The sequence below is a fragment of the Bradyrhizobium sp. SMVTL-02 genome (genome assembly GCF_051853005.1).
Lineage (GTDB): Bacteria > Pseudomonadota > Alphaproteobacteria > Rhizobiales > Xanthobacteraceae > Bradyrhizobium.
Genome location: NZ_CP182469.1, coordinates 5,996,300 through 6,052,600 on the forward strand (window position 1 = coordinate 5,996,300; position 56,301 = coordinate 6,052,600).

At 65.2% G+C, this 56,301-nt stretch carries 54 protein-coding genes, 1 other RNA gene and 1 pseudogene (1 of these 56 running past the window's edge); 18 read left to right on the forward strand and 38 right to left on the reverse strand.

Annotation, left to right across the window (positions count from 1 at the left end; translation table 11 throughout):
- The 8 genes from ACNJYB_RS28700 to ACNJYB_RS28735 all read right to left on the reverse strand — a co-directional run.
- A protein-coding gene (locus ACNJYB_RS28700) for a polyphosphate kinase 2 family protein (protein WP_439369906.1) crosses the window boundary here: on the reverse strand, positions 1–429 show its 5' end (the start). It extends 501 nt beyond the left edge of the window; the window shows 429 of its 930 coding nt (coding positions 1–429); it begins with the start codon at positions 427–429; its stop codon lies beyond the left edge, outside the window.
- Positions 389–1,408 (reverse strand): branched-chain amino acid ABC transporter permease, encoded by a 1,020-nt coding sequence (locus tag ACNJYB_RS28705; RefSeq protein ID WP_439369908.1) that lies wholly within the window; start codon positions 1,406–1,408, stop codon positions 389–391. The genes ACNJYB_RS28700 and ACNJYB_RS28705 overlap by 41 nt, the downstream gene beginning before the upstream one ends.
- On the reverse strand, positions 1,405–2,286 hold the full coding sequence (locus ACNJYB_RS28710; RefSeq protein ID WP_439369910.1) for a branched-chain amino acid ABC transporter permease: 882 nt from the start codon (positions 2,284–2,286) through the stop codon (positions 1,405–1,407). Before ACNJYB_RS28710 ends, ACNJYB_RS28705 begins: the two co-directional genes overlap by 4 nt.
- A 5-nt stretch (positions 2,287–2,291) precedes the next feature.
- Positions 2,292–2,996: an ABC transporter ATP-binding protein gene (locus tag ACNJYB_RS28715; protein ID WP_439375669.1), complete on the reverse strand. Its 705-nt coding sequence runs from the start codon at positions 2,994–2,996 to the stop codon at positions 2,292–2,294.
- On the reverse strand, positions 2,996–3,766 hold the full coding sequence (locus tag ACNJYB_RS28720) for an ABC transporter ATP-binding protein (RefSeq protein ID WP_439369911.1): 771 nt from the start codon (positions 3,764–3,766) through the stop codon (positions 2,996–2,998). The genes ACNJYB_RS28715 and ACNJYB_RS28720 overlap by 1 nt, the downstream gene beginning before the upstream one ends.
- A 12-nt stretch (positions 3,767–3,778) precedes the next feature.
- Positions 3,779–5,089 (reverse strand): ABC transporter substrate-binding protein, encoded by a 1,311-nt coding sequence (locus tag ACNJYB_RS28725; protein WP_439369912.1) that lies wholly within the window; start codon positions 5,087–5,089, stop codon positions 3,779–3,781.
- Between the two features lie 94 nt (positions 5,090–5,183).
- Positions 5,184–5,891, reverse strand: a complete 708-nt coding sequence (locus tag ACNJYB_RS28730; protein WP_439369913.1) for an NUDIX hydrolase — start codon at positions 5,889–5,891, stop codon at positions 5,184–5,186.
- Between the two features lie 28 nt (positions 5,892–5,919).
- Positions 5,920–6,945, reverse strand: coding sequence for an ABC transporter substrate-binding protein (locus ACNJYB_RS28735; RefSeq protein ID WP_439369914.1), 1,026 nt, complete (start codon positions 6,943–6,945; stop codon positions 5,920–5,922).
- A 138-nt stretch (positions 6,946–7,083) separates the two neighbouring features.
- On the opposite strand from ACNJYB_RS28735, the gene ACNJYB_RS28740 reads away from it, so the two are divergent.
- Positions 7,084–7,533 (forward strand): cupin domain-containing protein, encoded by a 450-nt coding sequence (locus ACNJYB_RS28740; RefSeq protein ID WP_439369916.1) that lies wholly within the window; start codon positions 7,084–7,086, stop codon positions 7,531–7,533.
- 163 nt (positions 7,534–7,696) lie between these two features.
- Here ACNJYB_RS28740 and ACNJYB_RS28745 read toward each other — a convergent pair whose 3' ends face one another.
- Both ACNJYB_RS28745 and ACNJYB_RS28750 read right to left on the reverse strand, forming a co-directional pair.
- On the reverse strand, positions 7,697–8,485 hold the full coding sequence (locus ACNJYB_RS28745) for an ABC transporter permease (protein WP_212376374.1): 789 nt from the start codon (positions 8,483–8,485) through the stop codon (positions 7,697–7,699).
- Positions 8,485–9,303, reverse strand: coding sequence for an ABC transporter ATP-binding protein (locus ACNJYB_RS28750; protein WP_439369917.1), 819 nt, complete (start codon positions 9,301–9,303; stop codon positions 8,485–8,487). Before ACNJYB_RS28750 ends, ACNJYB_RS28745 begins: the two co-directional genes overlap by 1 nt.
- Before the next feature lie 278 nt (positions 9,304–9,581).
- Between ACNJYB_RS28750 and ACNJYB_RS28755 the strand changes: the two genes are divergently transcribed.
- Both ACNJYB_RS28755 and ACNJYB_RS28760 read left to right on the forward strand, forming a co-directional pair.
- Positions 9,582–10,364: an ATP-binding cassette domain-containing protein gene (locus ACNJYB_RS28755; protein WP_439369919.1), complete on the forward strand. Its 783-nt coding sequence runs from the start codon at positions 9,582–9,584 to the stop codon at positions 10,362–10,364.
- The gene (locus ACNJYB_RS28760; protein ID WP_439369920.1) at positions 10,361–11,917 is read left to right on the forward strand and encodes a glycine betaine ABC transporter substrate-binding protein; all 1,557 of its coding nucleotides are present in this window, start codon (positions 10,361–10,363) and stop codon (positions 11,915–11,917) included. Before ACNJYB_RS28755 ends, ACNJYB_RS28760 begins: the two co-directional genes overlap by 4 nt.
- A 39-nt stretch (positions 11,918–11,956) precedes the next feature.
- Here ACNJYB_RS28760 and ACNJYB_RS28765 read toward each other — a convergent pair whose 3' ends face one another.
- The 10 genes from ACNJYB_RS28765 to miaA form a co-directional block, all read right to left on the reverse strand.
- The gene (locus ACNJYB_RS28765) at positions 11,957–13,669 is read right to left on the reverse strand and encodes a sulfatase-like hydrolase/transferase (protein WP_439369922.1); all 1,713 of its coding nucleotides are present in this window, start codon (positions 13,667–13,669) and stop codon (positions 11,957–11,959) included.
- A 234-nt stretch (positions 13,670–13,903) separates the two neighbouring features.
- Positions 13,904–14,338 carry a hypothetical protein gene (locus ACNJYB_RS28770; protein WP_439369924.1) on the reverse strand — a complete coding sequence of 145 codons (435 nt, stop codon included), beginning with the start codon at positions 14,336–14,338 and terminating at the stop codon, positions 13,904–13,906.
- A gap of 44 nt (positions 14,339–14,382) precedes the next feature.
- A complete protein-coding gene (gene ilvC, locus ACNJYB_RS28775; RefSeq protein WP_027577255.1) occupies positions 14,383–15,402 on the reverse strand; it encodes a ketol-acid reductoisomerase in 1,020 nt (339 codons plus the stop codon).
- Between the two features lie 133 nt (positions 15,403–15,535).
- A complete protein-coding gene (locus ACNJYB_RS28780) occupies positions 15,536–16,138 on the reverse strand; it encodes a LysE family translocator (RefSeq protein ID WP_439369926.1) in 603 nt (200 codons plus the stop codon).
- A 7-nt stretch (positions 16,139–16,145) separates the two neighbouring features.
- Positions 16,146–17,021, reverse strand: coding sequence for an EamA family transporter (locus ACNJYB_RS28785; protein WP_439369927.1), 876 nt, complete (start codon positions 17,019–17,021; stop codon positions 16,146–16,148).
- A 46-nt stretch (positions 17,022–17,067) separates the two neighbouring features.
- On the reverse strand, positions 17,068–17,763 hold the full coding sequence (locus tag ACNJYB_RS28790) for a class I SAM-dependent methyltransferase (RefSeq protein WP_439369928.1): 696 nt from the start codon (positions 17,761–17,763) through the stop codon (positions 17,068–17,070).
- Between the two features lie 3 nt (positions 17,764–17,766).
- Positions 17,767–18,309, reverse strand: a complete 543-nt coding sequence (gene ilvN / locus ACNJYB_RS28795; protein WP_080139379.1) for an acetolactate synthase small subunit — start codon at positions 18,307–18,309, stop codon at positions 17,767–17,769.
- A 23-nt stretch (positions 18,310–18,332) separates the two neighbouring features.
- The gene (locus ACNJYB_RS28800) at positions 18,333–19,304 is read right to left on the reverse strand and encodes a threonine dehydratase (protein ID WP_439369930.1); all 972 of its coding nucleotides are present in this window, start codon (positions 19,302–19,304) and stop codon (positions 18,333–18,335) included.
- A 223-nt stretch (positions 19,305–19,527) separates the two neighbouring features.
- A complete protein-coding gene (locus ACNJYB_RS28805; RefSeq protein WP_439369931.1) occupies positions 19,528–21,303 on the reverse strand; it encodes an acetolactate synthase 3 large subunit in 1,776 nt (591 codons plus the stop codon).
- 327 nt (positions 21,304–21,630) lie between these two features.
- Entirely contained in the window at positions 21,631–22,572 is a 942-nt protein-coding gene (gene miaA, locus ACNJYB_RS28810) for a tRNA (adenosine(37)-N6)-dimethylallyltransferase MiaA (protein WP_439369932.1), read from the reverse strand.
- A gap of 11 nt (positions 22,573–22,583) precedes the next feature.
- Here miaA and serB point away from each other — a divergent pair, with 11 nt between their 5' ends.
- Positions 22,584–23,489 carry a phosphoserine phosphatase SerB gene (gene serB / locus ACNJYB_RS28815; RefSeq protein ID WP_439369934.1) on the forward strand — a complete coding sequence of 302 codons (906 nt, stop codon included), beginning with the start codon at positions 22,584–22,586 and terminating at the stop codon, positions 23,487–23,489.
- A 139-nt stretch (positions 23,490–23,628) separates the two neighbouring features.
- Here serB and ACNJYB_RS28820 read toward each other — a convergent pair whose 3' ends face one another.
- From ACNJYB_RS28820 to ACNJYB_RS28875, 12 genes and pseudogenes are all read right to left on the reverse strand, one after another.
- Entirely contained in the window at positions 23,629–25,137 is a 1,509-nt protein-coding gene (locus ACNJYB_RS28820) for a Do family serine endopeptidase (RefSeq protein ID WP_439369935.1), read from the reverse strand.
- A gap of 144 nt (positions 25,138–25,281) precedes the next feature.
- Positions 25,282–25,488, reverse strand: a complete 207-nt coding sequence (locus ACNJYB_RS28825) for a DUF2065 domain-containing protein (protein ID WP_439369936.1) — start codon at positions 25,486–25,488, stop codon at positions 25,282–25,284.
- 71 nt (positions 25,489–25,559) lie between these two features.
- Complete coding sequence (hflC, locus tag ACNJYB_RS28830; protein ID WP_439369938.1) at positions 25,560–26,456, reverse strand: protease modulator HflC; 897 nt, start codon at positions 26,454–26,456, stop codon at positions 25,560–25,562.
- Entirely contained in the window at positions 26,453–27,595 is a 1,143-nt protein-coding gene (gene hflK / locus ACNJYB_RS28835) for an FtsH protease activity modulator HflK (RefSeq protein ID WP_439369940.1), read from the reverse strand. The genes hflC and hflK overlap by 4 nt, the downstream gene beginning before the upstream one ends.
- Positions 27,596–27,747: 152 nt before the next feature.
- Positions 27,748–28,257 (reverse strand): dihydrofolate reductase, encoded by a 510-nt coding sequence (locus ACNJYB_RS28840; protein WP_439369942.1) that lies wholly within the window; start codon positions 28,255–28,257, stop codon positions 27,748–27,750.
- Complete coding sequence (locus ACNJYB_RS28845) at positions 28,257–28,742, reverse strand: GNAT family N-acetyltransferase (protein ID WP_439369943.1); 486 nt, start codon at positions 28,740–28,742, stop codon at positions 28,257–28,259. Before ACNJYB_RS28845 ends, ACNJYB_RS28840 begins: the two co-directional genes overlap by 1 nt.
- Before the next feature lie 61 nt (positions 28,743–28,803).
- The gene (locus ACNJYB_RS28850; RefSeq protein ID WP_212485410.1) at positions 28,804–29,598 is read right to left on the reverse strand and encodes a thymidylate synthase; all 795 of its coding nucleotides are present in this window, start codon (positions 29,596–29,598) and stop codon (positions 28,804–28,806) included.
- 171 nt (positions 29,599–29,769) lie between these two features.
- A complete protein-coding gene (locus ACNJYB_RS28855; RefSeq protein WP_439369945.1) occupies positions 29,770–30,753 on the reverse strand; it encodes a tripartite tricarboxylate transporter substrate binding protein BugD in 984 nt (327 codons plus the stop codon).
- Between the two features lie 120 nt (positions 30,754–30,873).
- Entirely contained in the window at positions 30,874–32,391 is a 1,518-nt protein-coding gene (locus ACNJYB_RS28860; RefSeq protein ID WP_439369946.1) for a tripartite tricarboxylate transporter permease, read from the reverse strand.
- A 4-nt stretch (positions 32,392–32,395) separates the two neighbouring features.
- A complete protein-coding gene (locus ACNJYB_RS28865) occupies positions 32,396–33,157 on the reverse strand; it encodes a tripartite tricarboxylate transporter TctB family protein (protein ID WP_439369947.1) in 762 nt (253 codons plus the stop codon).
- Between the two features lie 95 nt (positions 33,158–33,252).
- Positions 33,253–33,783, reverse strand: coding sequence for a chromate transporter (locus ACNJYB_RS28870; protein WP_439369948.1), 531 nt, complete (start codon positions 33,781–33,783; stop codon positions 33,253–33,255).
- A pseudogene (locus ACNJYB_RS28875) lies at positions 33,780–34,386 on the reverse strand (chromate transporter). The gene ACNJYB_RS28870 and the pseudogene ACNJYB_RS28875 overlap by 4 nt, the downstream one beginning before the upstream one ends.
- A gap of 95 nt (positions 34,387–34,481) precedes the next feature.
- Here ACNJYB_RS28875 and ssrA point away from each other — a divergent pair.
- From ssrA to ACNJYB_RS28920, 9 genes are all read left to right on the forward strand, one after another.
- Positions 34,482–34,848, forward strand: a transfer-messenger RNA (tmRNA) gene (gene ssrA, locus ACNJYB_RS28880).
- A 114-nt stretch (positions 34,849–34,962) separates the two neighbouring features.
- Positions 34,963–35,481, forward strand: a complete 519-nt coding sequence (locus ACNJYB_RS28885) for an SspB family protein (RefSeq protein WP_439369950.1) — start codon at positions 34,963–34,965, stop codon at positions 35,479–35,481.
- Positions 35,482–35,570: 89 nt separating this feature from the next.
- Positions 35,571–37,004, forward strand: a complete 1,434-nt coding sequence (fumC, locus tag ACNJYB_RS28890) for a class II fumarate hydratase (protein ID WP_439375670.1) — start codon at positions 35,571–35,573, stop codon at positions 37,002–37,004.
- A 277-nt stretch (positions 37,005–37,281) separates the two neighbouring features.
- Complete coding sequence (locus tag ACNJYB_RS28895; protein ID WP_439369951.1) at positions 37,282–37,470, forward strand: DUF4169 family protein; 189 nt, start codon at positions 37,282–37,284, stop codon at positions 37,468–37,470.
- A complete protein-coding gene (locus ACNJYB_RS28900; protein WP_018640860.1) occupies positions 37,467–37,718 on the forward strand; it encodes a ribbon-helix-helix domain-containing protein in 252 nt (83 codons plus the stop codon). The genes ACNJYB_RS28895 and ACNJYB_RS28900 overlap by 4 nt, the downstream gene beginning before the upstream one ends.
- Before the next feature lie 116 nt (positions 37,719–37,834).
- Positions 37,835–38,110: a FeoA family protein gene (locus tag ACNJYB_RS28905; RefSeq protein ID WP_018640861.1), complete on the forward strand. Its 276-nt coding sequence runs from the start codon at positions 37,835–37,837 to the stop codon at positions 38,108–38,110.
- Between the two features lie 37 nt (positions 38,111–38,147).
- Positions 38,148–40,019, forward strand: a complete 1,872-nt coding sequence (gene feoB, locus ACNJYB_RS28910; RefSeq protein WP_439369953.1) for a ferrous iron transporter B — start codon at positions 38,148–38,150, stop codon at positions 40,017–40,019.
- A 470-nt stretch (positions 40,020–40,489) separates the two neighbouring features.
- Complete coding sequence (locus tag ACNJYB_RS28915) at positions 40,490–40,771, forward strand: hypothetical protein (protein WP_439369954.1); 282 nt, start codon at positions 40,490–40,492, stop codon at positions 40,769–40,771.
- A 497-nt stretch (positions 40,772–41,268) separates the two neighbouring features.
- Positions 41,269–41,502, forward strand: coding sequence for a hypothetical protein (locus ACNJYB_RS28920; protein ID WP_439369956.1), 234 nt, complete (start codon positions 41,269–41,271; stop codon positions 41,500–41,502).
- 94 nt (positions 41,503–41,596) lie between these two features.
- On the opposite strand, the gene ACNJYB_RS28925 is transcribed toward ACNJYB_RS28920, so the two are convergent.
- From ACNJYB_RS28925 to ACNJYB_RS28940, 4 genes are all read right to left on the reverse strand, one after another.
- Entirely contained in the window at positions 41,597–41,842 is a 246-nt protein-coding gene (locus ACNJYB_RS28925) for a hypothetical protein (RefSeq protein ID WP_439369958.1), read from the reverse strand.
- A 41-nt stretch (positions 41,843–41,883) separates the two neighbouring features.
- On the reverse strand, positions 41,884–43,008 hold the full coding sequence (locus ACNJYB_RS28930) for a DUF2336 domain-containing protein (RefSeq protein WP_439369959.1): 1,125 nt from the start codon (positions 43,006–43,008) through the stop codon (positions 41,884–41,886).
- A gap of 559 nt (positions 43,009–43,567) precedes the next feature.
- Positions 43,568–47,215 carry an AsmA family protein gene (locus ACNJYB_RS28935; RefSeq protein ID WP_439369960.1) on the reverse strand — a complete coding sequence of 1,216 codons (3,648 nt, stop codon included), beginning with the start codon at positions 47,213–47,215 and terminating at the stop codon, positions 43,568–43,570.
- A gap of 153 nt (positions 47,216–47,368) precedes the next feature.
- Positions 47,369–48,601 (reverse strand): cytochrome P450, encoded by a 1,233-nt coding sequence (locus ACNJYB_RS28940; protein ID WP_439369961.1) that lies wholly within the window; start codon positions 48,599–48,601, stop codon positions 47,369–47,371.
- A 133-nt stretch (positions 48,602–48,734) separates the two neighbouring features.
- Between ACNJYB_RS28940 and ACNJYB_RS28945 the strand changes: the two genes are divergently transcribed.
- From ACNJYB_RS28945 to ACNJYB_RS28960, 4 genes are all read left to right on the forward strand, one after another.
- Positions 48,735–49,346, forward strand: a complete 612-nt coding sequence (locus tag ACNJYB_RS28945) for a TetR/AcrR family transcriptional regulator (RefSeq protein WP_439369962.1) — start codon at positions 48,735–48,737, stop codon at positions 49,344–49,346.
- Between the two features lie 258 nt (positions 49,347–49,604).
- Positions 49,605–50,018, forward strand: coding sequence for a hypothetical protein (locus ACNJYB_RS28950; protein ID WP_439369963.1), 414 nt, complete (start codon positions 49,605–49,607; stop codon positions 50,016–50,018).
- 155 nt (positions 50,019–50,173) lie between these two features.
- On the forward strand, positions 50,174–51,973 hold the full coding sequence (locus ACNJYB_RS28955; RefSeq protein WP_439369964.1) for a peptidoglycan-binding protein: 1,800 nt from the start codon (positions 50,174–50,176) through the stop codon (positions 51,971–51,973).
- Between the two features lie 347 nt (positions 51,974–52,320).
- Complete coding sequence (locus ACNJYB_RS28960) at positions 52,321–52,956, forward strand: response regulator transcription factor (protein WP_439369965.1); 636 nt, start codon at positions 52,321–52,323, stop codon at positions 52,954–52,956.
- A gap of 109 nt (positions 52,957–53,065) precedes the next feature.
- Here ACNJYB_RS28960 and ACNJYB_RS28965 read toward each other — a convergent pair whose 3' ends face one another.
- Both ACNJYB_RS28965 and ACNJYB_RS28970 read right to left on the reverse strand, forming a co-directional pair.
- A complete protein-coding gene (locus ACNJYB_RS28965) occupies positions 53,066–53,818 on the reverse strand; it encodes a Crp/Fnr family transcriptional regulator (RefSeq protein WP_439369966.1) in 753 nt (250 codons plus the stop codon).
- Positions 53,819–54,152: 334 nt separating this feature from the next.
- Positions 54,153–55,448 carry an MFS transporter gene (locus ACNJYB_RS28970; protein ID WP_439369967.1) on the reverse strand — a complete coding sequence of 432 codons (1,296 nt, stop codon included), beginning with the start codon at positions 55,446–55,448 and terminating at the stop codon, positions 54,153–54,155.
- A gap of 161 nt (positions 55,449–55,609) precedes the next feature.
- Here ACNJYB_RS28970 and ACNJYB_RS28975 point away from each other — a divergent pair, with 161 nt between their 5' ends.
- A complete protein-coding gene (locus ACNJYB_RS28975; protein ID WP_439369968.1) occupies positions 55,610–56,194 on the forward strand; it encodes a hypothetical protein in 585 nt (194 codons plus the stop codon).
- Positions 56,195–56,301: the final 107 nt, after the last annotated feature.

Consider the following 56,301-nt stretch of genomic DNA (forward strand, 5'->3'; position numbering starts at 1 on the left):
GAGGCACTCTTCGTAGTGGGAACGGTTGAAGATGCCGATATGGCCGCGCTCGGGCAGTGCGATGACGTGGCGCCAGAGGAAGTCGTGGTCGAGCTCCTTGCTGCCCGGCGCCTTGAAGGCCCTGACTTCGCAGCCCTGCGGATTGATGCCCTCGAAGATCGCCTTGATCGCACTGTCCTTGCCGGCCGCGTCCATGGCCTGGAACACGATGAGCAGCGACCAGCGGTCCTGGGCGTAGAGCTTCTCCTGGAACTCGATCAGCTGCTTCTTGTTGGCGTCGAGAATCGCCTGCGCATTCTCCTTGTCGAGATCGCCCTTCTCGTTGGTCTTGTGGTCCTTGAGGTGAAACTTGCCCGAGCCATCGTAGCGAAATGGCGTGATGTAGCGGTCAAGTTCCTGGGCGAGGGATTTGGACGGCTTCTTGCTCATGAGCGCGGGGCACCTTGCGTTGCGGCTTCAGTCGGTCGAGCAAGCTACCAAGGATGCCCTTGGGAAGGAATATGATGAAGAGCACGAGCAGCACGCCGTAGACGAGGTTGTCCCAGCCGACCGCCTTGGTGCCGAAGCCGATGCGCAGGGTCTCGGCCAGGAGGATGGTGATGATGGCGCCGACGGTCGGGCCGAGCGAGACGAACAGACCGCCGACGATCGCCGCGAACACCATCTGCAGCGACACCGCGATGCCGCTGACCGTGTCGGGGGTGATGAACATCTGGTACTGGCAGTAGATCGCGCCGGCGAGCGCCGTCATCAGCGCGCTGAGCAGCGTGATCTTCAGCTTCTCGGCGGTGACGTCGACGCCGGCCGCGGCCGCGGCGTCCTCGTCCTCAGAAATCGCCTCCAGCGCATAGCGGGCCATGCTGCGGTCGACCCAGTGCCAGACCACGATGCCGAACAGCCACACCGCGAGCGCGATCAGATACCAGGTTGTCTTGTCGTCGAATTGCAGCGCCAGCAGCCTGTTGCCGGACGCGCGGTTCGGGGTGTAGCCGAGCGAGCCGCCCGTATAGTCGCGCGTTGCCGTGATCACCTGGAGCACGATGCCTGACAGCGCCAGCGTCACCAGCACGAAATAATGCCCGGTGATGCGGAAGCGGAAGCAGGGATAGCCGACGATCATCGCCAGCGCGCCGGCCGCCGCCATGCTGATGGGAATGCCGATCCAGGGCGACAGTCCGAGGTGATTCCACAACAGCGCGGTGACGTAGGCGCCAATGCCCATGAAGCCGCCATGCCCGAGTGAGACCAGGCCGAACCGCCCCATCATTGACCACGATGTATAGGCGAACGACCAGATCAGGATCAGCACCAGGATGTGCAGATGATAGGGATCGCGATAGACGAAGGGCAGCGCGACCAGCGCCGCCAGCCCTGCCCCCCATGCCGCAAGCCGCCCCTGCCCCATCATCGGCGCCTCGCAAGCAGGCCCGCGGGCCGGATGAACATCATGACGATGAAGAAGGCGAAGGCGAGCACGTAGCCCCATTCGAGGTCGGAGAACAGGCCGCCGAGCGAGATGATCTCCGCGAACAGGAAAGAGGCGATGAAGCCGCCGATGAAGTTGCCGAGCCCCCCGAGCACGCAGATCAGGAAGGTGATCGGCCCGAAGGAGAGGCCGACGAAGGGATGCACGTCGTATTGCAGCACCAGCAGGCACGCCGCGAGGCCGGCGAGCGCGCCACCGAGCGCGGAGGTGATGAGATAGATGCGCCTGGTGTCGACGCCCATCAATGCCATGATCTGCCGGTCCTGAGAGATCGCGCGGATCGCGGTACCGGTGAAGGTGCGCGTCATGAAGAGATAGACGGCGACCATGCCGACCAGCGCGGCGACGAAGGACAGCAGCCGCGCGTAGCTGAAATTCATGTCGCCGAAGGCGAGCACCGGCAGGCGGATGCCGAGATTGCGGAAGTCGATGCCGAAGGCGACGGTGGCAAAGCTCTGCAGCACGAACAGCACGCCACCTGTCGCGAGCAGCTGGTTGATCGGAGGTGCTGTCAGCAGTCGCGCGATGACGAGGTAGTGCAGCGCCGCGCCAAGCACGGCGACCAGCAGGACGGTGAGCGGGGCGGCAACGAAATAGCTGACGCCGTAATACTGCACCATGAAATACATGGCATACATGCCGATCATCACCAGCTCGGCGTAGCAGATCCAGGTCACGTCGATGACGCCGAAGATCAAATTGAGCCCGAGCGCGAGCAGCGCCAGCACGCCGCCGAGCAGGATGCCGTTGATCACGGCCTCCAGCAGGTAGATGTCGAAAATGTCCAGGAACGCCTGCATGCCCATCACACCCCGAGATACGCTTCCTTGACCGTGTCGCTCGCCAGCATCTCGGCCGAGGTGCCGGACGCGCGGATCGTGCCCGCCTCGATCAGATAGGCACGATCGACCACCTTCAGGACCTGCTGCACGTTCTGCTCGACGATCAGCACGGTCAGCCCGCTGGCGCGGATCCGCTTCACCAGCTCGAACACCTGCTGCACCACGACCGGCGCCAGTCCTGCCGACGGCTCATCGAGCAGCAGCAGCTTCGGATTGGACATCATCGCGCGGCCGATCGCGCACATCTGCTGCTCGCCGCCGGACATCGTTCCGGCCATCTGGTGGCGGCGCTCCTTCAGGCGCGGGAACAGGTCGAACACGATCTCCAGCTGCTCGGCGTAGTGCCCTCGCGCCTCCTTCATGAAGGCGCCCATCTTGAGGTTGTCGTCGACCGTGAGCTGGGGAAAGAGCCGCCGGTTCTCCGGCACATGCGCAATGCCGAGGCTGACGATCTTGTGCGCCGGCGTCGCGATGACGTCGACGCCCTCCATCTTGATCGACCCGCGCGAGGGACGGATCAGCCCGGAAATGACCCGCATCAGGGTGGTCTTGCCGGCGCCGTTGGGGCCGATGACGCCGACGGCTTCGCCGGCCTTCACGTCGAGATTGAGGTCGAACAGCGCCTGGAAGGTGCCGTAGCCGGCATTGACGCCGCGAAGCTCCAGCATCATTGCCCTCCCGCGCGGCGGCGCGCTTCGGCGGCCGCGGCCTGCGTGGTCTCGGCGTCGGTGCCGAGATAGACCTCGATGACGCGCGGATCGCCGGCGACCGCGCTCGGCAGGCCTTCCGAGATCTTCTCGCCATGATCGAGCACCATGACGCGATCCACGACGCGCATCAGGACGCCCATGATGTGCTCGACCCAGATGATGGTGATGCCGAGCTCGTCGCGGATGTTGCGCAGCATGTCGGCGGCCTGGTCCATCTCGGCCTCGTCGAGGCCGCCGAGGCTCTCGTCGGCGAGCAACAGCTTTGGCGCGGTGGCGAGCGCCTTCGCAAGCTCGAGCTTCTTCAGCCCCGCAGCGCCGAGGCCATCGACGCTGGCATGGCGATCGGTCGGCAGGCCGACCATCGCCAGCGCGCGCTCGGCCGCCTCCTCGGCCTTGATGCGGCTGTGGCGTCCCTGGCCGTAGAAGCCAGCGAGCGCGACGTTCTCGAAAATGGAGAGGCGGCGGAACGGCCGCGGAATCTGGAAGGTCCGCCCGATGCCGCGATTTATGATCCGGTGCGGCGCAAGGCCTGCGATCTCGTGGCCGGCAAACAGGATCGAGCCCGAGGTCGGGGCCAGCGTGCCGGAGAGCATGTTGAAGATCGTGCTCTTGCCCGACCCGTTGGGACCGATCAGGCCGAGGATCTCGCCCTGGTCGAGCCTGAACGACACGTTGTTCACGGCGGTGAAGCCGCCAAACCGCTTCACCAGCCCGCTGACTTCCAACACCGGAGCGCTCCGCTATTGGTTGCTGTAGGTGGTGCCCTTGGGCAGCGGCAGCACGGCTTCGCGCTGCGCCTGGCTCTTGGGCCACACCACATGGGACTTGTCGTCGAGATACTGGATCACGACCGGGAACGAGCGCTCGTTCTGGCCCGCCATCGGCGTGCCATCGCCGTAGAACTTGACGCCGAAGCCAAGCATGGTGCCGCCCTCGGGAATGTCGGTATCGAGTGCGGCCTTGCGCAGCGCGTCGGGATCGACCCCGCCATACTTCTTGATGGCGCGCGGCAGCACGTCGCTCATGAACACGTAGGTATTCGAGGCGCCGATACCGACATGGGCCGAGCGGATCGCAACGCCCGGCTTCAGCTTGTCGAACTCCTCGCCGACCATCTTGATGACGGCCGGAAGTTTCGGATCCATGGTCTTCTGGTTGGAGAGCCAGATCGAGATCGGATCGGCGTTGAAGATGTAGGTCGCGTCCGCACCCATGCCCTCCTTGAGCTTCTCATAGACACCGTAGCCGGCGCCATGCCCCATCAGCGCAGCGAATTTCAGGCCCTGCTCGCGAGCCTGCCGCAGTAGCAGCGTGATGTCCGGGTTGTAGCCGGTGTGGAAGATCACATCGGGCTTCGCACGCTTCAGCTTGGTGACGAGCGCCGATAGATCCGGCGCGGTGGCCGAATAGCCTTCCTTGAGCACGACATTGAAGCCGGCCTTCTTCGCGCCGGCCTCGTTGCCCTTGGAGACGTCGACGCCATAGGCGCCGTCCTCGTGGATGATGGCAACGCGCAGGTCCTTCGGCTCCTTGCCGAGCTTGGCGCTGGCATTCTGCGCGATGAAATCCATCGTCATCATGCCGAACTGGTCGCCGCTCGCCTGCGGGCGGAAGACGTATTTGTAGCCCTTCTCGTTGAACACGGCCGACGAGATGCAGGTCGTCATCCACATGAACTTCTTGAGCTGCTCGACGCGCGCGGCAACCGGCACGCATTGCGCCGAGGAGAAGAAGCCGAGCACCATGTCGACCTTCTCCTGCTCCAGCAGGCGGACGGATTCATTGATGGCGATGTCGGGCTTGCTCTGTGCGTCGGCGTAGACCGCCTCGATCTTGTAGCCCTCGACGCCGGACTTGGCGAAATGGTCGAGGATGATCTTGGTGCCGACATAGTTGAGCTCGGAGCCGCCCCCCGCGAGAGGCCCGGTCAGGTCGAAAACGACGCCGATCTTGATCTTCTCGTCCTGGGCCTCGGCCGTAGCCACCAAGCCCGTCGCTGATATCGCGACCACCAGCCCACGTACCAAGCGGGCAGCCATGCGCAGGCGCATCTAAACCTCCCTGGACGATTGTGCATTGCATTCTTGTTGCTTTTGCTTTTTTACCCATCACATGGGCTGCGCGCGGCGATGTCAAGCCTCGCGCTCAGCGCGAGGCGAACTGCTGCTCGACGAAGGCCGTGACAAATCGCGGCATGGCCGGCGTGAGATCGCTCATCCCGCGCACGAGATGAATGGCCGACAGTTCCGGCTCGGTCTCGCGCGCGAGGTTGGCCTCGATCCGGGCGCGGGCGACATCTCCCGGCATATTCAGGTTGAGGATCTGCAGCATTGCAATCGCGGGGCCGGTGACCACGCAATGCCAATCCGGCTCGGCCCGATAGTCGGCCGCGATCAGGCCGGTCTCCTCGGCGAGCTCGCGGGCGACGCTGCCGGGAATGTCGAGCGCGCCCTCCCTGACATCGTCGAGATCCGGCGTGCCCGAGGGGAAATAGATGCGGCCCGCATTGGCGGTGTGGGGCGCCATCTCGCCCATGATGAAGGCCCCGTCGGACGCGCGCAGCGCGCCCATGCCAAAGCCGTTGAACACGGCCTTGTCGGGAAAGCCCCAGTCGCGCCAGGCGAGGAAGCTTGCGAAATCGGTCTCGAAATAGGTCGCGGCAAGATGACCGTCGCTGAACACGGCATCGCGCCCGAGCAGGACGCGGCCGTTCCAGATCTTCGGCCGCTCCCGCTGCTTCTCGGCGAAATGCGCCGCGATCTCGGCGCGCCGTTCCTCCGCGAACGGCCAGACGATCGGCCGCACCGCAAGATCAAGCGTCGTGACGCGATGAATGACCGGTGGTGACGTCATGACGCCTGCTACCACGCCTTCGCGTCGGCTATTTGGCGCTGCCCGTGGTCTTCTTGGCCTGGTCGACGAATCTGTTGGTGAAGGTCTTGCTGACGTCGATCTTGGCGTTCGCCACCTCGGGCGAGCCGACGCTGAACACCGCAAGCACCGCGTCGGCTCCCTTCGGGTCCATCTTGCCGGTCTCGGAGAACATGGGAATCGTGTTCTTCAATGCGGCGAGATAGAGGTCCTTGTTCTTGCCGACCATCTCCTCCGGCATCTTCGCCATGATCTCCTCGGGCGAATGCGAATGGATCCAGGCGAGCGTCGCCAGGATCGCATTGGTCAGCGCCTGCGTCTCCTTCTCGTGGCCGTTGACCCACGCCACCGTCGAGTACAGCGCGCCACCGGGATACTCGCCGCCAAACGTCTCGAGCGTATCCTTCTGGGTGCGGGTGTCGCTGAGGATGCGCAGATCCTTGTGGCTGCCCTGGAGCACGGTCACGGAGGGATCGAGCATCACGGCCGCGTCGATCTGCCCCTGCTCCATCGCGGCGACCGCGGTGGCGCCAAGGCCGACGCCGATCACGGCGGCACTGGTGGGATCGAGCCCGTTCTTCTTCAGCATGTATTTGAGGAAGAAGTCGGTGGAGGAGCCTGGCGCGCTGACGCCGACCTTCTTGCCGGCGAGATCCTTGACCGACTTGATGTCGTTGGTGCGCGAGGGCGCGACCACCAGCACGAGGCCGGGATAGCGGTCATAGACCACGAAGGACTGCAGCTCCTGCTTCTTGGCCGCGAGGTTGACGCAATGGTCAAAATAGCCGGAGACGACGTCGGCGCTGCCGCCGAGCACGGCCTTGAGCGCATCCGAGCCGCCCTTGAGGTCGACCAGCTCGACATTGAGGCCGGCCTTCTCGTACTCGCCGAGTTGCTTGGCCAGCACCGTCGGCAGGTAGCACAGGCAAGAGCCGCCGCCGACCGCGACGGTGACCTTGCTTTGGGCTGCGGCAAGCGAGGTGGTGAGCGTCAGCACGAGCAGCGCGCCGGCGAGCCTTGCAATCGTGTTCTTCATTGGTTTCCTCCGTTCGGCCCGCGGCACCATAGAGCAGCGGGACTGGCTTGAGAAGCACTGCCTAAGTGGGCTGGCCATCGGCCTTTCGGCGCAATAGCATGGCTGAACAAGAACAATTCATGATGGGGAGAATGATCCATGAATCGCCTTGTTGTCGGGCTGTCGCTCGCCGCCGCCTTTGCCGCCGGGTGCGGCGCGAACCAGCTGCTTCGGCCGGCGCTGGCCGCCGAGAACATCACCGCACAGCTCATCCACACCGGCGAGATGGAGGGCGATGCGCTCGGCCCTGCCAACAATGTCGGCTTCCGGTCCAAGATGTTCGCAAGCGCCGACGGCGCCACCATCTCGATCCAGGTCGGCAACGTGCCCAAGCACATGCATCCCAACACCAACGAGATCCAGTACATCCTCGACGGGACCGGGACGATCTGGCTCGGCGACAAGGAGGTCACGGTCAAGCCGGGCGACCTCGTCATCATTCCGAAGGGCACGGCGCATGGCGGCACCAAGCCGATCAGCGGCCAGGTCAAGGCAATCGCCATCAAGACGCCGCCGCAGGCGCCCGACGACACCAAGCTGCTGGATTGAGCTCTTTCACCTCTCCCGCTTGCGGGAAAGGTCGGGCCGAAGGCGCGGGTGAGGGTTCTGTCCTCTGGGAGATTGTCCCATTGGGGAAACACCCTCTCCCCAGCCCTCCCCCGCAAGCGGGGAGGGAGCGTACCTAGCATTTGGCTCGCAATCAGAGTCTGATCTACCCGCGCCCATCCGACGCGGTCGGCCGCCACACCAGGAGACGCCGCTCGACCAGCGTGACGCCGTAATCGATCAGGATGACGAAGGCCGACAGCACGAACATGCCGGCGAACACGCCGGCGACGTCGAACACGCCTTCGGCCTGCTGGATCAGATAGCCGAGCCCCGCCGCCGATCCCAGATATTCGCCGACGACCGCGCCGACCACGGCGAAGCCGACCGAGGTGTGCAGCGAGGAGAACATCCACGACAGCGCCGACGGCCAATAGACGTGCTGCATCAGCTGCCGCTCGCTCATGCCGAGCATGCGGCCGTTGTCGAGCACCGTGCGGCTCACTTCCTTGACGCCCTGGTAGACGTTGAAGAACACGATGAAGAACACCAGGGTCACGCCGAGCGCGACCTTGGACCAGATGCCGAGCCCGAGCCACAGCGCGAAGATCGGCGCCAGCACCACGCGCGGCAGTGCGTTGACCATCTTGACGTAGGGGTCGAACACCGCGGCGACCAGCGGCTGGCGCGCGAACCAGAAGCCGACGAGGACGCCGCCGAGCGATCCGATCACGAAGGCGAGGATCGATTCCGCCAGCGTGATGCCCAGATGCTTCCAGATCACGCCGGACGCGAACCACTTCACGATCTGGCTGAACACGTCGAACGGATTGGAGAAGAAGAACGGCGGCAGCAGGATCTTGCCGAAGACGGGGACGGTCGACAGCACCTGCCACAACACGATGCACACGACCGCGACCAGGACCTGCAGCGCAAACAGCGTCGGGCGCGACATCAGACCGCCTCCGCCGCATGGGTGGACTGCGCGTATCCCTTCATCACCTCGTCCTTCAGCACGCTCCAGATCTCGCGATGGAGCGCGTGGAACTCCTTGTCGAGGCGCACCTCGAAGATGTCGCGCGGGCGCGGCAGGCTGACGCGCCAGTCGCCGATGATGCGCGAGGATGGCCCCGCCGACATGATCACCACGCGGTCGGCGAGCGCGATCGCCTCTTCCAGATCGTGGGTGACGAACAGCACGGCCTTGCGGTCGGCATTCCACAGGTCGAGCAGCAGGTTGCCCATGACCTGGCGCGTCTGCGCATCGAGCGGTCCGAACGGCTCGTCCATCAGCAGGATTTTTGGATCGCGAATCAGCACCTGCGCCAGCGCCACGCGCTTGCGCTGGCCGCCGGAGAGCATGTGCGGATAGCGGTTCGCGAAGGCCCCGAGGCCCACCGAGGTCAGCCATTTCCGGGCCTGCGGCAGCGCTCCAGTGCGCGGTGTGCCCTTGATCTCGAGCCCGATCGCGACATTGTCGAGCGCGGTCTTCCAGGGGAACAGCGCGTCGGCCTGGAACAGGTAGCCGGCCTCCCGGTTCAGCCCCGCGAGCGGCTGGTCGAAGATCCTGACGCTGCCGGCGGCCGGCTTGAGCAGGCCCGCGGCGACATTGAGCAGCGTCGATTTCCCGCAGCCGGTCGGGCCGACGATGGCGACGAACTCGCCCTGCGCGACCGTCAGATGCGCCTTCTCCACCGCCGTATAGACCCGGCCGTCTCCCAGGCGGAACGCGACCTTGGCATCTTCCAGTGCCACTGCCGTGGGCGTTGTCATGTGTTTCCTCCGAACTCAGGCCGATGCCTTAGCCTCTCGCGCGGTCAAGTTCAATCAAGCCGCCAAGCGTGCTACGCATGGGCTTGGCCGTGCTCTTACCCTCCCCTGGAGGAGGAGGGTCGGCTCACACGAGCGCAGCGAAATGTGAGACCGGGTGCGGTGACAGTCTCTCCACAGAGGCGGTGCCCGCGTGGACAGATCACCCCACCCCGCTCGCGCTGCGCGCGATCGGCCCTCCCCTTCCAGGGGAGGGCAAGAGAAAAGCGAGCCGAGCCGCGATGCCTTCCAAGTTGGCGATCAGCTACCAAACGGTCAGCAAGAGCTTCGGCTCCGTCACAGCCGTCGACGGCGTGTCGCTCGACGTTGCCGAGGGCGAGTTTCTGGCCGTCGTCGGCGGGTCGGGATCGGGCAAGACCACGCTGCTGCGGCTCGCGAACCGCCTGATCGAGGCCGATGGCGGCACGATCATGGTTGAGGGCGAGAACGTGCGGAATGTCGATCCGGTCGCGCTGCGGCGCCGGATCGGCTACGTCTTCCAGAGCGGCGGGCTGTTTCCGCACTTAAGCGTCGCCGACAATATCGGGATCACGCCAAGGCTGCTGGGCGAACCAGCAGCGGCGATCGCTGGGCGCGTCGACGAGTTGCTGGAGCTCGTGCAGCTCGACCGCGCATCGCATCGGGATCGTCTGCCCGAGGCACTCTCCGGCGGCCAGCGCCAGCGCGTCGGTGTGGCGCGGGCGCTCGCAGCAAGCCCTCGCATCGTGCTGATGGACGAGCCGTTCGGCGCGCTCGATCCCCTCACCCGCGATGCGCTCGGTGACGACTTTCGCGCGCTGCACCGCAGGCTCAGCCTTACCACCGTGATGATCACGCATGACATGACCGAGGCGATCCTGCTCGCCGATCGCATCGCGGTGATGCGCGGCGGAAAATTGCTGGCGCAGGGCACGCCGGCGGAGCTCTCGAGCAGCCGCGACGATTACGTGCTCGAGCTGCTGCGCACGCCGCGGCGCCAGGTCGAGCGGCTGAATGCCCTACTGCCGAAAAGCGGTGCGGCATGAGCGTCCTCTCCGATCCGCGCTGGGGCGAGGCGCTGTCGCATCTGCCCGATTATCTCGGCAACCATGTGCGGGTGAGCCTTGCCGCGCTCGCGCTTGGCCTCGCCGTCAGCCTGCCGCTGGCGATCCTGACACGCAACCGTCCGGCGCCGCGCGGCATCCTGCTCGCGCTCGCCAGCATCGTGCAGACCGTGCCGGGACTGGCGCTGCTCGCGCTGTTCTATCCGCTGCTGCTCCTTGCGGCTTCGGTCACGCTGGCCTGGTTCGGCATTTCCTTTTCCGCCTTCGGCTTCCTGCCGGCGATGCTGGCACTGGCGCTCTATTCGATGCTGCCGGTGCTGCGCAACGGCATCACCGGCCTCAACGGCATCGATCCGGCGCTGATCGAGGCTGCCAAGGGCGTCGGCATGACCGCACGGCAGTCGCTTGCGATGGTCGAACTGCCGCTGGCACTGCCGGTGATGATGGCGGGCGTCCGCACCGCGGCTGTGTGGGTGATCGGCACCGCGACGCTCTCGACGCCGATCGGGCAGACCAGCCTCGGCAACTACATCTTTGCCGGCCTGCAGACCCAGAACTGGGTGTTCGTGCTCTTCGGCTGCGTCGCCTCGGCCCTGCTCGCGCTCGCCGTCGATCAGCTGCTCGGCCTGATCGAGAGCGGCCTGCGACGCCGCAGCCGCTTGCGCAGCGGGCTCGGCGCGGTCGGGCTCGCGGCACTGGTCGCCGCGACGCTGGTGCCTACCATCGGACGCTCGTCGCAAGGCTATGTGGTCGGCGCAAAAACCTTCGCCGAGCAATATGTGCTCTCGGCGTTGCTGAGAGACCGCCTCCAGGCGGCAGACCTCTCGGCCACGGCGCGGTCGGGCCTCGGCTCCAGCGTGATCTTCGAGGCGCTGAAGGCGGGCGACATCGATCTCTATGTCGATTATTCCGGCACGCTCTGGGCCAACCAGCTGCATCGCAACGACATCAAGCCCCGCGCAGAACTGGTGGCGGAATTGAAGACGGCGCTCGCCAAGGACAACATCACCCTGCTCGGCGAGCTCGGCTTCGAGAATGCCTATGCGCTGGTGATGCCGAGGAAGCAAGCCGAGGCGCTCGGTATCCGCGACATCGCCGACCTCGCCTCACATGCCGCGACGCTGTCGATTGCCGGGGACTACGAATTCTTCTCACGCCCCGAATGGGCGGCGCTGCAGAAGGCGTATGGGCTGCAGTTCGGCGCTCAGCGCCAGATGCAGCCGGACTTCATGTATGCGGCGGTCGCCAGCGGCGAAGTCGACGTCATCGCCGGCTACACCAGCGACGGCCTGATCGCGAAATACGATCTCATAACGCTCGACGACCCCAAACACGCGATCCCGCCCTACGATGCCATCCTGCTGCTCGCCCCGAAGCGCGCAGGCGATGAGCGATTGCAGGCGGCGCTCAAGCCGCTGCTCGGCAAGATCGACATCGCCACCATGCGCGAGGCGAACTTGCGCGCCAGCGGCAATGACGCCAACTCCTCGCCTGATGTGGTGGCGAAGTGGCTGTTGGGAAAGATCAAGCAGTAGGTTCGCGGCAGGTTGACGGTCCGCGACCCGAGCGAGAGGCTACAGCCCCCGGATCATCCCCGCATTGATCAGCAGCCGGTTCAGCCGCCGCGCTTCCGCGCCGTCCTTGCAGCCGTAGAAAAGACCCTTGCAGCGGAGCATGATCGTCTTCTGCTCGGCAAAGGACGGGTCGAGCGGAATGCCGGCGGCTTCCTGGATCACCAGCGGCAGATAGGGGCCGTCGATCGTGTCCATTACTGCCTCGCTCCTGACCGGCTCGAAATTGACGGCGTCGATGGCGTAATAGGTCGCGTAGAGCCGCGGATCGTAGGCGTCGAGCTTCTTGCCGATCGCGCCCTCGTCGAGCCCGGGCTCGAGCAGGTTCGGCGCAAATTCAGGCTGATGATCGCCATAGCGCACGATCAGGAAGGGCTCGCCGGGAAAGGTCTTCTTCAGGCCGGCAACGAACGCCTTGTACTGCTCGGCGCTCATCTCCTGTCGGCGCAGATATTCGTCGATCGACGCCGCATTGCCCGTCGCGCGCCAGTTCGGCAGCAGGTCCGGGCGGAAGCGCGTTTCCCAGGGGAAATGATTGGCGCCGAGATAGATGAAGGTGAACAGCGGCTTGTTCGGCGGCTGCTGTCCCATCAGCTGGAGCGCCTTTTCGTAGAAGAAGCTGTCGGGCTCGACGTCCTTGGCACCGAGATCCTTCGAATCGAGAAAGCGCTCGATGCCGGTCGTCATCTGGAAGCTGCGCGCGCCCATGAAGCCGCCATGGGCGGGATAGAGAGACAGCGTGTCGTAGCCGCAGCGGCGCAGCGCCAGCGGCAGGCCGCGCTCGACGCGGTTCGAGGCAATGCGCGTCACGAAATAGGCGAAGCGGCCGAACGAGCGCGAGGAGAGCCCTGCGAGCACGTTGTATTCGGTGAACCAGCTCGGCCCGCCATTGCTCTCGGCGAGGAACGTGCGCTGCTTGCCGTCCCACGATTTGAAATGATCGCCGTAGCGCGGCGGCACCTTGATGCCCTGCGCGGCGCGGATGTCGAAGCTGGATTCATCGTGGATCATGATGATGTTCGGCCGGCGGCCGGCGGGATGGCAGGCATCGACCAGCGGCATGTCGAGCCGCTCGTTGGTCGCGGCCGCAGACTCCATGAGACCATACTGGATGAAGTCGGAGACCGAACTGACGCCGGAGCGGAAGAATTTCGAGAGATAGCCGTCGTCGTAATAGCCGCGCCAGGCCTCATCCGGACGATAAAGCGAATAGCCGACCAGCGCGGCGAGACAGGCGAGCTTGCAGGCGAGCGCCGGCAGGCGGCGGATGCGGAACGGATCGAGCCACCACAGCGCATACATCAGCGGCAGCGTGACGAGGCCGGCCAGGATCACCGACCAGCGCAAATTCGGGAAGATCGTGAACAGGAACGCGACGGTGTCGCGGTCGATCATCATCAGGTCGATGAAGTTGACGGTCATCTGGACGACGTCGTGCTTGAGCCGCGAGAGCAGCACCAGCAGGACGACCATGGTCAGGGACAGCGCGCCCGACAGCGCCGGGCGCCGCAACAGCGTGATCCAGAAGAAGTTCAGGATGCCCCAGGCAAGAGCGAAGGACAGGCGCGAGCCGAAATCGGTCTCCGTCTCGTACATCAGCGCCAGCGCAGCCAGATGCGGCGCTGCAACGGCGAGCAGCCGCCAGATGCCGAGCGCGGCGACGCTCGCCAGTACGGCGGTCGTGGCAGAAGGACCTGGATTCGGCGCGGACGCCATCGACGGCACGCAACTCTGGTCCGGCGCGGGTATGCGAAGCCGTCTGGCCGGTCCTCGAGACGGCTAGGGCGTCCGGCGCAGCCGGAAACCTGCACCGTGTCATAAAACTGTAACGGAATGGTCAATGACAGGCAACGTGCGCCGCGGCCCGACCTTCGCTTAATGGCGGTGGGTGGCGAAGCGCCGCGCGCCTTGTGCCTCAGCCCTTAACGATCCCCGCGAGGAAAAGGTCGATCACCCCGTCCGCCCACCGCTCGACCTCGCTCTCCCCGACGCCCCAGCGAGGAAACGGCCGCCGAGGTTCATCCGGGCGAAACCGTAGACCAGGGCGCAGCCGGCAATCTGGATGCGCTTGAGGTCGGTCGACCGCAGCAGGCCCTGCGCGGCGCGGCCGAAATAAAGAGCAGGATCCTTAGCCTTGAAGACGCATCGCTTTTGATGAAATCGGGCTTCTGAAAAAGCTCTGAAAACGACGCGATGCCAAGAATGTGGTTTAAGCGTCAGTTCTTGGCGCTCTATGACCGCGCCAACTCGCGAAGAATTTGAATGAAGCAACAATGCTTCGCGCGAGAAGGAAAGAGCGAGACCGCAGTCCGCGATCTCGCTCCACCATGGCCGCGACGGTTTAAGATTTGGTTTGGCGAGTGAAGCTTGTGCTTCGCTCGTCATTCCGGGGCGAGCGTTAACGCGAACCCGGAATGACGGCGTAGCCGTCAGTTCTTCGACTTGTCGACCAGCGCGCCCTTCTTGATCCAGGGCATCATGTCGCGCAGCTTCGCGCCGACCTCCTCGATCGGGTGCGCGGCGAGCTTGGCCCGGGTGGCCTTGAACGAGGTCTGGTTGACCTTGTTCTCGAGCATCCAGTCGCGGGCGAACTTGCCGCCCTGGATGTCGGCGAGGACCTTGCGCATCTCCTTCTTGGTCTCGTCGGTGATGATGCGCGGACCGGTGACGTACTCGCCGTACTCGGCGGTGTTGGAGATCGAGTAGTTCATGTTGGCGATGCCGCCTTCATAGATCAGGTCGACGATCAGCTTCACCTCGTGCAGGCACTCGAAATAGGCCATCTCGGGCGCATAGCCGGCTTCGACCAGGGTCTCGTAACCGCCCTTGATCAGCTCGACCAGGCCGCCGCAGAGCACCACCTGCTCGCCGAACAGGTCGGTCTCGCACTCTTCCTTGAAGGTGGTCTCGATGATGCCGGCACGGCCGCCGCCGATGGCGGAGGCGTAGGAGAGGCCGAGGTCATGGGCGTTGCCCGAGACGTCCTTGGCGATAGCGATCAGGCAGGGCACGCCGCCGCCGCGCTGATACTCCGAGCGCACGGTGTGGCCGGGGCCCTTCGGCGCGATCATCAGCACGTCGAGGTCGGCGCGCGGATCGAGCAGGTTGAAGTGGACGTTGAGCCCGTGCGCGAACACGAGGGCGGCGCCCTTCTTCATGTTGTCGTGCAGGTGCTCGCGATAGATGTCGCCCTGGAGTTCGTCCGGGGTCAGCATCATGACGAGGTCGGCCCATTTGGCGGCTTCCGCAACTTCCAGCACCTTGAAGCCGGCAGCTTCCGCCTTCTTGGCCGAGGCCGAGCCCTTGCGCAGCGCAATGGCGACTTCCTTGACGCCGGAATCCTTCAGGTTGAGCGCATGGGCGTGGCCCTGGCTGCCGTACCCGACGATGGCGACCTTCTTGCCCTTGATCAGGTTCAGGTCGGCGTCGCGATCGTAATAAACACGCATAGGTCGTTTCCTCGTTCAGGGCCGAAATCGGCCGATGGTCAGTGTCCGAAGGGTGAAATTTGCGGATTTCGGGGGCTGTCTAGAGCATTTTCAGCCCTGAGGGAAACCCGTTTCTGCATGGAAATCCGCGACATCATGCATCCATGAAAACGGGGTAGAGGGAGGCCAGCAGCAGGATCGCCATCAGGATATTGAAGGCGCGGACCAGTCGCTCGGAGGTCAGGATCGGCCGCAATGCAGTGCCGAACAGCGCCCAGACCACGGTCGAGACGGTGCCGACGAGCAGGCTGATCAGGGTCTGGATCACGATGTTGATGGGAAAGTGGGCAATCGCCGCGTAAGCGGTGATGGTGCCGATCACGATCACCCAGCCCTTGGCGTTGATCCACTGGAACATGGCCGCCCCCCAAAACGTCATCGGACCGCGACCGTCTTCCTCGCCCGGCCTGGTCGGACCGGACATGCCGATCACCGCGGCAAGATAGATCAGGTAGACCGCACCGGCGTATTTCAGAATGCCCTGGAGGATCGGATAGGCCAGGAACACTGTGCCAAGCCCGAGGCCCACGGTGGCCACCATGAAGGCAAAGCCGATGACGATGCCGACGATGTGCGGGATGGTGCGGCGGAAGCCGTAGGTCAGGCCGGAGGACAGCAGCATGATGTTGTTCGGCCCGGGCGTGAAGTACATCACCACCATGAAGGCAAGGAAGGCATAGAACAGCGAGTAGGCCATGTTCACCTCACGCCGTCTTCGGCAGGACTTGCGGGCGCTTCGCCAGCACCATCACGGCGATACCGCCGATCACGGTCAGCATGCCGGCGAGGCGCAGCGGGCCGAACCGTTCGCCGAACACGATGCTGGAGGCGGCGGAGCCGACGAAGGGCACCAGCAGCGCGAAGGGCACCACCTGCGCCGCCGGATGGTCGCGCAAGAGACGGCCCCACAGCCAATAGGCAATGCTGGTGGAAATGCCGCCGAGCATCAGCATGCAGAGCGCCGATCTCAGCGACATGTGCGTCAGCGACGTCCAGGTCGAGGCCGGCCCGTTGGCGATCAGCGCCAGCGCGAACAAAGGCACGGCCGAGGCGAGGCACAACCAGGCGAACAGGTCGAACATCGGCACGCCGCGGGCGCGGCGCAGCAGCAGATTGCCGACGGCAAAGCTGACCGGCGAGATCATCAGCACCGCAAAGGCGGGAACGCTGAAATCATAGCCGACGGTGCCGCAGATCATCAGCAGGCCGACCGCAGCCACGACGATGCCCAGCGTCTGCATCGGCGTCGGCCGCTCCCCGAACGCGAGCACGGCAAAGCCGATCGTGAACAGCGCCTGGCTCTGCACGACGACGCTCGTCAGGCCCACCGGCACGCCGTGGGCGATGCCGTAGGCCTGCGACAGGAACTGACCGAGGAACAGCGTGAAGCTGATCGCGATCAGCAGCGACCAGGCGACCTTCGGCCTGCGGACAAACAGGCACGGCACCGCGGCGATCGTAAAGCGCAACGCCGTCATCAACTCCGGCGACAGCTCGTCGAGCGCGATCCGGCTCGCCAGGAAGGCAAGCCCCCAGATGATCGCCACCATGACGGCGATGAGGATGTCGGCCGGCTTCATTGTTCTTTACGGTTCTGCCTTGTCGTGCAGCCCTGTTTGTTTCGGTCTAGCCTTGCTCGCCGGCTTTCGGTTTCCGCAGCAGATACGTGCCGTGCATCGGCGCGTGGTAGTCGGCCGAGACCAGCGTGAAGCCGACGTCGGTCAGCATCCGCTCCATCACCCAGCCGAAGGTGGAATACTCGTCGCGCATGTGCGCCACCACGCCCTCGCGCGAGAAATCGTGGTTTTTGATCTGAAAGTCGGCCCATTGCTCGACGTCGCGCTCGACGGCGTCAGGCATCGACGCGTAGACGATGTCGCGCAGGTAAAAGCTCGCTCCCGGCTTCAGCGCGCGAAAGATCCGCGACATCGCCACCGCCTTCCAGAAATCCGGCAGGTGATGCAGCGTGAATTCACTGACGATGAGGTCATAGGACTCGGGTCGATAAGCGAAGCTGAGCAGGCCGGCGGACTGGGTGCGCACCGGCGCCTTGCGATCGCGTGCGTAGATCTCGGCGAGCGCCAGCATCGCCGGCGAGATATCGATGGCGTCGACCTCGGCGCCCATCAGCGCCGCCTCGGTGGCAAGCACGCCATTGCCGCAGCCGATATCGGCGATGCGCCATCCGCGCTGGACCCCGAGCGTTTTCAGCGCGGCGCGCGCACGCAGATCGGCATCGTCATGGTTGTCGTAGATCGACGCCACCGCGGGCTCGATCCCCATCCGGTTCCGCTCGTTGTAATACCAGTCGCGCGCCAGCATGGTTCACATCCCCTCAGGCCCGCGACCGATCGCGGCAACACCCGTGCGCGAGACCTCGACGAGGCCGAGCGGGCGCATCAGGTCGATAAACTGGTTGATCTTGTCCGTATTGCCTGTGATCTCGAACACGAAGCTCTCGGTGGTGGCGTCGATCACCCTGGCGCGGAACGCGTCCGCGAGCCTGAGCGCCTCGACCCGATGCTCGCCCTGCCCGCGCACCTTCACCATCGCGAGCTCGCGCTCGATCGAGCGCTTGGTCTGGGTCATGTCGACGACCTGGTAGACCGGAATCATGCGGTCGAGCTGGTTCTTGATCTGCGCGATCACCATCGGCGTGCCCGTCGTGACGATGGTGATGCGCGACAGATGTTTCTGAGCCTCGGTCTCCGAGACCGTGAGGCTCTCGATGTTGTAGCCGCGACCAGAGAACAGGCCGATGACGCGCGCGAGCACGCCCGGCTCGTTCTGCACGAGCACCGCGAGCGTATGCGTCTCGTTGGGATCGTGGCGGTCTTCGATGAAATAGGCGGATGCGGGCTGGTTCATGGTCGTCCCCTCTTGTCTCTCCGTCACGCCAATGCCGGCGCGTCCGTCCCGACCCAAAGGCGGAACAGATCGAAATCGATATTGCCGCCGGACAGCACGAGACCGACGCGCTTGCCCTTCAGCTTGCTCTTTTCCTGCAGCGCCGCGGCCAGCGCGGCTGCGCCGGCACCTTCGGCGAGATTGTGGGTGTCGGTCCAATAGGCGCGGATCGCGGCGGCGACCTCGTCGTCGGTGACCTGCACGATCCGCGCAGCCCCCTTTCGGATCAGCGCGAACGCGTCCTCGTCGGGGATGCGCGTTGCCATGCCGTCGGCGCGCGTGTTGCTGGTCTCGGTCGTCACGATCTTGCCGGCCGCGAACGACAGCGCATAGGACGGCGCTTCCGTCGACTGCACGCCGACGATCTCGGTCTTCATGCCGAGCAGGTCGCGCGCCATGATGCAGCCGCAGATCCCGGAGCCCTGCCCGATCGGCACGTAGAGCACGTCGAGATCGGGTGCGGACCTGAACAGCTCCAGTGCGTAGGTCGCGACACCCAGCACGAGGTCAGGATGGAACGACGGCACCATGTGAAGCCCGGCGAACTGCGCGCGGCGCTCGGCTTCCTCGCGTGCCGCCTGAAAGTCCTCGCCGTGTTCGACGAGCTCGGCACCAAAGGCCTTCATCGCGCGGTTCTTCTCGACCGAGTTGCCGCGCGGCACATAGATCACCGCCGGCACGCCGTGGCGGCTTGCGGCAAAGGCGAGGCTCTGACCATGGTTACCGCGCGTCGCGGAGATGATGCCCGGCGTATTCGGCCGCTCGCGCTTCAGTCGTTCGAGATAGACGAGGCCGCCGCGCACCTTGAAGGCGCCGATCGGCGTGTGGTTCTCATGCTTGACCACGACCTCGGTGCCGAGCCGTTCAGCGAGTAGCGGCCAGCCGCGCGCCGGCGTTGCCGGCACCGCCTGCCCCACGATCGCATGTGCGCGCTCGAGCTCCGTCAGGTCGAACATTGTAGCCCCACGGTCGGTCTGCTCCCTCGCCCCGCTTGCGGGGCCGCGACGAGCTTCGCTCGCGCTGAGAGGGTGGGGGTGAGGGGGAGTCTCCACGGGGACGGTGCCAGCTGGACTCGCGGAGACTCCCCCTCGCCCGGATTGCGCTTACGCGCAATCCGGCCTCTCCCCGCAAGCGGGGAGAGGCGAAGGAAGGCCGCTCGTCGCTGCTGCATCATCGCGCTTACACCAGAGCCTTGCCGGCGGCGAACGCCTTGGCCGTGGCTTCCTCGTTGGCCTGCTCCGGCAGCAGCATCTCGTTGTGCGCCTTGCCGGAGGGGATCATCGGGAAGCAGTTTTCGAGCGCGGCGACGCGGCAGTCGAACAGTACCGGACGCTTGACCGAAATCATCTCCTGGATCGCGCCATCGAGATCGCCCGGCTTGTGCACCTGGAGGCCGACGGCACCATAGGCTTCCGCGAGCTTCACGAAATCCGGCAGCGCCTCGGAGTAGGAATGCGACAAGCGGTTGCCATGCAGCAGTTGCTGCCACTGGCGCACCATGCCCATGTACTGGTTGTTGAGGATGAAGATCTTGATCGGCAGCTCGTACTGAACCGCCGTCGACATCTCCTGCATCGTCATCTGCACAGAGGCGTCGCCCGCGATGTCGATGACGAGGCTGTCCGGGTGCGCCACCTGCACGCCGACCGCGGCCGGCAGGCCGTAGCCCATGGTGCCGAGACCGCCCGAGGTCATCCAGCGATGCGGCTCCTCGAAGCCGTAGAACTGCGCGGCCCACATCTGGTGCTGGCCGACCTCTGTCGTGATGTAGGTATCCTTGCCGCGCGTCGCCTCGAACAGGCTCTGGATCGCGTGCTGCGGCAGGATGACGTCATTGCTTTTCTTGTAATAGAGCGAGTTGCGGGCGCGCCACTGCGCGATCTGCTGCCACCACGACCTGATGTCCGGCCTCTTCGCCTCCGCCTTGAACACCTGGAGGATGTCGCCGAGGACGTTGCCGCAGTCGCCGATGATCGGCACGTCGACGCGGATGTTCTTGTTGATCGAGGACGGATCGATGTCGATGTGGATCTTCTTCGAGCCCGGCGAGAACGCATCGACGCGGCCGGTGATACGGTCGTCGAAGCGCGCGCCGACGCACAGCATGACGTCGCAGTCATGCATCGTCATGTTGGCCTCGTAGGTGCCGTGCATGCCGAGCATGCCGAGCCAGTTCTTGCCCGAGGCCGGATAGGCGCCGAGGCCCATCAGAGTCGAGGTGATCGGAAAACCGGTGACCTCGACGAGCTCGCGCAGCAACCTGGGCGCTTCGGGGCCGGAATTGATCACGCCGCCGCCGCTGTAGATCACGGGACGCTTGGCGTTCGCGAGCAAAGAGACCGCCTTGCGGATCTGCGTCGCATCGCCCTTGACGCGCGGCGCGTAGGACCGGTGCACGTCGGACTTGCGCGGCGGATGATAGGTGCCGGTTGCGAACTGCACGTCCTTGGGCACGTCGACCAGCACCGGGCCGGGACGGCCCGAGGTCGCAACGTAGAAGGCCTCATGCAGGATCTTGGCGAGGTCGTTGACGTCGCGCACCAGCCAGTTGTGCTTGGTGCAGGGACGCGTGATGCCGACCGTGTCGCATTCCTGGAAGGCGTCATTGCCGATCAGATGCGTCGGCACCTGGCCGGAGATGCAGACCAACGGGATCGAGTCCATCAGGGCGTCGGTCAGCGGCGTCACCATGTTGGTGGCGCCGGGACCGGAGGTCACCAGCGCAACGCCGGGCTTGCCGGTCGAGCGCGCATAGCCCTCGGCGGCGTGGCCCGCGCCCTGCTCGTGGCGGACCAGGATGTGCTGGACCTCGCTCTGCTGGAAGATCTCGTCATAGATCGGAAGCACCGCGCCGCCGGGATAGCCGAAAATGTCGGTCACGCCATGATCGATGAGCGCGCGGACGATCATCGCGGCGCCGGTCATCTGGTTCGGATCGTGGCTCTTGTCGCTCATTGGCTTGCTCCGGATGCGCTGTTGTCAGCGGCTTTGTTCAGTCTGGTTCGGGAAATAAAAAAGGCCCCGAAGAGGGCCCATGCACACCGCCTGTCTTGTGGATGGCAGCTAGCCATCCCCGGCGGTGTGCCTGGGTACGACGGCGATGAGGAATTTGGTAATAATATTACGCATGGCGTGCGCCCGGCTTCCCAAAGGTTGCGCGAAACATAGCGGCCAAAGCTTGGATGTCAAGGCAATGCGGCCGTTCCCGCGCGATTTTGGCAGTGTAGCGGCGTTCCCGGGCTTCGGCGAGAGGTAAATTCGGGAACCCGGCACAAATGCGCGTCAGTCCCGCTCCCGCTCCGCGCTCACCGCCGCCGCGAGCCATCCCCTCGCCTCCTCCGGCTTGACCCATTCGAATTCCGGCAATTGATGCCGGAACCAGGTGAACTGGCGCTTGGCGTAGTGGCGGGTGTCGGCACGGCCGGTCGTGGCGGCCTCCTCCAGGCTGAGTTCTCCGCGCAGATGCCGGATCAGCGCCGGAACGCCGTGGGCCTTCATCGCCGGCAGCAGCGGATCAAGACCGCGGGCGGCGAGCCGCTCCACTTCCCGCAAGGCGCCACCGCCCAGCATGGCATCAAATCGGGCGTCGATGCGGGCATAGAGGTCGTCGCGCTCGGGAGCGAGGAATACCGCGCGAAAACTGTGCCTGGGCAACAGCGGCGGCTGGCCCTCCTGATGCCAGTCGAGCAGCGAGCGCCCGGTCGCTTCGACCACCTCGAGTGCGCGCGCGATCCGGGTGCGGTCGCGCAGGTTCAATCGCCCGGCGGCGCGCGGATCGCGGGCGGCGAGTTCCCCATGCAGCGCCTCGACGCCGTTCCGCTCCAGCCGCCCCCGCACGTCCTCGCGCACCTCGGCGGGGATTGGCGGCACCACGGAGAGGCCGGTCGTCAGCGCCTTGAAATAGAGCCCGGTGCCGCCGATGAAGATCGGCAACCGGCCTTCGGCCCGCGCCTCCTCGAGCGCCTTCGCAGCATCCACGACCCAGCCCCCGGCCGAGAAATTCACGGCCGCATCGACATGGCCGTAGAGGCGGTGCGGAACGCGCGCCTCATCGCCATGGGTCGGACGTGCCGTGATGATGCGGAGGTCGCGATAGACCTGCATGGAATCGGCATTGATGACAGTGCCGCCGGCGCTGAGCGCAAGCTCGAGCGCCAGCGCTGACTTGCCGCTGGCGGTCGGGCCTGCGATAAGCACGGCCTTGCTCGAATGCCCCTCACTCACGAAAACCTCAAATGTCGCTCGTCGCCACGCTGATCTGCCACCCTGACAACCCCGCGCTCGACTCTACCATCGTCGACGGCGCTCGCGCCGTCCTGCCTCAGGCAGCTCCCGCGCACTGGCTGTTCGACGGGGTTGCCGTCGACATCCCCTTCGGCGCCGACAGTAACCTCGAAGGCGACCGCCACGCCATCGAGCAGCGGTTGCGCGAGCTTCGCGGCGACCTGCCGATCGACATCGTCGTGCAGCCTGCGCGCTTCCGGCGCAAGAAGCTTTTTCTCGCCGACATGGATTCCACCATGATCGGCCAGGAATGCATCGACGAGCTCGCCGACCTCGTCGGGATGAAGGCCCATGTGGCCGCCATCACCGAGCGCGCGATGCGCGGCGAGATCGAGTTCGAGCCGGCGTTGCGCGAGCGCGTCGCACTGCTGAAGGGCCTTCCCGCCAGTGTCGTCGACGAGGTGCTGGACAAGCGCATCACGCTGACGCCGGGCGGCCCTGAGGTGGTGGCGACCATGCGCGCGCACGGCGCCTATACCTGCCTCGTCTCCGGCGGCTTCACGCTGTTCACGAGCGCCGTCGCCGCCAAGATCGGCTTCCAGGAGAACCGCGCCAACGAGTTGGTCGTGCGCGACGGCAAGTTCACCGGTGAGGTCAAGGAGCCGATTTTGGGCCGCGCCGCGAAGCTGGCGACGCTGGTTGATTTGATGGAGTCCTTCGGTCTCGACGACGTCGACTCGGTCGTGGTCGGCGATGGCGCCAATGATCTGGCGATGATCCAGGCGGCCGGGCTGGGCGTGGCCTATCACGCCAAGCCGGCGGTGGCAGCGGCCGCAGCGGCGCGGATCGACCACGGCGATCTCACCGCGCTGCTCTATGCGCAGGGGTATCGGCGCGACGAGTTCGTCGAGAAGTAGCCTCTCCCGTCTTCTCTCGCCACCCGCTCGGCAGCCGTCGGGTAGGAAAAGGCGCGCTTGCGCCGTGCCCGCCACCCTTGCTGCAACGGTGGAAGGCGGGCACGCTTCGCTTTGCCCACCCTGCGGGACCGTGCCTCGACTACTGCACGCTCAGCGCCACGAAGCGCAGCTCGCCGTCGGCGTTCGAGACCAGCAGCAGCACCGACTTCTTGCCGTCCTTCTTGAGCTGGTCGACGCGCTTCTGGATATCGGCACCGCTGGAGACCGCTTCCTGGGCGACCTCGACGATGACGTCACCGGCCGAGAGGCGCTTTTCGGCGGCATCCGAATTGGCCTCGACATTGGTGACGACCACGCCCTTGACGCTCTCCTTGATCTTGTAGCGCGTGCGCAGGTCCTTGTTCAGCGCCGCGAGATCGAGACCGAGCGCCTTCTGCGTCACCGGCTTCTCGGGCGCCGGCTCGTCGGTCTTCACCGCGGCCTGCACCTTCTCGGGATCCTGCAGGCGGCCGAGCGTGACCTTCTTGGTCTCTTCCAGGCCCTTGCGGATGATGACGACGTCGACTTCCTTGCCGACCGCGGTATCGGCGACGACGCGGGACAGGTCCTTCGGGTCCTTGACGTCCTTGCCGTCGAACTTGACGACGACGTCGCCGGGCTCGATGCCGGCGGGCTTGGCCGGGCCCTTGTCATCGACGCCGGCAACCAGCGCGCCGCGCGGCGGCTTGATGTTGAGGCTCTCGGCGATCTCGTCGGTGACGCCCTGGATGCGCACACCCAGCCAGCCGCGGCGCAGCTCGCCGAACTGGCGGAGCTGGTCGACGACGCCCGCGACCGTCTTCGACGGCACGGCGAAGCCGATGCCGATCGAGCCGCCGGAGGGCGAGATGATCAGGGTGTTGACGCCGATGACATCGCCTTCGAGGTTGAACAGCGGACCGCCGGAATTGCCGCGGTTGATGGCCGCGTCGGTCTGGATGTAGCTGTCATAGGGACCGGAAGAAATGTCGCGGTTCTTGGCCGAGACGATGCCAGCCGTCACCGTGCCGCCGAGGCTGAACGGGTTGCCGATCGCGACCACCCAGTCACCGAGGCGCAGCTTGTCGCTGTCGCCGAACTTCACCGCGACCAGCGGCTTGGTCGGCTTGAACTTCAGCACCGCGAGGTCGGTCTTCTTGTCGACACCGACCAGCTCCGCCTTGATCTTGGTGCCGTCGTTGAGGATGACGTTGATCTCGTCGGCATCCGCAATGACGTGGTTGTTGGTAACGACGACGCCCGACGTGTCGATGATGAAGCCGCTTCCGAGCGAATTGGTCTTGCGCGGCGGGCCGCTGCCATTGTCGCCGCCCTTGCTGCCGCCACCGGGGCCGCGGCGGTTCTTGAAAAAGTCGTCGAAGAATTCCTCGAAGGGCGAGCCGGGCGGCAGTTGCGGCATGGTGTTGGCGCCGCTCTTGGCCTCGACGGTCTGCGAGGTCGAGATGTTGACCACGGCGTCGATCACCTTCTCGGCGACGTCGGCGATGCCCTCCGGTCCGCGCGCCTGAGCCGGGGTGCCGAGCGCGCAGAAAGCACTGACGGCGAGCGCGGCCAGCCCAATTCGCACACCATGGCGCAAGCGGGTTGGGGCAATGATGGCAGCGGTCATTGTGATCTCCAGAGAATAAGGATTCGGCGCCAGACTGCGCTCGAACGGGGGCATGGCGCAAGCGCGGACCTTAACGGGTGTCAACCACCCGCATAATATGGCGAAAACCGGCTTCTCGCCTTCACTTTGGCGTTGGCTTTGCGGCTAAATCGGGCGACGCATAACCCAGATCAGAATCAGGCCGGCGACGGCCGAACCGATCCCCACCGCCCGCAGGACGTGGTCCGGAGTGGCCATCGCACTCTTCATGGCCTTGCGCATCCAGTTTGGACTTGCCGCAAACATCAAGCCTTCCAGCACGAACAGGATGCCTAAGCCGATGAGGAAGTCGGCGAACGCAATGGACCTCATCGGATTGGAACCTCCCGTGATGCTGTTCTTGTCGGAACGAAGGGCGGCCAGAACGGCCGCCCCTGTCTAGCTTAGGGCTTCGCCGGCGGCGCGTCGGCCGTCTTGCCGGCCGGGCTACCGAAATACCGGAAGAAATCCGAATCCGGCCGCAGCAGGAAGCGGGTATCGTTCGACTTCAGCCCGTTCTCATAGGCCGTCATCGACCGATAGAAGGCGAAGAAGTCGGCATCCTTGCCGTAGGCTTCGGCGAACAGGCGGTTGCGCTCGGCATCGCCGACGCCGCGCGTCTGCTCGGCCTGCGACCTCGCTTCGGCCTCGATCACGGTCGCCTCGCGGTCGGCCTTCGAGCGGATCTCCTGAGCCTTCTGGCCGCCCTGCGCGCGGAACTCGGCCGCCTCGCGCTCGCGCTCGGTCTTCATGCGCAGATAGACCGCCTGGCTGTTCTGCTCCGGCAGGTCGGCGCGCCGGATCCGGACGTCGACGACCTGGATGCCGTAGCCGTCGGCCTCGCGATCGAGCTGGTCGCGGATGCGCAGCATCAGCTTCTCGCGGTCGTCGCGCACCACGTTGATGAAGGTGACCTCGCCGAGCACGCGGCGCAGCGCCGCATTCAGGAGCGTGGTGAGCTGGATGTTGGCGGCCTGGATCGAGCCGACGCTCTGATAGAAGCGCAGCGCGTCCTTGATGCGGTAGCGCGCGAAGGCGTCGACGACGAGCCGCTTCTGGTCGGACGCGATCGCTTCCTGCGACGGGTTCTCCAGATCGAGAATCCGCTTGTCGATGTTGATCACCGAATTCCACGGCGCCTTGAAGTGCAGGCCGGGATCGGTGACGACGTCGACGGGCTTGCCGAACTGGAGCACGATGGTCTGTTCGGTCTGCTGTACCGTGAACAGCGACATGTAGCCGACGACCACGACGACCAGGAGTCCGAGCAGCGTGACGATGCCTGTGACCGGAGACCTCATCGGTTGCCTCCGCTCGACTGCTGGCCGGCGGCAGGCGGCCGCCTGGTCGTCAATTCATTGAGAGGCAGATAGGGCACGACGCCCTGGCCGGAGGGGCCGCCGTCATAGACGAGCTTGTCCGCGCCGCCGAGCACGCGCTCCATCGTCTCGAGATAGATCCGTTCACGCGTCACGTCGGGCGCCTTCTTGTATTCCTCGTAAACTTTGAGGAAGCGCGCGCTCTGGCCCTTGGCCTCGGCGACCGCCTGCTCCTTGTAGCCTTCGGCGGCCTGCAGGATCTGCGCCGCACGTCCGCGCGCCTGCGGCACGACCTGGTTGGCGTAGGTCTGTGCTTCGTTCTGCAGCTGCTCGAGATTGGCACGCGCCGCCTGCACGTCACGGAAGGCGTCGATCACCTGCGCCGGCGGGTCGACCTTCTGCATCTGCACCTGGGTGACGAGAATGCCGGCGCCGTAGCTGTCGAGCGTCTTCTGGATCAGCTCCTGCACGCCCTGCTCGATCGTGGTGCGAGCGCCGGTCAGGATCGGCTGGATCTGCGAGCGGCCGATCACCTCGCGCATCGCGCTCTCGGCCACCGCCTTCACGGTGCCTTCGGGGTTCTGGATGTTGAAGAGGAAGTCGCCGACGCCGCCCGGGTCCGGCTTGATGCGCCACAGCACGGTGAAGTCGACATCGACGATGTTCTCGTCACCGGTGAGCATCAGGCTCTCCTCCGGCACGTCGCGGATGGAGCGGCCGCGCCGCGCCGGATCGTCGATCAAGGTCATGCCGATGGAGATGGTGTTGACGCGCAGCGCCTTCGGCAGCAGCACGGTCTCGATCGGATAGGGCAGATGATAATTCAGGCCGGGGTCCACGGTGCGGACATGCTTGCCGAAGCGCAGCACGACACCGCGCTCTTCGGACTGCACGCGGAAGAAGCCCGACAGCAGCCAGAACGCGATGATGAGCAGGATGATCAGCGTGATGCCGACGCCGGAGAAATAGCCGCCCGGCATGATCTGCTGAAGGCGGTCCTGGCCGCGCCGCAGAAGATCTTCCAGATCCGGCGGCCTCGGCCCGACCGGTTGCGGGCCTGTGCCCCATGGTCCTTTCGGACCCGAGCCCCATGGGCCACCGCCCTGATTCTTCCACGGCATTCGACGCTCTCCTCGGCAGGGTGAGATGCCCCTGCCCGCTTTGTCCGGTCCGGCTTTATAGGGGACAGGCAGGTCCCTTACAACGCGGCCTTGGCCGCCTTTCGAGCTAAGCCCGAAGGCAGAAAAGTCAATGTTAACATTGCCGAATGCGGTTAACGGGGCGACCGCCGACGATATGTCACATAGGAGAAGTCGGCGCTGTCGTCGGGGCCGGCAGGATGACGGACGCGCGCCATCTCGTCCCATTCTGCCTTGTCGATGTCGAAACGGGTGTCGCCGTCGGGCCGCGCATGCACTTCGGTGATTTCGAGGCGACCGGCACGATCGAGCCATTGCCGATAGATCTCGGCGCCGCCGATCACCGCGATCTCGGTGACCGAACGCCGCAGGGCATCACCGCGCGCGACCGCCTCCGCATCCGCAGCCGAGGTCGTGACGACGGCTCCTGCGGCGCGATAAGCCGCATCGCGCGTGATGACGATGTTGGTACGCCCGGGAAGCGGACGAGGCAGGGATTCGAAGGTCTTGCGGCCCATGATTATGGGCTTGCCGATCGTGAGCGCCTTGAAGCGCGCCATGTCGGACTTCAAGCGCCACGGGATCGCGTTGCCGGCGCCGATGACGCCGTTTTCCGCAATCGCAACGACGAAGACGATCTCCATCAGGAATTGCTCCCGGCGAGCCGCGTCAGCGCAGGACCGGTGACGCGGCACAGTGTCCAGTCGTCCATCATCACGGCGCCCAGCGACTTGTAGAATGCGATCGACGGCGCGTTCCAGTCGAGCACGGCCCATTGCAGCCGCGACCAGCCGTTGTCGACGCATTCCTTCGCCAGATAGACCAGCAACGCCTTTCCGAGGCCCTTGCCGCGATGCGACGGCCGCACATAGAGATCTTCGAGATAGATGCCGTGGCGGCCGCTGAAGGTGGAAAAATTGGCGAACCACACCGCAAAGCCGACCGGCTCGCCGTTCCACTCGGCGATCGCGCAATAGAGTTGCGGCCTCTCGCCGAACAGCGCCTCCGCGATGTCAGCCTCGGTCGCGTCGAGCTCGTGCGACAGCTTTTCGTACTCGGCAAGCTCGCGGATGAAAGCAAGAACGAGCCCGGCTTCGCCGGAGCGCGCGCGGCGGATGTTGACCGACATCGCTTTAAAGAGCCCGCATGATCATATCGGAAAACCGCTGCACACTTTTCCGGATCATGCGTTAGACCGCGACTTCCGCCTTGATGTGCGGATGCGGATCGTACCCCACCAGTTCGAAATCCTCGTAGCGGAAGGAGAAGATATCCTTCACGTCAGGATTGATCCGCATCACCGGCAGCGCGCGCGGTGCTCGCGTGAGCTGAAGCCGCGCCTGCTCGAGATGGTTGGAGTAGAGATGGGTATCGCCGAGCGAGTGCACGAAGTCGCCGGGCTTCAGGCCGGTGACCTGCGCGACCATCATGGTGAGCAGCGCGTAGGAGGCGATGTTGAAGGGCACGCCGAGGAAGACGTCGGCCGAGCGCTGATAGAGCTGGCACGACAGCTTGCCGTTCGCGACGTAGAACTGGAACAGCAGGTGGCAGGGCGGCAGCGCCATCTTCTCGACATCCGCCGGATTCCAGGCGGTGACGATCAGCCGGCGGGAATCCGGGGTGCGCTTGATCATGTCGACGACATTGGCGATCTGGTCGATGCTGCGCCCGTCGGCGGTGGGCCAGGACCGCCACTGATGGCCGTACACCGGGCCGAGATCGCCATTGGCGTCCGCCCATTCGTCCCAGATGGTGACGCCGTTGTCGCGCAGATATTTGATGTTGGTGTCGCCCTTCAGGAACCACAACAGCTCGTGCACGATGGCCTTCAGCGGCAGGCGCTTGGTGGTCAGCATCGGGAAGCCGGCCGACAGGTTGAAGCGCATCTGGTGGCCGAACACCGACAGCGTGCCGGTGCCGGTCCGGTCGGTCTTTTCGGCGCCGTCTGAAAGAATCCGCTCGAGCAGGTCCTGATATTGGTGCATGTGCGATAGAGCCTTTGGGGAAGCGGCGAACTTAACCGCCACCCCCGCGCTGCGACAGCGGCGATTCGCTGGTCCCACAGATTATACAAGGAAAAGGTGAGCGTTCCCGCGGCAAACGACAAGGGGCGGAACTCAGCGTCCCGGCCCTCCCTATCGACCTGAAAGTGCTGGCTAAGTTGCCGGCTTGAGCACCGGGCTCCATTTGGCGATTTCGTTTTTGACGAGGGTCGCCAGCGCCTCCGGCGTCCGGTCATTGGGCGCCGGGATGACGCTGCCGAGCTCGAGCAGGCGCTTCTTCACGGTTTCGTCGTCGAGCGCCTTGATGGCTGCGGCGTTCAGGCTTGCGATGATCGCGGGCGAAGTTCCCTTGGGCGCGAACATCGCGTTCCAGGCCTGGGCCTGGAACGCAGGCAGCCCCGCTTCCGTCGTGGTCGGCACGTCCGGCAGCGACGGATTGCGCTCAAGCGTTGCGATCGCATAGGCCTTGATGGTACCGGCGTTGATCTGCGGCACGGCATTGACGATCTGGTCGCACATGTAATCGACCTGGCCCGCCACCAGCGCATTCATCGCGGGGCCGGTGCCGTTGAAGGGCACGCCAACGGGCTTGACGCCGAGGATGGAGTGCAGGAGCTCGCAGGAGACGTGCGAGACCGAGCCGACGCCGGCATGCGCGGCGTTCACCTTCTCGGCATTGGCCTTCACGTAAGCCACGAAATCCTTGAGATCCTTCGGCGGAAGGTCCTTGCGCGCGAGGATCAGGATCGGTGTGCCCGCGAGCAGCGCGATCGGCTCGAAATCCTTTTCGGGATGATAGGCGAGCTTCGGATAGAGCGGCACGGACGCCGCATGCGTGCCCATATGCCCGGTGATGAGCGTATAACCGTCATTGGCGGCACGCGCGGCGCGCGTGGTGGCGGTGGTGCCGCCGGCGCCGACCACGTTCTCGATGATGATGCTTTGGCCGAGCGTCTGCGCCATGTGTGCGGTGACGATGCGCGAGATGACATCGGTCGGCCCGCCGGCGGCGAACGGCACGATCATGGTGATGCTGCGCGTCGGATAGTTTTGCGCCTTCGCAGGTGCGACAATGGCGCACAGCGATGCGAGCGCGGCAGCACATGCGCCCGTAGCAAGCGCGCGAAGAGAGGTCATGTCGTTTCCCCGGAACACAAACAAAATGCCGGCCACGAGGGCCGGCATTTTCATGTCACGAAGACATTACATACGTCGATTCGACTTCCGAATGCGGCGCGCGGACGCAGGGCGCAGCGATCAATTCTCGGACTCGGTAAACACCTCGTCGCGCTTTGCACGCAGCACCGGCAGCACCGTGAGGATCAGCAGGCTCGCTGCGACGGCCAGCAGCACCGCCGACAGCGGACGCGTCAGGAACACGCTCCAGTCGCCGCGCGAGATCAGCAGCGCACGGCGCAGGTTCTCCTCCATCAATGGTCCCAGCACCATGCCGAGCAGCAGCGGCGCCGGCTCGAAATCGTGCTTGATCAACCAGTAGCCGACGAGCCCGAACACGCCGGCGAGGATGACGTCGACGGGCGCGTTGTTCACCGAGTAGATGCCGATCGCGCAGAAGATCACGATCGAGGGGAACATCAGCCGGTAGGGCACGCGCAACAGGCGGACCCAGATTCCGACCAGCGGCAGGTTGATGATGATCAGCATGAGGTTGCCGATCCACATCGAGGCGATCATGCCCCAGACGAGATCCGGCTGCTTCTGCATCACCTGCGGACCCGGCACGATGCCGTGAATGGTCATCGCGCCGACCATCAGCGCCATCACCGCGTTCGGCGGGATGCCGAGGGTGAGCAGCGGGATGAAGGAGGTCTGCGCCGCGGCGTTGTTGGCGCTTTCCGGCGCCGCCACGCCCTCGATCGCACCGCGGCCGAACCGCTTCGGATCCTTCGCGAGCTTCTTCTCGAGCGTGTAGGCCGCAAACGAGGCGATGACGGCGCCGCCGCCCGGCAGAATGCCGAGGATCGAGCCGAGCACGGTGCCGCGCAGGATCGGCGGCGTCGAGTCGACCAGGTCCTTCCTGGTCGGCATCAGGCCGGTGATCTTCTGCTGCACGAGGTCGCGGTTCATCTCGGCGCCGGCGTCGAGATTGCGGATGATCTCGGCGAAGCCGAACACCCCCATCGCCACCGTTGCAAAGCCAAGACCGTCGGCGAGTTCCGGAATGTTGAAGGCCATGCGCGAGGCACCGGTCTCGATGTCGGAGCCGACCATCGAGAGCAACAGGCCGAACACGATCATAGCGATCGCCTTCAGCACCGAGCCCTTGGCCAGCACCACCGCGAAGATCAGGCCGAGCACCATGAGCGAGAAATACTCCGCCGGGCCGAACGCCAGCGCGAGCTTTGTCAGCGGCGCGCCGAGCACGGCAATCAAAACGGTCGCGACGCAGCCGGCGAAGAACGAACCGATCGCCGCGATCGCCAGCGCCGGGCCGGCGCGGCCCTGCTTGGCCATCTGGTGGCCATCGATGGCGGTGACGACCGATGTCGCCTCGCCGGGAATGTTGACCAGGATCGACGTGGTCGAGCCGCCATATTGCGCGCCGTAATAGATGCCGGCGAGCATGATCAGCGCGCCGACCGGCGGGAGGCCGAAGGTGATCGGCAGCAGCATTGCGACCGTCGCAATGGTGCCGATACCGGGGAGAACACCGACCAGCGTGCCGACGAGGGCACCGATCAGGCACATCAGCAGGTTGATGGGAGAGAGCGCGACGGCAAAGCCGTGAGCGAGGTTGGCAAAGATATCCATCACGCCCTCACTGGATCAGGAAACGCGGAAACATCGGCATCGGCAACCCGAGCACGTAGGGGAACAGGATCGCACAGCCGAGCGTCAGGCAGGCTCCGACGATGGCGGCCTCCAGCCAGCGCGTCTCATGCGACCCTGTCGCTGCGATCATGAAGCTCGCGAAGGCAGTGACCACGAGGCCGAGCGGCCGGATCGCCAGCGCGAAGAACAGGATTGCGACCATCACGAACAGCGGGCCGCGCCAGGAATAATGCGCCATCGACGGCCCGTCGGCCAAAAGGCCGCTCAGGGCGATGGCGGCGGACAGGGCGACCAGAAGCCCGCCGAACATCCGCGGCGCGGTGCCCGCGCCGAAGGAGAAGCCGCGCATGCCCTGCAGATCGGTCGACGCCCACAGCGCGAACAGCGCGACCGCCATCAGAATGACGCCGCCGACATAGTCCTGTGCCGACCGGATGGTCATGAACAGCGTGACGATCGCCACCGCGAGGATCGGATAGGAATAGATCAGCGCCAGCAGCACATCGGAGGACGCCTTCTTGCTCTCACCGCCGGCCGCTCCGATCAGCGCTGCGGGAGCACCCGCGACCAGCGCGGTGGCGTGGCTGATCAGGACGGTCGCCGGGCCGCGCCCCGCGCCCCAGCCGAAGAGGGTCCCGATCGACCAGATGAATTCGAAGATCTGCGGCGCTATCGCCAGCAGGCAGAAACCGATCACCATCCTGGTGTTTCGGGTGGCTGTCGCTGAGTGGCCCATCGTCTCGGCCATGCATGTCTCCTCCGCGACCCGTAAGTCACGAGCACTGTTATTCTAAATCGGCTGGAAAGGGATCCCCGGGCCGCAGCCCTGCCTAGCGATTTTCATCACACAATGCCAGCAAAACCCAACAGGCCGCCGGCGAGCAAGAGCCAGAGCGGATGGATGCGCGAGACCGATGCGATCACCGCAACCATCGCGGTCAGGAGCACTGCAGCAATCGTCCGGTCAGTCGACTGCGCCAGGATCAGGGCACTCGCCGCCATCAATCCGATCGAGAGCGGAACCAGCGCAGCCTGGATCAGGGCCGGCCAGCGCGACTGTCTGGGCCGATTGAGGAGACGGCTGACATGATAGGCAACGAGCGCGGTCGGCAGGCACATCGCCAGCGTGGCCGCGAGCGCCCCGGGGATGCCGGCAACCGCATAGCCGATTAACGTCACGATTAGCACGTTCGGACCTGGCGAGAGCTGCGCGATCGCATAGGCATCGGCGAACTGTTTGTCGGTCATCCAGTGATGCACGTCGACCGCGATGCGATGCATCTCGGGCACCGCCGCGGCGGCGCCGCCAACCGCGAACAACGACATCAGGCCGAAGGTCGAGATCAGCGTCCACACCGGGCTCTCGGCGTTCACGCTGCTACCTTCCGCCGCAGGAGGGAGGTGGCGCCGATGCTCACGGGGATTGCGACCAGCAGCACAGCCTGCAGCGGCAGGCGGACCACGCCGATGGCGAGGAAGACGCCGAGCATCAGGATCAGCGCGACCGCCTCCATACGCTTCAGGAGCGGCGTCATCATGCGGAAGACCACTGCGATCAACAGGCCGACTGCGGCGCAGGAGATGCCTGCGAGGATGCGACGCAGCACCTCGAGGTCGCCGAACCGGGCATAGGCGATCGCGAGCACGATCATGACCAGCGTCGGCGGCAGCAGCAGCCCGGCAAAGGCGGCGACACCTCCGGCGATCCCCCCGCAGCCGCGCACCAAACACCATCGACAGATTGACGATGTTGGGCCCGGGCAGGAAGTGGCAGAGCGCGAAGGTCTCGTTGAACTCGTCCGCCGTCATCCAGCGGTGCTGCTCGACGATCGCCCGCCGCGCAAACACCAGGACCCCGCCGAAACCGGCCAGCGACATCCGGGCGAAGGCCGTGAACAGCGCACCGAGGCTAGGCGGAGGCCCGCTCAGTGCGGCGCGATCCGGCTCTTGGGCGGCCGGTACTGAATCGGTGGACATCTCAGGAGCTTAGAACGGTAGCCGCTGCGCGGCCAAGATCCGACCGCCGGCGAACCGGAACCTATCCAAAGGGAACCGCGGATCGCTGCTCGAAACCTCTGTTTTTTGAAACCTTTGCCCCCTATATTGGGGGTGCCGGTTCGCCGGCTATGGAAATAAACGGTCGTCGCAATAAACCATTCGGACCCGGGGGCGGTACCCGGCGCCTCCACCAAAGCCCACATCGGGCAGGCCCTGAAAGCGGGCTTTGGCGGGGGCGAAATAGGATCGACGAGGGCGTAAAGGGCGTACTTTTTCCCGGTATTGTTCCGCCGTTATCGGGCTACTGCAATAGTTGCCAACGACAACTTTGCTCCGGTTGCTCAGGCTGCGTAACGCAGTTTGAAAAACCACTCTAAAGTCCTAGCGGGTTAAGCTCCGCTAGGCGGGGTTCGGAGGCACCTGGCAACAGAAGCCTCCACTTACCTCTCATTTCCTCCCCTGCGGGGGACTCCTGCTGACCCGTCAGGCGCGATACTATGCGGCTTGGCGAGTCGGGCCGGCAGGGCCCAACTCCTGGAATGCGACAGGACCACCATGGCGACCGATCATATCCGATACGATGTGCTGGCCCGCGACGCGCTGCGCGGCGTGCTGCGGAAGGTGCTGACCGACGCCGCGGCCCATGGCCTGCCCGGCGAGCACCATTTCTTCATCACCTTCGTGTCGAAAGCCGAGGGCGTGAAACTGTCGTCGCGGCTGCTGGCGCAATATCCTGAAGAGATGACGATCATCCTCCAGCACCAGTTCTGGGACCTGACCGTGCACGAAGACCGCTTCGAGGTCGGCCTGTCCTTCGGCGGCATTCCGGAACGGCTGGTGGTGCCGTTCAGCGCCATCAAGAGCTTCCTCGATCCGTCCGTGAAATTCGGACTCCAGTTCGACACCTCCGATGTCGCCGAGGTCGCGCCGGAGAATTTGCCGGCAACGCCCGCTCCATCGGCTGTCGCCGTGCCGGCGCCGGCTGCTGAAACGGCAGAGGCCACGGAAGAGCCGACGCCGCCGAGCCAGGGCGGCGCCGAGGTCGTGCGGCTCGATCGTTTCCGCAAGAAATGATCCAGGTTGGGCCCGCCCCCGTCGCGCCCGGCCAAACTCGCTATATAGAAGAGCACATGAAGAAGCCGCGCGGCATCTCGCGCGGCAGAATGGATGTGCTCATGGCCAAAGCTTCCCGCGCGAAGACCGCCCACCCCGCAACCCGCATCGAGACTGACAGCTTCGGTCCCATCGAAGTGCCCGCCGATCGCTATTGGGGGGCGCAGACCGAGCGGTCGCGCCAGAATTTCCGCATCGGCAGGGACCGCATGCCGATCGCGCTCGTGCATGCGCTCGGCATGGTCAAGCTCGCTGCCGCGCAGTCCAACCTTGAGCTCGGGCTGCTCGATCAGCGCCGCGCCAACGCCATCATCCGCGCCGCGCGCGAGGTGATCGACGGCAAGCTGGACGACCATTTCCCGCTTGTCGTGTGGCAGACCGGCTCGGGCACGCAGAGCAACATGAACCTCAACGAGGTGATCGCCAACCGCGCCAATGAGCTGCTCGGCGGCGAGCTCGGCGCCAAGAAGCCGGTGCATCCCAACGACCACGTCAACATGAGCCAGTCGTCGAACGACTCCTTCCCGACCGCGATGCACATCGCAGCCGCAAGCCGCATCAATGCCGATCTCGTCCCGGCCCTCGGCGAGCTGCTTCGCGCGCTGCGCAAGAAGGAGAAGGAGTTCTCGAAGATCGTGAAGATCGGCCGCACCCATACCCAGGATGCGACACCGCTGACGCTCGGCCAGGAATTCTCCGGCTATGCCGCGCAGGTCGAGAGCGGCATCGCGCGGCTCAAGGTCGCGGTGAAGGATCTCTATCCGCTGGCGCAGGGCGGCACTGCGGTCGGTACCGGCCTCAACTCGAAGCCGCGCTTCGCAAAGCTGTTCGCAAAGCACGTTGCCGGGATTACGAAGCTGCCCTTCACCAGCGCCGCCAACAAATTCGAGGCGCTGGCCTCGAACGATGCCTATGTGCTGGCGCACGGCGCCATCAATTCGGTCGCGACCGGCCTGTTCAAGATCGCCAACGACGTCCGCCTGCTCGGCTCCGGCCCGCGCTCGGGGCTGGGCGAGCTGATCCTGCCGGAGAACGAGCCGGGCTCCTCGATCATGCCGGGCAAGGTCAATCCGACGCAGTGCGAGGCGATGACCATGGTGTGCTGCCAGGTGTTCGGCAATCACACCGCCATCACGGTCGCCGGCAGCCAGGGCCATTTCGAGCTCAACGTCTACAAGCCGGTGCTGGCCTACAACATGCTGCACTCGATCCGCCTGATGGCGGATGCCGCGCGGTCCTTCACCGAACATTGCGTCAGCGGCATCCGCGCCGACGAAAAGCGCATCAGGGAGCTGATGGAGCGTTCGCTGATGCTGGTGACGGCGCTGGCCCCGAAGATCGGCTACGACAACGCCGCCAAGGTGGCCAAAACCGCGCACGCCAACGGCACCACGCTGAAGGAGGAGGCGCTGCGGCTCGGTTTCGTCTCGGCCGACGAATTCGACCGCCTGGTGCGCCCGGAGAAGATGACCAGCCCGGGCTAGATTTCCGAATTCCGATAGTCCTCCGTAATGATACGGACGCCGGACGGTCAGAAATATGCATTTTTGGGGTCGGGACTTGATTACCGTCAATGTTCCGGTGGGGCGCCGTGTTACGCAGCCCCACCGCCCTTGAGGGGCGAAATTCATCGTTTGATGGCCCGAAGGGCCGATTGACGAGGACCAGCGAATGGCGATCAAGTCTTGTGGGGCGCAATGCGCCACCCTGTTTCTGAATATTTCATCCTGCCTGCAGAGGATCGGATGATGGAGACGCGGCATGGGGAACGTCATCAACCTGAATCGTTTCAGGAAGCGCGCCGAGCGGGAAGCCTCGGCGAAGCAGGCGGACGCCAACCGGGCGAAGTTCGGCCGCACCAAGGCGGCGCGGTCGGCGGAGGAGACGCGCGCGGACAAGGCGAAGGCGCACCTGGACCAGCATCGGATCGATCGCGAGGAGCAGCCATGAAGTCGCCCGTCGTGAAGCGATCGATCGTGGTCGCCGGCCACAAGACCAGCGTCAGCCTGGAAGAGGCGTTCTGGAACGGTATGAAGGAGATCTCGGGCCTGCGTAACATGACGCTGTCCGAGCTCGTCGGCGAGATCGACGGCAACCGCCAGCAGGGCAATCTGTCCTCGGCGATTCGCCTGTTCGTGCTCGACTACTTCAAGAGCCGGGCCATGGCCGCCCAGCCGGACAAGGTCCCGGCACAGTAGCCGCCGGGGCGTGTTTCCGGCGCGGCTCCGCCCCCTGCACTTTAAAATTACTCTAAGGTGCAGTTTCGGTCGCCGTGCGCGCTTGACCTCAATGCCCTGCGTTGAAAATACAGGGCATGACCGACCATGATGATACGCGCCCGCATATGCCGCTGGGTCTGGCCCTGCGCGGCTATACCGGCGTCATCCAGCACCTTTCCACCAAGGACACGGGTTCTGCGCTTTCGGACATCGAGCTCGAAAGCCGGCTGATCGAGCTTGGCTTCGTCGAGGGCGCCCGGGTCGAGGTCCTGCACGAAGGGCTGGTCGGGCGCGACCCGATCGCGGTCAGGGTCGACAGCATTACGATCGCGGTCCGCCGGCGCGAAGCCATGGCCATCATCGTCGCCTAGTCGGCGACCGGATAACTGCCCCCAGGCCTTTGATCCCATGGAAGCACCCCTGCTGCATCTCGCCCTGGTCGGCACGCCCAACAGCGGCAAGACCTCGCTGTTCAATGCCCTGACCGGCAGCCGGCAGAAGGTCGCGAACTATCCCGGCGTCACTGTCGAGCGCAAGGAAGGCTTCTTCGTCACCCCGCTCGGCCGCCAGGTCTCCGTGGTCGACCTGCCCGGCACCTATTCGCTGCGCGGCCGCAGCCCGGACGAGGAGATCACCCGCGACTTCGTGCTCGGCAAGGCCTCCGGCGAGACCGTGCCCGATCTCGTGCTCTGCGTCGCCGATTCCACCAATCTGCGCCTGACCATCCGCCTGCTGCTGGAGCTGAAGCGCACCGGACGGCCGATGATCCTCGTGCTCAACATGTTCGACATCGCGTCCCGCCGCGGCATCACTGTCGATGTCGAGCGGCTCGCGAGGGAGCTCGGCGTGCCCGTGGTGACCTCGATCGCGGTGCGCAAGGGCGGCACGGCCGACCTGCTGGCGCTGACCGACGAGATCTCGGCCAAGCTCGCTAGTGAGCCGCAGGAGAACAGCTGGCGCGCGCTCAGCGTCTCCGAGCTGCGTGCCACCCAGCGCGAGGCGGACCGCATCATCGCCGACTGCGTCAGCCTGCCAAGCCGGCCCGACACCTGGACCGCGCGGATCGACGCCGTGGTGCTGCATCCCGTCGGCGGTCTGATCGTGCTGGCGCTGATCCTGTTCGTGATGTTCCAGGCGGTGTTCGCCTGGGCGCAGCCGGCGATGGATCTGCTCAAGTCGGGCTTCGACGCCCTCGGCGAGTTCGTGAAAGCCACCCTGCCCGACGGCCTGCTGCAGAGCTTCCTTCAGGACGGCGTGATCTCCGGCGTCGGCAGCGTCATCGTGTTCCTGCCGCAGATCATCCTCATCTTCTTGTTCATCCTGCTCTTGGAAGATTTCGGCTACATGGCGCGCGCGGCGTTCCTGATGGACCGCATCATGGGCGGCGCCGGGCTGCACGGCCGCGCCTTCATTCCGCTGCTGTCGAGCTTTGCCTGCGCCATTCCCGGCATCATGGCGACACGCGTGATCGACAACAAGCGCGACCGGCTGACCACGATCCTGATCGCGCCGCTGATGACCTGCTCGGCGCGCATTCCGGTCTACACGCTGATCATCTCCGCCTTCATACCGGCCAGGGACGTCTGGGGCTTCATCAACCTCCAGGGCCTCGTGATGTTCGGCCTCTACACCACCGGCATCGTCAGCGCGCTTGCCGTCTCGTTCGTGATCAAGTTCTTCATGATCCGCGACTACGCGCCGGCCCCCTTCATGCTGGAGCTGCCGGACTACAAGATGCCCCGGCTGAAATCGATCGCGATCGGTATCTACACCCGCGCAAAAATGTTCCTGCAGCGCGCGGGTACCACGATCTTCTCGATGATGGTGCTGATCTGGTTCCTGGCCTCGTTCCCGCAGCCGCCGGCGGGCAGCACCGAGCCCGCCATCGACTTCAGCCTCGCCGCCATGATCGGCAAGGCGCTCGAGCCCCTGCTCGCGCCCGTCGGCTTCAACTGGCAGATCGCGGTCGCGCTGATCCCGGGCATGGCCGCCCGCGAGGTCGCGGTCGCGGCGCTCGGCACCGTCTACGCCATCGAAGGCGGCAAGGAAGCCGCCGAGCAGATCGGCCAGGTGCTGGCGACGAAATGGTCGCTCGCCACCGCGCTGTCGATGCTGGCCTGGTACATCTTCGCCCCGCAATGCGCCTCGACCCTCGCCGTGATCCGGCGCGAGACCGGGAGCTGGGGATGGATGGCCGTCACCTTCACCTACATGCTGGTGCTGGCCTATGCGGCGAGCCTCGTGACCTACAACGTCGCGGTGGCACTCGGCGCAGGCTAGCAGACCTTCCAAACGAAACTGCGAAAACAACCCCATGCACAGTAGGCGGGGACTGTGAAATCAATGGCTTACGCGAGTGCCAGCCCGTAGCCCGGATGGAGCGCTGTGAAATCCGGGAATCTCGCCCAAAGCACCACCGGACCCGGATTGCGTTGCCCTCCATCGGGGCTGGGGCTGCACCCCATCGCCGGTTGCGCCGTCGGGCAAAACACTGGCATGATGGCATCATCGCGAAAATCATCGACGCTGCACACGCTTCATCTCGTGAGGCGCGGTTTATGCGATTGGGTGCAAGCTTCGGTCATGCGCAGCCTGGCAGGTACCGGCTGCCCGATAGGCAAGACGTTCTTGCCGAGAGCGTCACCGCGGCGCGTTGCTTGCGCTCCACTCGGAGTTCGACCTTTGATTTCCGTCAATGGTGGGACTCATCGGCATGTCACGTTTTCTCGTCGTGCAAAGGGAGAGAATACATGACCAAATATGCCAAGCTGCTTGGACTGTTCGTAGTCGCCGCGCTGTTCACGGCAACGCCCTTGTCGCTCCGCTACTCGCCGGTGGATGCGTTGTCAGTGTCCACTGACACGGCCGAGGCCCGGGTCGGGCGTCCCCTTACACCGATGAGCGTTGCCGGCGTCAACCGCAGGGTCCATCGGCGGGCGTATTACGGTGCAGCAGCGGCAGGAGCCGCAGCCTATGGTGCCTATGGCTATCGCCGGGCCTGCGGATACTACCCCTACCCGCCCTGCTATTGAGGGCCGCACGATCGCATCCAGACATCAAACAGATCAAAGGAGGCGGCCTGAGCCGCCTTGCTGTTGCTCGACGAGCCAAGCTGCGATCCGGACGCCGGAATGAGCCGCCTCGGAAGGCGGGATTGATCGTGCCCGCGAAGAGAGCGAAGCGTTCATCGAGCTTTGCGCGCGCGAACAGCTTGGCCTCGGCCTCCGTCGCAGAGGTCTTCGTCTCGCGCGGGCTGCGTTGTCTTGGAAGTAAGCCTCGCCTTCGAACAGAGGTGACTTACCAATTCGGGACCATTGCGCCAGCCAGCGGTTCGAGTGTGCGCTGGCTATCGTAAACCTGCATTTTCCACTGCGACGGTCGGAACAAATAAACCCAGGGGATAGCAGTTCCATTCTGGTGCGACGACGCCGGACCTGAACAGTCATTCAAGAAAGTTTCGTCGCTGTTCCTGCAACAGGCGGAGGCGACGGTCGTTGACTCGCGACGAACGCAAGCCAAGGAGGAACAGATGAAGAAGCTGACTTACGCTCTTGCAGCGCTAGCGACGCTTGCAATCGGTACCCCCACAATCGCCAACGCGGCCGGCTTCGGCGTCTATATCGGCGGCGACAGGGATTACTATGACGGCCGCCGCGCGCGCATCTACGAGCATGACCGTGGCTGGCACCGTGGCTGGTACAATCACGATCGCGACTACGACCGAGGCGTCGTGATCCGTCGTTACCATCACTGGGACGATTAGTGCGAACCAGCATGATCGAACAAGGAGGCCCCGCTTCGGCGGGGCCTTTTTGTATTTGCGTGGACGCAATGAAGGCGCGGCCCAGAGCTGCAGCCTACCTGAAATATCCCACCACGAGATCGACGTCGGAGCTGCGGGCGGCGGTGCCGTTCAGCTCGGCGTCGATGACGCGGCGGCAGGCCTCGATCGCGGCGTCGTCGCCGAGGTCGTTGGCGGCTTCGAGCACGAGCCAGGCTGCGTCCACCGAGGCCTTGTCGGGTGCTCCGCCGCCGAGATCGGTGGCGACAGCATTGTTGAGGTTCTTGTTCTTGCGAACTGCGGTGCCGAATTGAGGCAACATCTGCAATACTCCCCTCTCGAATTCCTGCTCAGTACAACTGTTCAGTGAACCTGGAGCTCGGGCTGACGGCCCGCGGCGGAATCGGCACCCGCGCTGTTCTTGCGCGACTGGTAGAATTTCAGGATGCTGCGCGACGTCTCGATCTTGAGCCGGCCGTATTCGCGCTCATTGTCCTGGAGGTCGCGCGCGGTGATCAGATGATCCTTGGCGCCGAGGAAGAGCAACGACATGGTCGTGTCCCAGGAGAAGTCGAGCGCCTTGCACAGCACGAGCAGCATCTCGCGGTTGCGGTCCATCAGCGCGCGTTCGATGACGTCGACCGGCAGCGCCGACAGCAGTGACAGGCCGATCTGCACCTCGTCGAAGCGGTGCTGGCGCGCATAGTTCGCGATCGAGTCCTCATTGAGGTTGCCCTGCCGGTACTGCGTCGTCACCACGCGCTTGGCGACGAAATAGCTGCGCGAGGACGGACCGAACTTGGATTGCAGATCGCCGGTGACCTCGGTCACCGAGCTCTGGATCTGCGGCATCATCTCGGGACGCTCGGTCTCGAGGCGGCGGCGGACGTCTTCCGACGCCTTCGCGATCAGCTGCTGGAAGATGTGGCGCGGCACGTCCTTGCGCAGGCCAAGCTGCTCGGCAAGGATCGAATCGCCCTCGGCGCGGCGGACCATGTGCAACAGGCCAGAACCGGAGAAGCGCGCGCCCGCGTTCTTCGCAACCGAGGTCACGACCTCCTGGTTGCCGCGCTTGACCAGCACGTCGGTCACGGCCTCGCCGATCGACTGGCGCTGCGAGATCGCGAGCAGATGCGCCTGGCCCTTGGTCAGGGCACTCGCGACCAGCATCTTCTCGTCGATTCGATTGGAGTCGCGCAGTACGGGACCGGCAACCTCGATCTCGTCGTCCAGCGCGAGCTTCTCGATGACGTTGAGCGGAGCGTGGTCGCAGGCCGACATCAGCTCCGAGAGCTGCACGCGGGCGGCGACCTCGATCTCGTCGGCGAGCCGGCCGATCACCTCGCCGAACATGCTGATCTCGTCGTCGCTGTAGCGGCCGGTGATCAGAATGTCGGTCGCGTGCCACAATGCGCGTGCCCGGCTTTCGTCGGTGCCACGCGCGATCGCGTCGTCCAGATCCTGTAGAAGCGATTTCGCCCCGTTCATCTCGATACCCCAGTTCTTGGTCGTTCTTCGGCGAACCGTTCGCCTCAACTGGCGCGACGCCGAATTCCTCTGGGACCGACGCTAGAGATGAAACGCGAGAATTCGGTAAAATCGGCAAATCAGTTTTGCCGACTAAAATTCATTCAAATGCGAGGGAATGGGTTAACCGGCATGCAAGTGGCTGCGCGGGCGGTGCGCCCCCTCTCCCGCTTGCGGCAGAGGGTTGGGGAGAGGGTGTCTCCGCAACGGGACTATCCCCTAGAGGAGCAGTGCTATCGCATTTGAAAACTTTTCCCGCGGCCATCCTTCAGGCGGGCTCCCCAGGATGAGGACGGAGTGCGCGGCGGCAGTTTCAACGGGCACTGATGCTGATTGCCTCATCCTCAGGAGGCGCATAAGCGCCGTCTCGAACGACGAGGCGTGCGCGCAGGCCGCCGCAACGAATCATAAGCGATAGCCCTGCCTAGAGGAGAAAGCCCTCACCCGCGCCTCCGGCGCGACCTCACCCGCAAGCGGGAGAGGTTAAGAAAGCTCGCGGCTCAATCCACATAAACCAGGTTCACGGATTCTGCGGCGTCAGCACCAGCGGCGGCTTCGGCCTGGGTTTTGCGGGCGCAGGACCCGGCGCCGGCCGCACCTCGATCGGCGGCGGCAAGGGCGCGACCTGCTGGCTTGCGAGCGGCGGGCTCGTGAGTGGAGCGCTCGTGAGTGGAGGGCTTGGCGCTGCGGGCGCGGCATGCGGCGCCTTCGGCGTCGGCGCGGCCTTCGCCTTTGGCGTCGGCGTCCGGCGCGGATCGCGGCCGGGCACCGGTACCTCCGTCAGGGCCGGCTCGGGCGCGGGCTCAGGCGAGACCAGCGTCGGCAGCGCGGCGGTGGCCGGCGGCGGCTCGCCGCGCTCGATCGCATCGAGCCGGCGCGTCTCGCGGTCGATCGTGCGCACCGCAAGCCATGACGATAGCGGCGCAAGATCGACGGTGCGAGTGAGCTTGTCGGGGGGACCGGCCGCAAACAGCTGGATCTCGGGCGGCGCGCCGGAAAGCCCGGTCATGATCGGTGTCAGGCTGGCGCGGATGTCGGCCTGGTCGGCGGGAATGTCGTAGCCGCCCGAGACGATGGCGCGGGCATTCTTGGCCTCCAGCGGCGTTGCGCCCACGCGCAGCCGTCCGTCGCGGATGGTGAAGGGGATCTGCGCCGAGGCGACCGCGATGGGGCCTGCCGACAGCGCCGGCTCGACCAGTTGCCGCAGGCGGTTGTCGTCGCTGACCTGGCCGCCGTCACTGGCGCGAATGGCGATCTCGAAGGCGCGCGGGTTGAGGCCGCTGATCTCGGCGGATTCGAGCGTCACGGTGCCGTTGCCGGCGAGCGCGCCGGTCAGCGCCGCGACGCTGCGGCCCTGGGTGGTCAGCGCCATCTGTACCGAGGCACGGCCCTTCGGCAGCGCGAGGTCGCGGTAGCGCAGCACGGTCGCATCGACATTGCTGAGCTCGATGCGCGCGTTCAGCGCCAAGCCATTGGCGCCGTTGCGCGCGTCGAAACTTGCCGACATCTCGCCGCCGCCGAGGACGCCCTTGAGGCCATCGAGCGCAAGCGACTGGCCGTCGCTGCGGATCATGCCGCCGAACGGGCGCAGCTCGATGCCGCCGGGCATCGTGCCGCGCAGCGCCTGGAACGCGATGCGGCCGCGCCAGCCGCCGAGCAGCCCCGCACTCAGCGGCTCGCTCGCATCCCGTCCCGCCGCGCCGATCGCCCTCGCGAGCGCTGGCCCAAGGTCGAGCGTATCGAGGCCGACCTCGCCGTCGACGCTCTTCTCTGGATCGAGCGTGACCGCGAGACGGCCGCGCAGGTGCGAGCCGGCCGCGCTGCCGTCGAGATCGTTGAAGGTCAGGCTGTTGCCGGAGAGTGTGAGGCGGGAAGACAGGTTGACGCTCTGCACCGACTTGTCCGCCGTGCCGGTCCCGAACAGCGGCGCAAGGTTGACGTTGCGCACGCGCAGATTGACGCCGGCTTTCGGCTCCGACAGCTCGACGGTCCCTTGCGCATCCGCGTCGAGCCCGCCGCCGCTGATTTTCGCGTTCAATTGCAGCGGCCGCCGCCAGGCACCGCTCAAGCGGCCCTCGAACTGCGAAGCACCCTCGCCCGCGGCCACCACGCGATCGAGCCCGAGCAGCGCCAGCAGCGCGCCGGCCTGCGGCGTCGAGGCTTTCGACTCCAGCGTGAAGTCACTGCTCTGCAATTTGTCGAGATCGATGCCGTTGACGGCCGCCACCGGTGTCTGCCCGACCAGCGTCGCACTGGCCTTGAGCTGCGGCGCGTCGAGATCGAGCACGGCCCGGGCGGCGCTGCGATCGGCATGCTCGGCGTTCTTCTCGAGGCTGAGGTCGAGCTTCAGGCGAGCTGCGCCCGGCAGCGACGGCAGCGCGTCGAAGCGCGCTCGCACCGACGGCGCGAACGGCTCGAGCAGTGCGGTGAGTTCGTGCAGCGAGCTGCCTGAGGATTTCAGCGCGAGCTTGCCGGTGGCCCTGGTGCGGTCGAAGCTGCCGCTCGCTTCCGTGGTCACGCCGCTGGCCTGGCCGAACCGCAACTGCTCCAGCGACAACGCGTTCGGCCCGTAGCCCAGCTTCGCCGCGAACGGCCGCAGCTCCTGGCCGGCGGAGATGGCGCGGCCGACATCGAGCGACAGCTTGGCTTCCTCCGGCCATTCGCCTTGCGGCCCCGCGAGCGCGCGGACGAAACTCGCGGCGGCGTCGAGATCGAGCCGGTCGGCTCTCAGCTCGGCGTCGATCCGCGAGCCCTTGCTCGCGCCGGTCTGGACGAAGGCAATCCGTCCCTCGACCGCGCCGCCCTCGATGTCGGCCTTCAGCCTGTCGACGGCGAGATGGTTGGCGGCGATCGTCACGTCGCCGGCAAGGCGCAGCGGCCGGGTGGTGCGGCGGTTGATCTCGCTGCGGCCCTGGAGCCAGGCCACCAGCGTGTCGGGGTCGGACGACTCGACGTTGAGGCGGCCGCTGAAGCTGTCGGCGCCGGGCGTCGCGCCGTTGAGCGAGAGCTGCGTCATGCCGGGCGCGCGCAGCTCGAGCCGCCGGAAGGTCCAGGAACGGCCGTCGGTCGCAAGCTCGGCCGCGATATTCTGGAGCGGGCGGCCACCGAGCATGATCTGGTCGGAGTTGAACTCGATCTGCGCCGGGATCGGCGCCTGCGGGATCGCGGCGAGGCCTGCGCGCAGCGCCGGCAGGATGCGCAGCGGCTCGGCATCGTCCCTGCCCGCGAGCTTGTCGGCATCGACTTGTCGTGCCGACAGAACCGCGCGCAGCAAAGGCGAGGCGCCGAACCTGAGCTCGCCGACACCGCCCGCTTTCAACGCATTGTCCTCGGCGCCGAAGCTCGCATCGATCTGGTCGAACCTGGCGCCGGCCGGATCGGCCTTGAGTTTTGCGGTGAGCTTCCAGGGCGTCGGCCCCGCCTCGCCCGGCTTCTTCGCCGCTGGCACGGCGAGCGTCAGCGCGCCGTCGAACTTCGGCTGGCGGTTGTCGAAGGCGAGCACGCCTTCGAGATCGGCCAGCATCGCGCGCTCGCCGGGATCGATGTTGAGATGCAGGCGCGTGGCGCTGCCGTCGGCGCTCGGGCCCGAGGAAACGCGGAACGGATAGCGCGTGCCCGACAGCTTGAAGCTGCCGTCGCCGCGCACCGAGCCGGCGAGCGAGCGGACGTCGCCGGCGAATGCGATGTCGGTCAGCTCCAGCGTCGAGCGGCTGGCGGCGTCGTGCAGCGCGATCCGGCCGGTGAGGTTCAGCCGCTCGATCGCGAGCGAGGCCAGGTTGAAGCTGCCGCTCGCGGTGGACGGCAAATCGACCCGCCCGCGCGCATCGAGCCCGAGATCGGCCGCCATGCCGCCGACGGTCAGCTCGGTAGCGCGCCATTCGCCGCGCATGAGGGAGCCAAGGCTGAACTCGACGTCGAGCTTGTCGGCGCGCAGCCGGCCGAGATCGTTGTTGCCGCCGAAGGTCACGGAACGCAGCCGCAGGGTCGGCGCCGGCAGGAGCCGCGCGTCCAGCTCGCCCGCCACCCGCACCGGCACGCCGATAATCCGGCCGGCCTCCGCCTCGAACCGGGGCCTGAACTGGTTCCAGTCGATGAAGTAAGGCCCGATCAGCGCGGCCAGAAGCGCTAAGATGAAGGCAATCGCCAATCCGAGCAGCGTCGTCTGCACGGGTCTCCCCTCGGCCAAACCGGCACCCGGGCCACATCTTGGCCCTGCAAACCTTGGCCTTGAGGCTTCAGGCGCGCCGGAACTGCCCCTTATATAGAGGGAAGTGTGGCGAAGTCACAGCGCCTGTTGCGCGCGGAGGTTAACGCGCCGGCTTCACCAGCTCGCTGGGAGCTGCGTCAGGCCGCGCAGCACGAAGGTCGGCCGCCATTTCGGGTTCTCGACGTCGTCGATGCGCAAATCAGGCAGCCGCCGCAAGAGCGTGGCGATGGCGATCTCGGCCTCGATGCGCGCCAGTTGGGCCCCGAGGCAGAAATGGATGCCGCCGCCGAAGGACAGCGGCTTCACGTTCTGCCGGGTAACGTCGAGCCGGTCGGGGCGATCAGGGTACACGGCGGGATCGCGGTTGGCCGAGCCGAGCAGGCAGAGCACGGTCTCGCCCTTGGGGATCCGCCTGCCGCCGAGATCCTCGATGTCCTCGAGCGTGACACGTCCGGTCATCTGCACCGAGGAGTCGTAGCGCAGAAATTCCTCGATCGCGCCCACCATCAGCTCCGGCCGCGCCTTCAGCAGCGCGAGCTGGTCCGGATTGCGGTGAAGCGCCAGCAGGCCATTGCCGATCAGATTGACGGTGGTCTCGTGACCGGCGCCGAACAGCAGGATGATGTTGGCCGTCAGCTCCTCATTGGTGAGCTTGTTGCCGTCCTCCTCGGCCTGCACCAGCTGCGTGATGAGGTCGTCGCCGGGATTTTTGCGGCGCAGCTCGAACAGCTGCTGGAAGTACATCTGCGCCATCATGTTGCCGGCGTTGCCCTTGGCGATCTCCTCCTTCGAGAGCGGCACGGGATCGAGCAGCCGGCCGCCGTCGCGCGAGCTCTTGTAGAAGACCTCGCGATGGTCCTCGGGGATGCCGAGCATGTCGCAGATGATGGTAACGGGCAGGCGGAAGGCGAAATCCTCGATCAGGTCCATGTGGCCGCGCGCGATCACGGCATCGATGGCCTGGTCGACGATCTCCTGGATGCGCGGCCGCATGTCCTCGACCCGGCGCGCGGTGAAGGCTTTTACGACGAGGCCGCGCAGGCGCGTGTGATCCGGTGGATCGGACTGCAGCATCCAGTGGCTCATGCTGCGGAACACCGGCTCGTCCATGATCTTTTCGCTGTAACGGCGTTTGGACCGCTCGACGAAATCCTTGCCGAAGCGCTTGTCGCGCATCACGAGGCTGACGTCGGCGTGGCGGCTGGCGACGAACTGGCCGAACGGCGTCACGTGAATCGGATCGATCGCGCGCAGCCGGTCGTAATGCGGATAGGGATCGCGGATGAAGTCCGGCGACAGCGGATCGAACAGCGGATCACCGCCTGCGGGTTGCACTTGCTGGTTCATGGTGACCTCAATCGGTTGCCGCATGACACGCATACGCAAGGCACCCTGCCCGGCGTTACCATCCCCAAACTGCTGAACTTCTGCAACTCGATACATTCTTGTATCGAGTTGCATTCTGCCCTAAGCTGCGCCGATGTCAAGGGTGAGAACCAGGCCGACCAGGGACGACACGCGCGACAAGTTGTTCGAGGCGGCCGCGCACGTGTTCGAGGAGGACGGCATCGGCGGCGCCAGCATCGAGGCGATCGCGGCGGCCGCGGGCTTCACCCGCGGCGCGTTCTATTCCAACTTCAAGAGCAAGGACGAGCTGATCATCGCGATGCTCGAGGACCATGTCGAGCAATCGATCCGGCGCAACATGGACATCCTCGCCCAGCACGACAATCTCGACGATTTCATCGCGGCCCTGAAGGCGATGGATCGCAGCAAGCAGGACCCGCTCGGCCGCGCGCCTCTCCTTCACATGGAGATGATCCTCTACGTCGCGCGCGCCGAGAAGCGCCGCCCCGAACTCGCAAAACGCCTGCGCGCACGGCGCAAGCTGGTCGCCGACATCGTCGAGGCGACATTGAAGGGCAACGCGAAGGGCGACACGGTGAACCCGCCCTGGATGGCCTCCATCGTGCTGGCCCTGGAAGACGGCTTCCGCCTGCACCGGCTGATCGATCCCGAGACGACACCGGCCGACAGCTTCTTGCGCGCCATTACGGATCTGCGGCGAAGGACGGGGTTGGCGTCGGACTAGGGCGGCTACGCATGTGCCAAACCGCCGCAGGCTCGGCCGCGAACGACGCGACGCGATCGACAAACGTCCGCGGAACAACCTGGGTCGCCGTTCAACCATCGCGATCAGTCCTGAGGCGACCGCCATCAGGAGATGCGAGATGATGGAGGTGAACGCTCGTTTATCTTCATGACTCTTTGTCGCTCCCGAATGCACGGTTGCAACTTTTGCCCGTCGTTGATGTTGGGTCGGCATCACATCACCAGAGGAGGACAGCAGATGAAGACCGCGCTAGTTCTGGCAACCGTCGGCACGCTCGGCCTGAGCGCGGTGGCAGCACCGACGCCCGCGGAAGCCCATTGGCGTGGCGGCTTCGGTCCGGCGCTGGCAGGTGGATTGATCGCAGGCGCCGTGATCGGCGGCCTCGCCTCTTCCGCTTACGCGTATGGGCCGGGTTACGGCTATTACGGCCCGGGCTACGGCTATTACGGCGGCGGCTACGCGCCGGCGTATTACGGCGGCTACGAACCGTATCCCTGGGGCGGCTACACCAGGACCTACTACAGCACTGGTTATGCCCCCGCCTATGACGGGTACCGCTATCGCCGCGTCGTGCGTCCGGCCTACGCCTATTACGGCGGACCGTTGCCGCGCCGGCACTTCTATCACCATCGTTGGCACCATCACTGGTGATGTGAAGCGCCAAAGACAGGCCCGGCACGGATCGCTGAGCCCGTTGGAATGATGACCACTCGAAGCCTTGGGCTTCGACCTGAGAATTCAACGCGTGCGGTCGCATCAGGACGGAACCTGAGCCGTCGCAACGAAAGCAAACCAAGGAGCTTCAGATGAACACGAGGAAGAACAAGTTTTTGCTGACCACGGCAATCCTGCTCGCCGGCGTCAGCCTCGCATCGGCGCAAGGCATGCGTGAAGGTGCCGGCGGAAGCGGCATGAGCAGCGGTAGCGGTGCCAGCGGAGGTGCTGCGGAACACGGATCCGGCGGCGCCACATCGCAGGGCGCAGGTGCTGCCTCCCGCGGCGAAGGAATGACGCAGGGCCGCACGGGCGGCCGGGCTGAAGGTTCCTCTGCGGCGCAAGACAGCCGGCGGGCCGCGGACAAGGGCGACAAGCAGACCACCGGTCAGGGTCGCGACCGCGAGGATTCGCGTCAGTCGCAATCGCAGCCGAACAAGCAAGGCAAGGACCAGACGATCGGCGAGAGCCGTGGCGACAGGGACCAGGCGCGTCAGTCCAAGTCCGAGAGCGACAAGAGCGGACAGAAGGAGCAGACCGTCGGACAGAGCCGCAGCGACCGCGACCGTACGCATCAGTCGCAGGGCACCGACCAGAACAAGAGCACTGACCCGAACAAGAGCACCCCGGGCGCCAATACCAGGGACAATGCCCAGGATAGGAATGCACAAGGCAAGAATGCCCAGGGCAAGAACGCGCAGGGTCAGAGCACGACGACCACCGGCGCGAACACCCAGGGCACCGCGCCAGACAAGAACACCGCGCAAGACAAGAACGCACAAGACAATCACGCGCAGAGCCCGAGCACGACAACGACCGGCGCGAACACTGGCGCCAGCGCCCAGGGTAACGTCCAGAACCAGAGTGCCCAGCAGGGTCAGGGCATGACGACCGGCACCAACGCGCAAGGTCAGGCCAACGCTCAGGCTCAGACCCAGGGCGCGGGCACCCAGAGCATGTCCGGCCGCGTGCAACTCAATCCGCAGCAGCAGGCGACGCTGCAGCAATCGGTGCTGAGCTCACGCAACGTGGACAGCGTGCGCGTCAACACCAATTCCATCAACTTCGGGATCAGTGCCGGCGTGGTGGTGCCGCAGGGCATCGCCGTGGTTTCGGTCGCGGATTATCCCGCGCTGATCGACGTCTATCCCGACTACCGCGACGACAGCTTCTTCGTAGTCGACGACGAGATCGTCGTCACCGACCGCAGCCGCAGGATCGTCGACGTCATTCCCGCGGGGCCGCGGACGCACTATGCCCGGAGTGGTGGCTCCAGCGGAGGTGGCGGCAGCGTCGCTGCGCTGAATCTCAGCCCGGACGAGATCCGCGTTGTTCAGCGGGTCCTGATCGAACGCGGCATGCTGTCCGGCGAAGCCGACGGCGTCATGGGGCCGGGGACACGCAGGGCATTGATGACCTTCCAGAGACAGGAGGGCTTCGAGGCCAGTGGCACGATCGATACCCGCACCGTTGCTGCGCTCGGCGTCTCCAACCAGATCCGCGCCACGCAGGGCCAGTCGACGACGGTTGGCCAGGGCCAGAACAGCCAGACGGCGCCGCAGAACACGACCGGGCAAAGCACCGGCCAGAGCAGCGTGCCGGCGCAGCAGAACCAGACCACCGGTCAAGCCCCGCAGAACCAGCCGTCCACAACCGGCCAGGCTCAGCAGAACCAACCGGCCACAACTGGTCAGGCTCCGCAGAACCAACCGGGCACCACGGGCCAGGCCAGCACGCAACCGCCGTCAGGCCAGACCACCGGCCAGGCTCCGGCACAAAGCAACGCGCCGTCCCCCAGTCAGCCCAGCACCAACCAGAACACGCAGACTGGACAGACCAACCAGAACAGTGCGCCGCCGCCTTCGACGTCGAGTCAGCCAAGCCAGAAGTAGAGCGGCTGACCACGCTTTCGAGCCCCGCCTCCCGGCGGGGCTCTTTCGCTGCGGCCTGCGGCATTGAAGGCGATGACCAGCAGCGGGCAGAACGAGGTTATGTCGAAACGCCAGGTATTCGGACAGTGGCGCGCTCGTTCGGTCCTGTCTCGCGTCGATCCCCATTTGCGATCAAAAGGACACACTCCACGTCCGCCGCCGCATGCTGTCACAGATTTGATTTGCACCCCGCGATTGCCGGACGTAACTGCCACTCGAGAGCGACGTGATCCGGCACTGACCGAGAAGGCGCTGCACCAACAGCAAGAAAAGCAAGCACGCGGCTACTTTTCGTTCAGGAGAATTCATTGCCCGGCATCGTCCATGTCGTGGATGACGACGCATCGTACCTTTCGGCCATCCAACAAGTTCTAGAGGCAAGCGGTTACCGCGTCGCCACCTATGCATCGGCGCAGCAACTGCTGGAGCAGCAGCCCGACGAAAACAAGGGCTGCATTCTGCTGGATGTCAGGATGCCGGGCATGAGCGGGATCGAGTTGCAGAGCCGCCTGACCGAGCGCGGCTCGACACTGCCCATCATCTTCCTGAGCGCATATCAGGACGTCAGCATCACCGTGAAGGCGATCAAGGCGGGCGCGGACGACTTCTTGATCAAGCCTGTTGGCCCGGTTGATCTCCTGAAAGCCATCGCACGCGCGATCGCGCGGCATCGCAACGCGCGCGAGCTCGACGGCGAGCTGGAAGCGCTACGGGGCCGGCTTGCGACGCTCACCCCGCGCCAGCGGCAGGTCTTCGAGATCATCGTCCAGGGCAAGACGAGCAAGCATGCCGCGCGCGAGCTCGGCAGCACAGAGCGGACCATCAAGGCGCATCGAAGCGCGATCATGGACAAGCTTCAGGTCCAGTCGGTGGTCGAACTCGTCAGGATCGCCGAGCGGCTCGGCGTGCTCGGAGCAAAGGACGAGCCGGGAATGGCGGTATGAGCCTGACGCGGCGGTTCACGGTTTTTCGGGTCGACATCAGCGACAAATCCATCCGCCGCTCAGCGTGGGGCTGATCCGGGTGACGCTGGTCGCTCGCGACAATGGCAATTCACCCGCTATGTGGGTCGGCGTAGTCGATGCGCGAGGTCGCGCCGTATTTCGTCGAGAAGATCTGCTCGACCTCGCGATGCATCGTGCCATGACATTCGCACGCTGCGGCCGCGAGTCTTGCTCGGTCGATCTCGATGCGGCCTCGTCGATCAGATCTGATCGCGCCGGATGCACGCAGATTGCGCATCAGGAGCGTCACGGTCGTTCGGCGCACACCGAGCATTTGCGACAGCGCCTCCTGAGTGAGAGGCAGGACATCGTCGTCGATGCGGTCGCAAATGTGCAGCAGCCAGCGTGCCATCCGGGCTTGCACCGGATGTAGCGCATTGCAGGCTCCGCCGCGCTGAAGCTGTACCAGCATCGCCTTGATGTGAATCTGGATCGCGTGCCGGATCGCGGAGCTTCGGTGAAACGCCGCGTGAAATCGCCGCGCCGGGATTCGCGAGGCGGTCCCCGCCGCACGAACGATGGCGGTAAGACCCGAGGATGACGGTCCAAACACGGAGAGAGTACCTATTGCCCCCTCGCGACCGATCAGGGCGCTGGCAACGGTCTGGCCGTCCGCCAAGTCGACCATCAGCGAGACCGCACCGCTATGAGGAAACAAGACATAGTCGACCGGATCACCGTCGTGCGAAATCGACGCGTCCTCGAGCAGCGCGACAGTCTCCAGCTCGGGCGCCAGCAGATCGAAATCGGCAGACGGTAGTGCTGCCAGGAGGCGATTACCAATTCCGCCAACTTGTCTCACTGCGGGTGGCCCACGAAATATCCGCTTTCACCACTCCGAGCGACGCGAAACAGAGGTCTTAGCATTTGCTCTGATCTGTCTTCGCGACCCGCACCAAGATCCAGTCCACTGACAAAGCATCCTCACGCTCAACGACAAAACCGTTTGCCACGGGGGAAATTTCCTCGTGCGCTCAATGCGATCTAGATGCAGGCGAGGCGCGGATTAGACAACTGCAAATCAGGTATGGGTAACACCGTATGGGGCAAGTTCCGTCCCAGCCGTTCCTTTTGGTCCTCGGGTTCCATTAGGTCGCGCACGACGAGCCGCCGAAGGATCTTGATGCGTCCGGAACCTATTCGCACGCCGGTGCAAGCCTGTGCAGCCGCCCGGCCACGGCGCGCACCTTGCCCGGCGAGGCCCGCCACACCGACAGCGCCGACAAGCCGCTCACGACCATTGCGATGGCAAAGGCGAGCGTGTAGTCGCCGGTGCGATCATAGAGCAGGCCGGTGAGCCAGGGACCGGCCGCACCGCCCGCCAACGCCGCCAGCATGATGGTGCCGAAGATGCTGCCCTGGTGCCTGCCCTGAAAGATCTCGAACACCACCGCGCCCATGATCGAGGTGAGGCCGTAGCCGAGCGCGCCCTGCGTGAACACCATGACGTAGACCAGCCACAGCGACGGCTGGAACTTGAGCGCGATCAGCGCCGCGAAACAGATCGCAAAGCCTGCGCAGCTGATCGCCCAGACCCACTCACGGCCGATTCGATCAGAGACGTGGCCGAGCACGATCTGGCCGGGAATGCCGAGCAGGCTGACGATGCCGAGCGCCCACACCGCGACACCGGGGCTGAAGCCGATATCGAGCAGGAATTTGGTCTGGTGCACCTGCACCGCGTACCAGATGTACAGGCCGGAGAAATAGCCGACGGCAATCCACCAGAACCGCGCGGTCGCCACCGCGCGCTTCAGCGTCCATTCGGTATTGACCCAGACCGGATCGACCACGTTCGAGATCGGCTTTGCGGCGCCGGCGCCAGGTGCGGCATCGCCGTCCGCCTGCAGACCGATATCCTCGGGGCGCTTGTGCAGCAGCAGGTTGATCGGCGCCAGCGCGATCAGGACGAGCAGGCCCATCGCCGTGCAGGCGGTGCGCCAGCCGGCCTGCTCGATCATGTGCTGCACCCATGGCAGCAGCGTCACCGAGCCGATGCCGACACCGGCAAAGGCGATGCCGATGGCAAATCCGCGCTTGCGGATGAACCAGTTCGGCAGGAACAGCGACTGGCCGGAATAGCCGAGACAGACGCTGCCGGCGCCGACCATGACGCCGATGGTGAGATAGAGATGCCAGGGCTGGCTGGTGAGCGGTGCGAGCAGCAAGCCGCCGCCCATCAGCACCACGCCGAGCTCCATCACCGCGCGGGGACCGGCGCGATCCATCAGACGGCCGATCAGCGGGCTCGCGACGCCGGAGGCGACGAAGCCGAACGAGAAGGCGCCCGCGGTGATGCCGCGCTCCCAGCCGAATTCGGAGATGATCGGCGGAAAGAACAGAGAGAAAGCGGTGCGCGCGTTGACGCCGATGGCCATGGTGACGAACGTCACCGCGACCACGACCCAGCCGTAGAAGAACGGAAGCCGCATGGTGTTTTTATTTCATCCCTAGACGGTGCTACCGACCATCCGGGGCCGTCTGGGTCAAGCGATTTTCGCGAGATGCCCCTAGAGCGGGAGCGCAATCGCATTTGGGAGCGCTCTCCCGCGGCCCATCCTTCGAGACGCCCGCTTTGGGCGGGCTCCTCAGGATGAGAGATGACGACCGCGTCCATGAGATCCCCAAGTCCCAGGCGCTGACAACGGCAAGCTGCATGTCCGAGCGGCCATTGGTGACGATCCCGACTTTGATGCCATTGCCCCGGAGCTGGCGCAACAGTTCGGCCGCGCCCTGTCGCAAGCGGCAGGCCTTTGGAAACGACCGCAGATACCTTCAAAAGGCGCTCGTCAGCGTGCCGTGCTGGCGGAAACTCTCGGCCCAACTCCCTGTAAACCTGATCCTTCCAGACCCGGCCGCGCTCCTCGAGCTCGACGAAGCGCTCCGCAAACCGTACAGCATCGGGCACTTGCATCTCCAGAAGTCGACGAGCCTGGGAGATGACGAACGCTGGAATGGCGGCAGAACGATCGAGAAGCGTGTCGTCAAGGTCGAACAGAACTGCTCGCTGCATTGCCACTCGCACGTTGCACCGACAACCGTGGCGCCGTGGAATGAATATGGACGAGCGCCATCACCTCGGCAACAGGAGCATCCGCCGCGACCGTCTTGCTTCCTAACGATCGGATTTCCTGCCGTTCGACTGGCCGTAAGGCGGCTTGGTGTCGGGATGATGTGAGGCAGGCGCTCAGAGACACGCCGATCAGGACGGCGCATACCGCAGTGATCAGAACCTTCATCTGCTCAATCCTGCTCAATGAACCTTTTCACAACGGGCAGGGAACT

Coding starts and splice junctions, on each gene's coding strand:
- ACNJYB_RS28705 (WP_439369908.1), bottom strand. CDS start 1,408: ATGATGGGGCAGGGGCGGCTTGCGGCATGGGGGGCAGGGCTGGCGGCG.
- ACNJYB_RS28710 (WP_439369910.1), bottom strand. CDS start 2,286: ATGCAGGCGTTCCTGGACATTTTCGACATCTACCTGCTGGAGGCCGTG.
- ACNJYB_RS28715 (WP_439375669.1), bottom strand. CDS start 2,996: ATGCTGGAGCTTCGCGGCGTCAATGCCGGCTACGGCACCTTCCAGGCG.
- ACNJYB_RS28725 (WP_439369912.1), bottom strand. CDS start 5,089: ATGCGCCTGCGCATGGCTGCCCGCTTGGTACGTGGGCTGGTGGTCGCG.
- ACNJYB_RS28730 (WP_439369913.1), bottom strand. CDS start 5,891: ATGACGTCACCACCGGTCATTCATCGCGTCACGACGCTTGATCTTGCG.
- ACNJYB_RS28735 (WP_439369914.1), bottom strand. CDS start 6,945: ATGAAGAACACGATTGCAAGGCTCGCCGGCGCGCTGCTCGTGCTGACG.
- ACNJYB_RS28740 (WP_439369916.1), top strand. CDS start 7,084: ATGAATCGCCTTGTTGTCGGGCTGTCGCTCGCCGCCGCCTTTGCCGCC.
- ACNJYB_RS28745 (WP_212376374.1), bottom strand. CDS start 8,485: ATGTCGCGCCCGACGCTGTTTGCGCTGCAGGTCCTGGTCGCGGTCGTG.
- ACNJYB_RS28750 (WP_439369917.1), bottom strand. CDS start 9,303: ATGACAACGCCCACGGCAGTGGCACTGGAAGATGCCAAGGTCGCGTTC.
- ACNJYB_RS28755 (WP_439369919.1), top strand. CDS start 9,582: ATGCCTTCCAAGTTGGCGATCAGCTACCAAACGGTCAGCAAGAGCTTC.
- ACNJYB_RS28760 (WP_439369920.1), top strand. CDS start 10,361: ATGAGCGTCCTCTCCGATCCGCGCTGGGGCGAGGCGCTGTCGCATCTG.
- ACNJYB_RS28765 (WP_439369922.1), bottom strand. CDS start 13,669: ATGGCGTCCGCGCCGAATCCAGGTCCTTCTGCCACGACCGCCGTACTG.
- ACNJYB_RS28770 (WP_439369924.1), bottom strand. CDS start 14,338: ATGACGAGCGAAGCACAAGCTTCACTCGCCAAACCAAATCTTAAACCG.
- ilvC (WP_027577255.1), bottom strand. CDS start 15,402: ATGCGTGTTTATTACGATCGCGACGCCGACCTGAACCTGATCAAGGGC.
- ACNJYB_RS28780 (WP_439369926.1), bottom strand. CDS start 16,138: ATGGCCTACTCGCTGTTCTATGCCTTCCTTGCCTTCATGGTGGTGATG.
- ACNJYB_RS28785 (WP_439369927.1), bottom strand. CDS start 17,021: ATGAAGCCGGCCGACATCCTCATCGCCGTCATGGTGGCGATCATCTGG.
- ACNJYB_RS28790 (WP_439369928.1), bottom strand. CDS start 17,763: ATGCTGGCGCGCGACTGGTATTACAACGAGCGGAACCGGATGGGGATC.
- ilvN (WP_080139379.1), bottom strand. CDS start 18,309: ATGAACCAGCCCGCATCCGCCTATTTCATCGAAGACCGCCACGATCCC.
- ACNJYB_RS28800 (WP_439369930.1), bottom strand. CDS start 19,304: ATGTTCGACCTGACGGAGCTCGAGCGCGCACATGCGATCGTGGGGCAG.
- ACNJYB_RS28805 (WP_439369931.1), bottom strand. CDS start 21,303: ATGAGCGACAAGAGCCACGATCCGAACCAGATGACCGGCGCCGCGATG.
- serB (WP_439369934.1), top strand. CDS start 22,584: ATGTCGCTCGTCGCCACGCTGATCTGCCACCCTGACAACCCCGCGCTC.
- ACNJYB_RS28820 (WP_439369935.1), bottom strand. CDS start 25,137: ATGACCGCTGCCATCATTGCCCCAACCCGCTTGCGCCATGGTGTGCGA.
- ACNJYB_RS28825 (WP_439369936.1), bottom strand. CDS start 25,488: ATGAGGTCCATTGCGTTCGCCGACTTCCTCATCGGCTTAGGCATCCTG.
- hflC (WP_439369938.1), bottom strand. CDS start 26,456: ATGAGGTCTCCGGTCACAGGCATCGTCACGCTGCTCGGACTCCTGGTC.
- hflK (WP_439369940.1), bottom strand. CDS start 27,595: ATGCCGTGGAAGAATCAGGGCGGTGGCCCATGGGGCTCGGGTCCGAAA.
- ACNJYB_RS28840 (WP_439369942.1), bottom strand. CDS start 28,257: ATGGAGATCGTCTTCGTCGTTGCGATTGCGGAAAACGGCGTCATCGGC.
- ACNJYB_RS28845 (WP_439369943.1), bottom strand. CDS start 28,742: ATGTCGGTCAACATCCGCCGCGCGCGCTCCGGCGAAGCCGGGCTCGTT.
- ACNJYB_RS28850 (WP_212485410.1), bottom strand. CDS start 29,598: ATGCACCAATATCAGGACCTGCTCGAGCGGATTCTTTCAGACGGCGCC.
- ACNJYB_RS28855 (WP_439369945.1), bottom strand. CDS start 30,753: ATGACCTCTCTTCGCGCGCTTGCTACGGGCGCATGTGCTGCCGCGCTC.
- ACNJYB_RS28865 (WP_439369947.1), bottom strand. CDS start 33,157: ATGGCCGAGACGATGGGCCACTCAGCGACAGCCACCCGAAACACCAGG.
- ACNJYB_RS28885 (WP_439369950.1), top strand. CDS start 34,963: ATGGCGACCGATCATATCCGATACGATGTGCTGGCCCGCGACGCGCTG.
- fumC (WP_439375670.1), top strand. CDS start 35,571: ATGGATGTGCTCATGGCCAAAGCTTCCCGCGCGAAGACCGCCCACCCC.
- ACNJYB_RS28895 (WP_439369951.1), top strand. CDS start 37,282: ATGGGGAACGTCATCAACCTGAATCGTTTCAGGAAGCGCGCCGAGCGG.
- ACNJYB_RS28900 (WP_018640860.1), top strand. CDS start 37,467: ATGAAGTCGCCCGTCGTGAAGCGATCGATCGTGGTCGCCGGCCACAAG.
- ACNJYB_RS28905 (WP_018640861.1), top strand. CDS start 37,835: ATGACCGACCATGATGATACGCGCCCGCATATGCCGCTGGGTCTGGCC.
- feoB (WP_439369953.1), top strand. CDS start 38,148: ATGGAAGCACCCCTGCTGCATCTCGCCCTGGTCGGCACGCCCAACAGC.
- ACNJYB_RS28915 (WP_439369954.1), top strand. CDS start 40,490: ATGACCAAATATGCCAAGCTGCTTGGACTGTTCGTAGTCGCCGCGCTG.
- ACNJYB_RS28920 (WP_439369956.1), top strand. CDS start 41,269: ATGAAGAAGCTGACTTACGCTCTTGCAGCGCTAGCGACGCTTGCAATC.
- ACNJYB_RS28925 (WP_439369958.1), bottom strand. CDS start 41,842: ATGTTGCCTCAATTCGGCACCGCAGTTCGCAAGAACAAGAACCTCAAC.
- ACNJYB_RS28930 (WP_439369959.1), bottom strand. CDS start 43,008: ATGAACGGGGCGAAATCGCTTCTACAGGATCTGGACGACGCGATCGCG.
- ACNJYB_RS28940 (WP_439369961.1), bottom strand. CDS start 48,601: ATGAACCAGCAAGTGCAACCCGCAGGCGGTGATCCGCTGTTCGATCCG.
- ACNJYB_RS28945 (WP_439369962.1), top strand. CDS start 48,735: ATGTCAAGGGTGAGAACCAGGCCGACCAGGGACGACACGCGCGACAAG.
- ACNJYB_RS28950 (WP_439369963.1), top strand. CDS start 49,605: ATGAAGACCGCGCTAGTTCTGGCAACCGTCGGCACGCTCGGCCTGAGC.
- ACNJYB_RS28955 (WP_439369964.1), top strand. CDS start 50,174: ATGAACACGAGGAAGAACAAGTTTTTGCTGACCACGGCAATCCTGCTC.
- ACNJYB_RS28970 (WP_439369967.1), bottom strand. CDS start 55,448: ATGCGGCTTCCGTTCTTCTACGGCTGGGTCGTGGTCGCGGTGACGTTC.
- ACNJYB_RS28975 (WP_439369968.1), top strand. CDS start 55,610: ATGAGAGATGACGACCGCGTCCATGAGATCCCCAAGTCCCAGGCGCTG.